This window comes from Candidatus Binatia bacterium (assembly GCA_036382395.1).
Lineage (GTDB): Bacteria > Desulfobacterota > Binatia > HRBIN30 > HRBIN30 > JAGDMS01.
The window spans coordinates 1-57,671 of sequence record DASVHW010000043.1 but is presented as its reverse complement, the minus strand read 5'-3'; the positions used below and the strand labels follow the sequence as shown (position 1 = coordinate 57,671).

The following is a 57,671-nucleotide window of genomic DNA, read 5'->3' as shown; positions in this document are numbered from 1 at the left end:
GAAGGCTGCAATCGTTCGGTGGCGCTGGCAATTGAGGATACCGTCCGGGTTGTTGATGATGCGCACGCCCTGCGCTTGCCAGTGTTGCAGGCGCGCCAGCGCGGCGGCCCCTTGGGCCATGGTGAACACCAAGCTGACACCCGTTGGGTCCGGCCACTCGGGTTCGTCGGCGCGGCACACCGTTACGGCGTGGCCCCGTGCGCGCAGGTGGGCGGCGGCTGCTTCGAGGATGGCGCTGTCATCCTCCACTTTGCCAGGTGAGAACACCCGCTCACGGGTCATGCCAACCAATTTGCTCATGCTGTGAATCCACTGCGGATGAAGGCCTCGGCGACACCGATATCTTCCGGCCGGTCGACGTCGACGGTCTTGGAAATCCGCTCGCCGTACAGACGGTAGCCCCGCTGGAGCAGGTGTCCCAAGAACTGGCGCAACGCCGTGAAGCCGGACTGCCTGGCGAGAGGGATTTCGCGGAAGATCACTGGGTCGAACACGTAGAATCCTGCAGTGACCAACGTGGCGCCTTGGGCGTCGGCACCCAGTGCCGTGATACGGCCGTCTGACGCGATGCGCGTATAGAGCGGCTTTTCATCATCGACGAAATCGCTCAATGCGAGCACCCCCTGTGCGTCGTCGCGCGCAGCTGCTGCGCTGAGGAATGTTTGCAGCACCGCCGGTGCGAAAATCGCGTCCACCGTCAGCAGCACGAACCGTCCGCCTTCCAACAACGGGCGCAGTGCGAACAAGCTTTCCATCGAGCTTGGCGTCGTGCGCCGGACAAACTCGAATGTCAGCTGCGGCCAATGCGCCTGACAGTGCTGCTCGATCCCGCTGGACTCCTCGTTGACGATGGCCGCGATCTGACGCACTCCCGCCATGACCGCGGCGCCCAGCACGTAGTCGATCAAGGCTCTACCGGCCACGGGGACCAGGGGTTTGGGAAGCGTGATGCCGTGCTCGCGGAGGCGCACGCCGAGCCCGGCAGCGATGAGTCCGGCTTTCATCGGCGCTTACGACTCAGCTGCGGCGCTGGCGTTCGGGAAGCTGTCGACGATCCGTTCCACATCCGCGAGGCGGCGCACCCGCACGTCGACGCACTGCGGGCGGGGACAGGGACGTTCCGTCGTGCCGACCAGCCAAGCGGTGCGAAGTCCGGCCATGTGTGCCCCAACGATGTCCTTCTCGAAGGAGTCACCGACATACAGCGCCTCTGCTGGTGCGCAGCCGATCTGGCGTACCGCCAAGGCGAAGATCTCCGGATCGGGTTTCTTCAAGCCCACGACGCCCGAATCAATGACGGTGGTCAGTAGGGGCGCCAGCCCCGCTTCGTTGAGAATCCGGTGCACATTCCCATAGAAATTCGAGATCACTCCCAGGGCGACACGGTGGCGGAGCCGGTCGAGTACGAGGCGGCTCTCTTCCAGTCCCGCCCGGGATGCGTAGAGAAATCGCGCCACCACCATGTCGGCACGAGTGGGGTCGGAGATGCGGAGGTGTTCCATCTGCCGCTGCACGTGATACTGCACGAGCGTCTCCAGTCCGAACCCGGCCACCGTCGGGTCCGCGTAGGCGCACTGTGTGGCATGATCGAAGGCGGCTCGCAGCCGTTCGAATGGCACATCGAGCCCCGATTGGCGGTACAGTTCCTCGAAACGAAGCAGCCAATGGCTGCCCGCCCCATCCAACGTGCCGCCGTAATCGAAAAGTATCGCCCGAAGGAACATCACCGTACTGTAAATCGTGCCCAGCCTTCGGAGTCAACTGAAGCAAAATGAGTGGTTGAATGCGATACCACGTCGCCATATCGAACCATGACGCCGCCGCGGTTCCGGTTGACAAACCCGGGAGGGGAAGCGAAGGTGGCGGGTATTCGAAGGGGCGGTGTTCTACTAGAATTATATGGCGCGTTCTCTCGATTTCTCGTTCCGAACCCGAGCCAAGAATCTCGAACAGCTCTCGCGTGATCAATTCGATGTGCTGGTGATCGGCGGCGGTATCACTGGTGCTGGGATCGCGCGGGATGCGGCGCTGCGTGGGTTGCGCGTCGCTCTGGTGGAACGGCGCGACTTTGCCGTTGGCACCAGCAGCCGATCTTCGAAGCTGATTCACGGGGGCGTCCGCTACCTGCAGCAAGGCGATGTCGGTCTGGTCATGGAGGCCGCGAACGAGCGCCGCGTCCTGCGGCGCCTGGCACCCCATCTGGCGCGGCCCATTCACATGCTCGTTCCCGTCCACTCGCGCCCGACCTATGCCAAGCTCAGCGTCGGCTTGTGGACCTTCGATCGCATGGCGCGGGTCCTTGAAGACGAGCGCTATCGGATGGTCAACCGTGATGAGACGCTTGCTTTGGAACCGTTGTTGCGGCCGAAGGATCTGTACGGCGCCGGTCTCTACTTCGAGTATCTCACCGATGATGCGCGCCTGGTGCTCGACACCCTGAAGTCAGCTGCCGCGCTGGGTGCGGTCGTCACCAACTACTCCGAGGTCACGGGCTTGGCCAAGGACAACGGCAAGTTGTCCGCGGCGATGGTCAAAGACTCCATGACCGGCGGCGAGTGCTCCGTGCGTGCCAAGGTGATCGTCAACGCCGCCGGTCCCTGGGTCGATGCCGTCCGCCTGCTCGAGGGGGAAGGAGAGACCCCGCGCCTGCATCTTACCAAGGGAATTCATCTTGTCCTGCGGCGCGAGCGGCTGACGGTTTCACGCATCGTAGTCATGAACACCTCCGATCACCGCGCGGTCTTCGTCGTGCCGCACGGCGACGTCGTCTATATCGGCACAACCGACACGGATTACGACGGGCGCTACGACGACCCGTGGATCACGGCGGAGGATGTCACGTACCTGCTCGATGCCGCCAACGCAACGTTCGATGTGGATCGACTCACCGAGAGCGACGTCGTTGGCGCGTGGGCCGGGCTTCGGCCACTGTTGCACCAGGAAGGCAAGACGCCGACGGAAATCTCACGCCGGGATGAAATCATGGTCGGTCCGACGGGGATGATCTCAATTGCCGGCGGCAAACTGACGACGTATCGAAAGATGGCGGAGCGCGTGGTGGAGATGGCGGTCGAGCGTCTGTCGGCCGGCGGGGAACGGCTGCCTGAGAGGAAGGGCGACAGCGACAGCGTGCCGTTGTCTGGCGGTGAGACCGGTGATGATATCGAGGCCTTCGTCACGCGCCTGAAGAAACGTTGGCCGCAGGTGGCGACCGACATCGTCGACCGGTTGGTGGGTCTCTACGGCAGTAATGCGGAACGGATGGTGGAGGCCATGGTGGCGGACCCGGCGTTGGCGCGCCGGTGCGCCGCCGACAAGGCGGTCACCCGCGGCGAGGTGGCCTACGCCGTTCGCGAGGAGATGGCCATGACGTTGCAGGACTTTCTGGAACGGCGGGCGCGTCTGTTCTTGTGGGATGTCGACAACGGTCTCACCGTGGCCCCCGAGGCGGCACGGCTGATGGGCGATCTCTTGGGTTGGGATGCCCGTCGTATCGCCGCGGAGCTCACAAACTATCGGCGCCACGTACGCGAAGTGAACACCTTCTCGCCGGAGTTGGAAGCCGAAACCACACCGCGCGTGGCGCATGGCTGAAGCCGACCTCGTGCGTCATCGCCAGGAACTCACGGCGCGACTCGGCAGCGAGATCGTGCGGTGGAATGACGACAGTTTGCGGCAACACAGCCGCGATACCTGGTGTCTGTCCGTGTTGCGCGCGCTGCGTGGCACCCTGACCGCGCGCCCGCTGTGCGTCGTGAGCCCCACTGGAGTCGAGCACATCAGCACGGTGATCGAATACGCCAATCAGCAGCACCTTCCGATCGTACCCTTTGGCGCCGGTTCCGGTGTGTGCGGAGGTGTCCTGCCAGCCGATGGGGCCATCGTCGTCGACCTGCGCCGGATGAATCGCATCGTTGAGCTCAACGAGACCGCGCTGACCGTCCGCGTGCAAGCCGGCATGATGGGCAATGCTTTCGAAGCGGCGCTGAACGAAGCGGGGTACTCGATGGGGCATTTTCCACAGTCGATCGACATCTCTACTGTCGGCGGCTGGGTGGCGACGCGGGCAGCGGGCCAGTACTCCACGCGCTACGGAAGTATCGAGGACATCGTTCTCGCGCTCGAAGCGGTGCTGCCCGACGGTCACGTGCTGCGCACGCGGGTGGGACCGCGGTCCGCAACAGGGCCCGATCTGCGCCACTTGTTCTTGGGTGCGGAAGGTACGCTTGGCATCGTGACCGAAGTGACGGCCAAGATCTTCCCTCGGCCTGAGACCAGCGTCCCCCAGGCCTACAGTTTTGCATCCATAGGTGAGGGCTTGGAGGCGATTCGCCATATCCTGCGTGCGGGATGGAAGCCGCCGGTGGTGCGGTTGTACGATGGCATCGAGACCGCACGCTTGTTCACCAGCGCCAGCACCGGCAACAATTGCCTGCTGTTGCTGTTGTCCGAAGGACCGGCGGCGTTGACCGCGGCCGAAAGCACGGCGAGCGACGCCATCTGCTCGGCCAACGGGGGACAGGTCGTGGGACCCGAGCCGGTGCAGCACTGGCTGGTCGAGCGCAACCAAGTGCCCGGCTTCGAGACCTTTCTCGAACGAGGCTTCGTGTTGGATACCATCGAGGTCGCCACCACCTGGGACCACATTCACGACCTGTACCGCGAGGTCATCGCCGCGTTGCAACAAGTCGAGGGGATCGTGATTGCATCCGGACACAGCTCCCACAGCTACCCGCAGGGCACGAACATTTACTTCACGTTTGTTGCGCGCCCCGACGATCCAGAGCAGGCGGAAGCGACGTACTTGGCGTGCTGGCGCCAGGCGATGGAGGCGACCCTCGGCTGTCACGGCACGATTTCGCACCACCACGGCATCGGTCGCCTGCGTATGCCGTGGATGGAGCGGGAACTCGGCAACGGTCTGGCGGTGTTGCGGCGCATCAAGAAGACCCTCGATCCCAACGGCATCATGAACCCCGGGGTGCTGATCCCCGAAGAATCGTGAGTCGTGTCCGTGAGGCGTGGCTTGTTGGCCCTCACCCTGACCGTCTCCCAAAGGGAGAGGGAACCCAACCGGGCTGTTCTTCCGAACACGATTGACGAGCACGACTCACGGCTTTTTGGTCATGCGTTACGTTCTCGCGATTGATGAAGGCACGACCGGCGTGCGCGCGCTGGTCATCGATGACAGCAGCGCCGTCCTCGGCGTCGCCTATCACGAGTTGACCCCGCGCTATCCCCGACCCGGTTGGGTCGAATTGGATGCCGAGGAGATTTGGAAGGCGACCCATGCCGTGTGCGCGCGGAGTTTGGAGGCCGCACGGCTGACGGCCGCCGACCTCACCGCTATCGGCATCGCCAACCAGCGGTCCACGACGGTGGTCTGGGAACGCGACTCGGGGCGCCCGATTTACCCCGCCATCGTGTGGCAGGACACGCGCACCGCTGATCGTGTGCCCGAGCTGCTGGCGCACGGCATTTATACGAACGCCATGGCCTCGGCCACGAAGCTCGAATGGGTACTGCGTACGCTGCCGGATGGTGCGCAGCGGGCTGCCAACGGAGAGCTCTGCTTCGGTACGGTGGACACTTGGCTCTTATGGAAGCTCACCGGTGGCGCGGTGTACGCCACGGACCACTCCAACGCCTCGTGCACCGGCCTCTACGATGCGATGCAAGGCGGCTGGGATCAACAGATCCTGGAGTTTCTGAATATCCCTGCGACCATGTTGCCCACCATTCGCTCGTCCAGTGAGACCTACGGCCACGCCAGCTTGCACGCCTTTGGTGCGGAAGTTCCGGTGGCCGGTATGGCCGGCGATCAACAGGCCGCGATGTTCGGCGAGCTGGGCGTCGACAAAGGTGCGGTCAAGATCACCTACGGAACATCGGCCATGGCGGACGTCAACGTCGGCGAGTTCCCGGTGCTCTCGATGCATGGTGCCTACCCGTTGATCCTCTGGGGTCTGGCGGGGGGCCGCACCTATTGCTTGGAAGGGACGGTGCCCACCGCGGGCGCCGCGGTGCAGTGGCTGCGTGACGGCCTCGGCGTGCTGCAAAGCTTGGAAGAAAGCGCCACGCTGGCAATGCAGGTGCCGGACTCCGGCGGCGTGTGGGCCGTCCCCGCGTTTCAGGGTTTGGGGACGCCCTACATGGATGCGGATGCTCGTGCGGTCATTGGCGGGTTGTCGCGTGGCAGCACGCGGGCGCACGTCGTCCGTGCCGTGCTCGAAGGCATCGCCTATCGCAGCCGCGAAGTGCTGGAGACATTGCTCGAAGATTCATCGACGCCGCGGCCGCCACGCCTGCGAGTTGATGGTGGCGCCGCCGTCAACGACTTTCTCCTCCAGCACTTGGCCGACGTCCTGGGCCTGCCGGTCGAGCGGCCGCAATCGGTGCAGGCATCGGCGCTCGGCGCCGCCTACCTGGCCGGTCTGGCGACCGGTGTCTGGCGCAGTCTGGATGACGTCCGTCACGCCTGGCGCTCAGGACGGATCTTCGAGCCGTGCTGGAGTGCCGATGAGCGCGAGGGCCGGTTCAAAGCCTGGCAGCGTGCCATTACCGCGGCGCGTGAGAAGATTTTCTAACCTGCCTTCAACTCCGCTCCGGCGTCCGCTGTGGCGTGGGCGTGGTGCGGCAGTGAGAGCCCGACATAGGCCGTGATGGCCATCACGGCCGCTGTGGTCAGGTACGGCGCGGCTGGTCCGCCGTAGTCGAACATCAATCCGCCCCACAGCGGGCCCAGGATGCGCGCCAGACTGCCGAGCGACTGGGAGATGCCAAGCACGCCGCCGTGTCCCTTTCCTCCGCTCGCTTTCGAGATCAAGCTCGATAACACTGGCGACGTGATGCCTTGGCCGAACGCGATGGCGCCCAAGGCCAGGAGAAGTGGGGTGATGGGCGGTGTGTACGGCGCCGCGGCGATGCCGGCAGCGAGCAGTGCCGCGCCGATGACAACCAGGCGACTCTCGTCGATACGGTGGGAGAGCCGGCCCATGAGGCCGCCTTGCATGATCGTGGTCATCACACCCAGGTAGGCAAACAACCAATAAATGTGCGATGCGCTCATGCGGTAGGACGTGGCGCAGAGCAACGAAAGTGTCGTCTCGACGGTGGAGAACGAAAACACGACGGCGGCGAACATGAACATGGACACGCCAAGCTGCGGCCGGTGGAACGCTTCACGCAACTGCGTCACCGGGTGTCGGCCTCGAGTGACGTGACGGCGCTCCGGGGCAAGCGACTCAGGCAGACGCCACAGCGCGCCGATGAAGTTGAGTCCACAAATGGCCGTGGCTGCCAGACCAGGGGCGGCATGACCGTAGTGCGCCAGTAACCCGCCGACCGCTGGTCCAAAAACGAAACCGAGACCGAACGCGGCACCGATGAGCCCCATACCGCGAGCCCTGTCCTTCTCGCTCGTGCTGTCGGCGATGAATGCCTGCGCCACCGGAATGTTGGCGCCGGCAATGCCAGCAAAAATCCGGGAGACGAATAGCATGCCGATGCCGCCGGCGAGCGCAAACAGCAGATAGGACAAGGTCGAACCCGCCAGGCTCACGAGAAGAACAGGCCGCCGGCCAATGCGGTCCGACCAGCGTCCCCACAGCGGCGCAAACACGAACTGCATGGCGGAATAAACGGCGATCAGTGCCCCGGCGGTCATTCCAGAGGCATGAAACTCGCGCGCGTAGTAGGGCAGCAGAGGCAAGACAATGCCGAACCCCAAGAGGTCAACGAAGACGGTGAGGAAAATGATGGTGAGTGCCGGACGCTGTTGCGGTGCCGATTTGGCCATCAGAACCGCAGTCGATTAGCATGAACGGCCAGGGGTCACAACGGCGCCTGGTGCGTGTGTGCTGACAAACGTTCGCCGTGAGTGTAAGCTCACAGTGGTTGCAAGGGAGGCCTCATGAAGAAGGCATCATGTGCGTTGCTTCTTCTGCTGGCGCTTGTAGTCGCGATGCCGGTTTGGGCGGCTGAGCAGATGCTGGCGGGTGGCGAACCTGCCTCGCAGATGACGGAGACGTCGACGGGCCTCGAGCCTGATGCGGGGGCAAGTCTGCTGGCGGCCTTGACCAATATCGTGTACTTCCCGCTCCGCTTGACGATCACACTGGCCACTGCTGAAGTCGGCGGATTCACCGGCTGGATTACCGGGGGCAATGAAGCGGCGGCGCGAGCCGTGTGGCAATCTACCGACGGGCAAGCGATGATCACGCCCGAGGTAATCGAAGGACGCGAGCCCCTGCGTTTTGGCCGCTGGCAATAGGCGCGCTGGGTCAGTCGGTGCGGATCGGCCGGATCAGGGCTTCCTGCGACACGGTCGCGATGTGCCGGCCGCGGCGGTCGAAGATGGATCCGACGGATAAGCCCCGCGTGCCGACGAGTCCGCGACAAGTGAAATCGTGCAGGTGCCACTCGTTCACCTGCAACGGGTGGTGAAACCAGATGGCGTGGTCGAGGCTGGCGTTCCAGAACCTTCGCTCCGCGGCATCGCGCGGCGGGCGATTGGGATGGCGCGCGACCACGGCGTCGGTCGGCAGATCGTCCGAGAGGTAGGCCAACGCACAGGCGTTCAGGAGAGGATCGTCGCCGATGTCTTCCGCGAATCGCATCCAGGCGCCGACGCGGCCCGGCGCGATGTCCTCGCGCAGGAGGCGCCGTTCGATGAGTGGGCTCCAGCTATTGGGGGTGAGTTGGTCGGGCGGCGGGACGCGCGGCATGTCCTCCGTTTGCACCTCGGGGCCCTCCTCGGGCACGTGGAACGACGAGGACATGTTGAGGATGGCGCCAACGGACTGGCGCGCGACGACGCGCCGCGTGAGAAAGCTGCGGCCGTTGCGGATGCGGTCGACCTCGAGCCGAATGGGCTCCGCCGCATCGCCGAGGCGGATGAAGTAGGCGTGGAGCGAGTGCAACTGGTAGGCCGGGTCGACGGTGAGTGAGGCGGCGCGTAGCGCCTGCGCGATGATCTGGCCGCCGTAGAGTCCGCCCCAGGGATAGCGCGGACCCGTGGCCACGAATGTGTCCGGCCCGTGCGGCTCGAGCGCCATCATGCTCCGGAAGTCCGGGCTGATCATTCTGCGTCCCCGCTGGCTCGATGGTCCCGCGGCGGCGCGGCCGCCTGACGCAGCGCCGCGCGGAGCGCGTCGGCAGACTCGACGTACTCCACGCGCTCGATGGTGAGCGCCTGCAGTTGAAGCACCGTGACCTTGCCGTTCATGGAGGGGAGGTTCGCTGTCACTTTCCCGTCGCGGTCGAGCAGTATTTGGTACGGGCGCTTGCGTAGCGCCGGTAACGCGAACAGCTTGGTGATGAGGCTGGGCATGCCGGAGATGTCGGACACGACAACGGCACTAGCCGCCTCGATCAGTGCAGCAGGGTCGTTGGCCAGCGCCTCCTTCACGACATTCGCGGCGCTCATGTCGCGGCTGAAGAGGACGCAGCGAGTGTCGGGGCGCACCGAACCTTGCACGTCGTGCTGATCGGCTAACGTGAATGCCGGCATGCGCATGCCGGTACCCAGGGGCGTGGCCGCGCTGAGTGCGGCAGCGCACAGGAATGCCAAGAAGACGGTTGCGATTCGCATGGGGCGATCGTATCAAGTGCCGCCGGCGCGGCAAGCCCGGTGGCGAATCCAGCCTCATTCCCCTCCTTGGCAGAGACTGTCGATAAATGACCGGCCGCTGGCTTGGTAGGCCGCATTTTCCGCGCCCTTCCGTAGCGGCGCAGCATGCTGCGCCGCTACATTCGGAGAAAATCGACGGACTCTGGCAAAGGGAGGAACCTGATCCGGACTCCGTACTTGATGTGAAGTGGCTACGCCGTCCGACCGAGCGCTTGTGGGAGGCTGTCGTCCTTCTGCCACTCGCCGTCTTTGGTCTTGCGGATCATCGCGCCGACGTAGTCGTAGCGGTGCCAATAGATGATGCGCTCGACGGCACCAGCGGGGTCGCGCCGCGGGCCGCGGTAGGTCCACTTCTCATTGAAGTGCATGCCGTGCTCTTCGCGTTCGCGCGGCTCGTTGACGCTGCCTTCGGTCTGGTTCGGTGTGCCGAAGTATTTCACCACTGCGTTGCGAAGAATCGGTCCGGGCATGAATCCTCCAGCGCTCAGCTTTCAGCGCTCAGCTTTCAGCTCGTTTGTCGAAGCCATCATCTAGTCCCCTCACCCTGACCCTCTCCCGGAGGGAGAGGGAACCTGGTCTCCGAAGCTGACCGCTGTTAGCTGAATGCTGACGGCTCTTCTCACATTTCAAAACTGTTCGGCAATGGGCAGCGCTTTTCTCGGATGTGCTGCTCGAACTCACTACGAAAGCGCTTGAGGAAGTTACCGGCCGCCCATGCCGCGGCATCGGAGAGCACGCAGATCGTTTGCCCTTCCATGTAGCCGCACACCTGAGCGATGGTGTCGAGGTCGGCCTCCGTTCCGTCGCCGTTCTCGATGCGCATGAGCAGCTTGTAGAGGAACGCGGTGCCCTCGCGGCAATTGGTGCACTGGCCACAGGTTTCGTGCCGGAAGAAGCGCGCAATCACGGCGGCGGCGCGCACCACGCAGACGGAATCGTCCATCACCACGATGCCACCGGTCCCGAGCAGCGTGCCCGCCTTCTGCAGCGAATCGTGATCCATGCGCACGCCGATACTGTCAGCGGTGAGCACCGGCATCGACACGCCGCCTGGAATGATCGCCTTCACCGGCCGGCCGTTCGCCAAACCGCCCGCATGCTTCTCGATGATCTCCTGCATCGTCGTGCCGAGTGGCAGCTCGTACACGCCCGGCCGGCGCACGTGGCCGCTGACGCCGAAAAGCGTGTTGCCCGTGCTCTTCTCGGTGCCCATGCTCTTGAACCACTCGGCCCCGCGTCCGACGATCGCCGGGACATGGGTCATCGTTTCGATGTTGTTGACCGTCGTCGGGCAAGCCCACAGTCCCGAGGCGGCCGGAAACGGCGGGCGCTTGCGGGGCTGGCCCTTCTTGCCTTCCAGCGATTCCATCATGCCGGTTTCTTCGCCGCAGATATAGGCGCCGGCGCCGCGGGTGACGTAGACGTCGAACTTGTTTCCCGTGCCCATGATGTTGTCGCCGAAGAGGCCGCGCGCGTACGCTTGCTCCCTGGCCTCCATCAAGGTGAGGTAGGGAACGACGTACTCGCCGCGCAGGTAGACATAGGCGGCCTGGGCGCGGATGGCGCGCCCGGCGATCAACACGCCCTCGAGGAACTGATGTGGGTTGCGCTGGAGGATCTGCCGGTCCTTGAAGGTGGCGGGTTCGCTCTCGTCGCCGTTGACGGCAAGGTAGCACGGCTTCTGCGATTCCTTCGGCATGAAGGTCCACTTCATACCGGTTCCAAAACCGGCGCCGCCGCGGCCGCGCAGGCCCGAGGCCTTGACGATCTCTTGAATCTCCTCGGGCTGCATTTCGCGCCAAGCTTTCTGCGCTGTCTGGTAGCCGCCCACCGCGAGGTAGTCGTCGATGGCGCGGCGTGCCTGCCCATTGGGCGGGAGGAGATAGCCTTCGATGCCCTCCGGGATCATCGAGATTTCTGGTGCTTCGCGCGTGACCTGAAGCGGATCGTCAGCTTTCAGCAATCGGCCAATGTCATCCGCTGTCACGCGTTCGAGGAACGGCTGGTTGTTGAGCTGGAGCACGGGCGCGGTGCCGCACGATCCGAGACACTCCACCTCGGCAAGCGAGAACTTGCCGTCCGGCGCGACCTCGCCGGGGCGAATGCCCAGGGTGGATTCGATTTGCCGTACCAGCTTGCGCGCACCACCCAAGGCACAGGCGATGTTGGTGCACACCTGGATGTGGCAGCGTCCCACCTTGGTGCTGTGGAACATGGGATAAAACGACACGACCTCCTGGACCTGGATGGGGAGCAGGTCCAGCAATCCCGCAATTTCGTCGACGATCTCGCGTGGCAGGTAGCCGTATTCCGCCTGTGCCAGGTGCAAGGCCGGCAACAGCGCCGCGCGGGGCTGCGGGTAATTCTTGCGCAGCGCCACAATGCTGGCGCGACACGCGTCTGACAGCTTATGGTCACCGCGGCTGCCCGCTCGTGTGCCGGAGATCTCGGCGCCGCCCGTGTGGACGTGCTCAGCGGTCACATTCTCCTCCGATCATGTTGAGCAAGTCGAACGTCGGGACCAGATCGGCAATCAGCCGTCCCTGAATCATGCGCGCCAGCGGCTGGGTGTTCGAAAAACTCGGCGTGCGGGCGCGGCACTTGTAGGGCTTTCCCGTGCCATCGCTGACCAGGAAGAAGCCGATCTCGCCGTTGGCCGACTCGGTGCCGACGTACACTTCGCCGGGCGGCGGCTTGACACCTTCGGTGACCAGCTTGAACTGGTCGATGAGCTCCTCCATGCGGCCGAACACTTTTGACTTTCCCGGCCAGCGAATCGCCGGGTCGTCGATGTCCACTGGACCAGGCGGCAACATGCGCAAGCATTGCTCGATGATGCGGGCGCTCTGTCGAAGCTCCACGAGGCGGACCAGATAGCGGTCCATGTTGTCGCCCCGCGTTCCGAGGGGCACGTCGAATTCGAGCTGATCGTACACCAAGTATGGCTGCGCCCGCCGCAGATCGAGATCCACACCGGCCGCCCGCAGCACGGGACCACACACGCCGTAGGCGATGAGCTCCTCGGCCGGCAGATAGCCCACACCTTCCATGCGGGCGCGGAAAATCGGATTCTCTGTCAGCAACTTTTCGGTGTCGTCGAGCAGCTTCAGCGCCTTCGAAATCTTCAGTCGAGCGAGTTCGGCAAAGCCTTCAGGCAGGTCGGCGCTGACGCCGCCGATGCGGATGTAGTTGCTGGTGACGCGGCCACCGCAGAGGGCATCGACGACGTCCCACACCAGCTCGCGTGCCTGGAGACAGTACAAGAAGGGCGTGAACGCGTTCAGCTCGAGCGCGGTGGCGCCGACACACAGGAAGTGGTCGGCCATGCGGGCCATCTCGCCGGACAGGACGCGCAGGAATTGGCAGCGCGGCGTGGTTTCGATCCCCAGCAACTTCTCCACCGCCATGCAGTAACCGACGTTGCAGAGGATCGCGGAACTGTAATTCAGGCGATCGGTGTAGGGAATCGCCTGATAGTAGAAACCGCTCTCGCATTCCTTCTCGAAGCCACGATGCAGAAATCCGACCTGCACGTCGGCGTTGGTGATGGTTTCACCGTCCAGATCCACGACGATACGCACCGTGCCGTGAGTGGCAGGATGGGACGGCCCGAGCTGTACCCGCATCAAGTCCGCCCCCAGCATGCCTTTGCCGTGCGGGGGTTTCGGCAAGTCGGTGGAGTACGGGCGGTCGTCGCCAGTAGACACGCCGCGGCGTGAGCCCGGGCCGATGAGCGGCTGCCGCCTGTCCTTGGGGTAGTCTTTCCGCAAGGGATGCCCCTGGAACTCCTCGTACAGATAAATCCGGCGCAGATCCGGATGGCCGGCGAAACGGATGCCGTACATATCGTACGTCTCCCGTTCCAGCCAGTTGGCGCCCACCCACACCGGGGTCACGCTGGCGAGGGGGCGGTCTTCCGGCACACGCGCCTTCAGCCGCAGTCGGTGATGGTGCGTGGTAGAATACAAATGATACACGACTTCGAAGCGCGGGTGCTGTCCCAGATAATCGACCGCCGTCACATCCAGCGGCATGTCGAAGCGCAGCGCGGGATCATCGCGGATGAAGCGCGCTACGTCGAGGATGCGTTCCGGCGCTATGCTGGCGCTGACGTCTCCGCGGTACAGACTGACGCCGGTCACGTCGTGTGGGAATTGTGCCTGCAGGCGATCCAGAATCGGATGGGCTGGGGCGGGGGAGCTTTCAACGACAGGTTCAGCCATCGGCTTCGAGCTTTCAGCTAGCGGTCGTAGCCACGGCGCAGGTGTTGGAGGCGTTTGCCGAGCTGCGAGACGGGAACGAGCAGGTCTTCCTTGTGCCAGAGCATGGCGCGTCGGGTGTAGGTGGCGACCTCCACGCGCTGGCTCATGACGATCGCTTCCTCCGGGCAGGCTTCTTCACACAGGCCGCAATACATGCAACGCGACAGGTTGATGTCAAATACCGCCGGGTAGCGTTCGATCTCGTCGGCGGTCTCCGCCGGGAAAATCGTGATGCAGTCGGTGGGACACGCCCACTCGCACAACCCGCACGCCACGCAGCGCTCCTTGCCGTTGTCCATCTGCACCAGCACCGGCATACCGCGAAAGGCGTTGGGGAGTTCCAGCCGTTGCTCCGGGAACTGGACGGTAAAGACCGTCGGCTTGCGGCGGATGAAACCCCACAGGTTGCGCATGAAATGACGATTGGTGACCCACAGCCCGACCAGCACCGCCAGGGCCGCGCGCCCCAAGTGCTGCTGCATCGGCTGCGGCCGTGAAACGGAAACCGCCCGCGCCGCCATCAGGTGGCTGCTCCCGCACTCGCTGCCGCGACGGCAATGCCGAGCGGGCCGACGCCCGCGTAGGTAAGTCCGGCGTACGCCGGCACCGCTGCGGCAATCTCTTCGAGGACCGATTCCGGTTGAAAGGTCCAGCGACCTTCACTGAGCTGCCCGAGGAGCCGGCTGAAAATCTCCCCATCGCTTGGTTGGTTGTCCGGGGGTTCGAAGGCACGGTGCAAGCGCTGCACCCGCCCGGCGTAGTTGGTGAAGGTCCCGACCTTCTCCGCGAACGTCAGCGACGGCAGGACGAGGTGGGCGCGCTCAGCCAGCGGCGAGCGGCAAATGTCCTGTACGATCAGGTACTCGAGCCGATCCATGGCCTTCGTGAGCAAGGCGCGATCGGCGGTCTCCCACAGATCGGGTCCGCACACGTACAACGTCGTGATGCGCCCGCTGGCGACCGCCTCCAGCAGTGCCGGCAGGCCCACACCTTCGGGGCTCGGCCGCAGTCCGATGTCTCTCGCGCCTCGTGCGTTCGCCGCCTTTTCCGCCTTGATCAGGAAGTTGTCGCTCGGCCCGGTGCGTACGGCAACATCGACGTTCGGCACACCCAGGACCCGCAATAGCTGCCAGAAACGGAAGTGTTCTTCGTTGGTGAGGTGGGGCGAGGCGATGGCTCCGAGCCCCCGTCCCCCGCTGTCATGGGCGCTGCGCCGCAGGCGTGAAGCTGCGGTGGAAAGGGCCTCTTCCCACTCGCAGGGTTGCAGCTGCCCGTTACGGCGCACGAGGGGTTGGCGCAAGCGATCCGGACTGTTGACATAGCCGTGATTGAGACGTCCCGCATCACACATCCAGGTCTCGTTCACGGCGTCGTTGCGCCGCGGCATGAGCCGCCAGATGCGTTCCCGATAATGATCCACGGTGATGTTGCAGCCGTTGGCGCAATTCGGACAGAGGCTCGGCGTTTTCTTGAGGAACCAGACGCGCAGGCGGTGGTGAAACTCCTTGTTCCCCAGCGCGCCGACCGGGCAGATATCGGCGGTGCAGATCGAGTAATCGTTGGCGAGCGGGTTGCCCTCCATGACGTCGAGGATGGAGCGGTCGCCCATGTTGAACACACCCAACTCGTTGGTGCCGGTGATCTCGCGGCAGAAGCGCACGCAGCGTCGGCAGAGAATGCAGCGCTCTTGGTCCAGCACGATGCGCGGGCCGATATCTTTGCGCTTCTGCAGCTTGCGCCGTGGTTCGCGGCTGCGCCCCTCCCGGCTACCGAAGGCGAAGGAGTAGTCTTGCAGCAGGCATTCGCCGGCTTTGTCGCAAATGGGGCAATCGAGCGGATGGTTCACCAACAGCAGCTCGAGCACGGCCCGCCGCGCTTTCTGTACGGCCGGCGTCGTCGTGCGCACCACCATGCCGTCGCGGATGGGCGTATTGCACGAGATGACGAGCTTCGGGCTGCCTTCGACCTCGACCTGGCACATGCGGCAACTGCCGTCGATGGACAGTTTCGGATGCCAGCAGTAGTGCGGAATATGAATGCCGTTCTCGAGTGCGACGGGCAGCAGCATCGCGTTTGCTGGTGCTTCAATGGTTCGGCCGTCAATAGTGATGGTCGGCATGGCCTCTCAGTCCTCGATCAACCGCCCGCTGCCATGAACATGCGGCAGCGGCTGCCCTCCGCGTTCTTCCTGCACTCGCTTCTGGAGTTTGATCAGACCGTCCAGCACCGCCTCGGGGCGCGGCGGACAGCCCGGGATGTAGAGATGCACCGGGATGATCGTGTCGATGCCTTGCACCACCGCGTAGTTGTTGTAGGGGCCACCCGACGACGTGCACGCCCCGAAGGAGACCACCCATTTGGGTTCGGCCATCTGCTCCCACACGCGCTGCAGTATCGGTGCCAACCGATGGGAGATCGTGCCCACCACCATCAACAAATCGGATTGCCGCGGCGTGAAGCGGGGCAACGCGGCACCGAAACGGTCGAGGTCGAAGCGTGGCCCCGCGGCGGAGAAGTACTCCATGCCGCAGCATGCCGTGACGAACGGGTAGGGGAAGAACGAATACTTCCGTGCCCACTGCACGGCGTCGCTCAGCCGGGTGAGCAGGAAGCTTTCGCCAAATGCATCGCCTGCCACCAGCGGCTGCCCTGTGGCGGCGCGCAGCCGTGTGAGAAATCCCTCGCGTGAAGCAGCGTGATTGGAATCCTTCTGTGCTGCCATCGATCCCCTCTGCCAGCGGACAGCTAGCTAGCAGGCCATTTCCGACTAGTAAATACGCTGCCTATTAATTCTTCTGAGCCGTTACGGCTCTTCCGCTAATCCGCCCCGACTCGGCGGAATGTGAGTAGCTGGTGTCCGCTGCCGGAGGCAACGGTCTCTCACGCCGCGCCGGAATAATCTGAAGAAAGATCAGCACACAGCGAAAAGGGCCTTGACTACCACCCCCCACCTTGTCTAAATGCTTTGCCGAGCTAAGATTCGTTCGATACGTGAGTACTCCTCCCCCTAGAAGGCGCCCTTGGCTGTGAAGCTCAAACCCGCCAAGAGCTTCGGTGGCAACCGGATCTGACCAGGTATAGCTGTGCGTAGGCCTCGGAAGTGTATAGCTTCGAGGATTCCCGTAGTCCGGACCTCCCCTGAAGCCGTTTCGGTCTCCCCATAAGTAGTAGGAGTCGGCACGAGAGAGCGAGGCATGCAGAGAAAACGCGAGCAGCGAGGAAAGAAGCCCCCCAAAGCCGAAGTGCCGGCGGTGGCTCCATTCGAAGAAATCAGCGATGCCCTGCCGCACGATGCCACCCCGACCGACGAGATCGAGGGCGCTATCTCGATGCTCGGTGAGATCGATGTGGAGTCCGTCGATGCCATCGCCGAGCCGACCCTGTCTAAGGATGACGAAAAGGAAGAATGGGTAGAGGAAGAGCGTGAGGAGAAGAGCTTCGGCGAGGACACGTCCGATCCGGTGCGGATGTACCTGCAGGAGATGGGCGCGGTCTCCCTCCTCACCCGTGAACAAGAAGTCGAGATTGCGAAGCAAATCGAGGCTGGGGAGCGCGACGTTCGTGACGAAGTGCTGGCGCTGCCATTCCTCATCACCTACCTGCTCGATCTTGCAGACCGAATAAGGGCCGGTGAGATCTCGGAACGAGAGTTGCTTGACGAGGAGGCGGAAGAGGAAGACACCGAATCCGTCGAACCCGTCGAGAAGGAGCCCGAAGGAGCGATCCTGAAGCAGTTGGAGCGATTGCGTCGCTTGGTGACGGACCGCAATGCAACGGCAGAGGCGGCCCGGCAGCGTCGCAATCACCCGCGCACGGCCCGCGAGGCGGAGCGCCGCTTGACGTTGCTGAATCGACGCATCACGAAGGCCCTTGACGAGCTGGAAATCGGCCGGCGGCACATCGGGATCGTCGTGGAAAAGCTCAAAATGGCCGCACGCTTCATCGGGCAACAGCAGGAGTTCGTGGCGCGTTGCGAGCGCCGGAGCGGTCGCCCGGTGAGTGAGATCGTCAAGGTGGGTGGCCAACTCCGCTCGGAGGATTCTCGTGCCGCCGCCAATGCCAGCCGGCGCCTGCATCTCAGCGTCGAGGACGCCCGGCGGCTGGTTGACGACCTGCGGACGGCGCGCAAGAAGATGGGTGATGCCGAACGCGAAGTGGGCATGAACTACGAGGGCCTGACGCGGGCCTTGCGTGTGATCCGGGGTGGCGAATATAAGGCGCAAGATGGCAAGAAAAAGCTGATCGAGGCGAATTTGCGGCTCGTTGTCAGCATCGCCAAGCGCTACACGAACCGCGGCCTCGGCTTCCTCGACCTGGTTCAGGAAGGCAACATCGGCCTCATGCGTGCGGTGGAGAAATTCGAATACCAGCGGGGCTACAAGTTCTCGACCTACGCGACCTGGTGGATCCGCCAGTCGGTCAGCCGTGCCATCGCCGATCAGGCCCGTACCATCCGCATCCCTGTGCATATGATCGAGACCATCAACAAGGTCGTGCGCTCCTCGCGCTACCTGGTGCAGCAGTTGGGTCGCGAGCCCTCGCCGGAAGAGATCGCTGCCAAGATGGAGATGCCACTCGACAAGGTGCGCAAAGTGCTCCGCATCGTGAAGGAACCAGTTTCGCTGGAGACTCCCATCGGCGATGAGGAAGAGAGTTCGCTCGGCGATTTCGTCGAGGATCGGCAAACCGTGTCGCCTGCCGACGCGGCCGTGTACACCAGCTTGGAAGAGCAGACGCGCAAGGTGCTGGCGACCCTGACCCCGCGCGAGGAGCAGATTCTTCGCATGCGCTTCGGGATTGGGGAGAAGTCGGACTTTACATTGGAGGAGGTGGGCCAGCGCTTTGCTGTCACCCGCGAACGTATTCGCCAGATTGAAGCCAAGGCGTTGCGCAAGCTGCGGCACCCGAGCCGGGCGAAGAACATGGAGTCATTTGTCGGAAGCTGAGCAGCTCCGGCAGAGTAGGAGGCAGTATGCTCAAGAGCAACCTGGAGAAAGAACTGCACAAGTGGCGCGAAGCGCGTGCACGCAAACAAGGCGGGCGACAAACGCCGGCTGATCGTCGTACGCTGCGGGTGAATGGGCAGGAGGTGGTGGTGATTACCAAGCCGAAGCGCGCGCTGGCCTAAAGCGCACACTCTGCGGCCGTCTGCCGGCCGCGCAAATCCTCGCCAGATTGATTTGGTACCCCAGCGGTTGCTTCAGGTAGCCGTTCCCCGGGGTGGTGTTTCTCCCGCCCAAACATAGCGGACTGCGGTTCTGCGGTGGAGCGCCGAGAGCGCCGGCGGCGTTCATGCCAGCCGATCTGCAGATTGACAGCGCGCTTCCTTTACTCTTAGCAGCAGGAACAGTAGTATCCCCCGCTATGTTTGCCCGCCTGTTTCCGTCCGAAGGCAAGGTCTTTTTCGAGTTGTTCGAACGCCACGCCGGCAAAACGCTCGAGGCGGCGCGGCTCCTGCAAGCGATGCTGAACAACCCGGTCGATCTCTCCGACCAGGCGCGCCGCATCAAGGAGGTGGAACACGAGGGCGACGTGATCACCCATCGCGCCGTGGAGATACTGCATCGGACCTTCGTGACGCCGATCGATCGGGGCGACATCCACCGATTGATTTCCCGGCTCGACGACGTCCTCGACCTGATCGATGCGAGCGCCGAACGCATCTGGCTCTACGGCATCGACAGCGTCGACCGCGATGCGTGCGATCTGGCCGGCACGCTGGTCAGCGCCGTGAGCGAGGTCAGCCGCGCCATGGTGGGGCTGCGTGATTTGAAGAACCGTGAGGCGCTCCTGCAGGTGTGCATGGAGATCAATCGCTACGAGAACGAAGGTGACACCCTGCTCCGGCGCGCCGTGGCGCGCTTATTTCAAGACAGCAAAGAGCCGTTGATGGTCATCAAGTGGAAGGACATCTACGAGTTTCTCGAAGACGCCATCGATCGGTGCGAGGACGTGGCGAACGTGGTCGAGGGCGTCGCGCTCGAGTACTCCTGACATCGCTTCCGCGGGCAGAGGCCGCAAGTTCACTCATTGGGTTAGGGGGCGGAGATGTCGTTGGTGGTCGTGGTGGGGCTCATTCTGGTCGCGCTGGCGTTCGATTTCATGAACGGCTTCCACGATGCGGCCAACTCGGTAGCCACCGTGGTCTCCACCCGGGTCCTGACCCCGCGCCAGGCGGTGTTGTGGGCGGCGTTCTTCAACTTCGTTGCGGCATTCGGTTTCGGAGTCAACGTTGCGAGCACGGTCGGCAAAGGCATCATTGACCCCAGCGCCGTCACCCACAGTGTCGTGTTCGCTGGGCTGGCCGCGGCGATTGCCTGGGACGTGGTGACCTGGCTCTACGGGCTGCCGACGAGCTCCTCTCACGCGCTCATTGCCGGCTTTGCCGGTGCCGGGGTCGCCGCCGCCGGCCCGCAGGTGCTGGTGGTCAGCGGCCTGACGAAGGTCTTTCTGTTCGTCTTCATCTCACCGGCGCTTGGTCTGATCCTCGGCCTCGTTCTCATGACCCTGGTCACCTTCGTGGTGAGACGTAGCACGCCTGCCCGTGTCGATAGCTTGTTTCGGCGGCTGCAGCTCGTTTCCGCCGCATTCTACAGTCTCGGCCACGGTACCAACGACGCCCAGAAAACGATGGGAATCATCACCGTGCTGCTGTTCACCAGCGGGTATCTTGGGCCGACGTTTTTCGTGCCGATCTGGGTGGTCCTGATCTGTCACGCGGCAATCGCGTTGGGCACGACATTCGGTGGCTGGCGGATCGTGAAGACGATGGGAATGAAGATCACCAAGCTGCAACCCATCGGGGGCTTTTGTGCCGAGACCGCCGGTGCGTTCACGATCCTCGGCGCAGCGGCAGCGGGTATTCCCGTGAGCACGACCCACACCATCACCGGCGCCATCGTCGGCGTCGGCGCCAGCCGGCGCGTGTCGGCGGTTCGCTGGGGTGTGGCGCGCAACGTGGTCTGGGCCTGGGTGCTGACGATTCCGTGTACCGCCATCATTGCTGGCGCGATATACCTCCTGATCGCTGCGGTCTAAGTCCCCAATCCACTCCTTTACCCTCTTGCCCCAGTGCCAATTAGACTGCCGGCACCAAGGCGGGGGATATTGAACGTCAGGGGATATTGAACGTCTCGGCAAAAGTGATATGGTGTAGGCCGACTTCAAATTGGACGTGCGAGAGAAAGGAGATCTCATAGCATGAACCGCCAGAAAAGTTTCCTGACCCTTTTGACCTTGTTCCTCCTCATGGTCGCTCCGGTGGCACGTGCCCAGCGGGCTCCAGCGAAAACGGATGGTGGTGGCCCGTTCTTCGGAGTGGATTTGGGCGTTTCGGAGCCCACCAACGACAATTATCGTGCGCACGTCCACACGGGAGGGACAGCCGCTCCGTTTGCGGGGTACATGTTGAACGATTGGCTCGGCATTCAGGGCCAATTGCATTTCACCTTCCAGCCACCGGACAATGACCATGGGAGAGACATGCCAGGGCAGGTGGGTCTGAACCATGAAAACCGGTACACGACCATGGCCGGAGTAACGGTCGGCCCACGGATCGCGCAGCCGATTGGCGACCTCCTGGAGCTGTATGCCACTGGCCAGGGTGGTGGCTTCAAGGGTGTGAGCGGGCGTCTGAATCAGTGGGCGCCGGGATTTTCGGTGGGTGGCGGCCTGGATGTCAATGTGATGCCGAATTTCTCAGTGGGCTTGTTCGGCCGCTGGAACCGGGCTTACATGGCCCCACGTCCGAATATTCTCCTTTACCAAGTTGCCGACGAGCAGGGACCTGCCGACGCCGAATGGGTCACCGCTGGCGTGGGCTTGAAGTGGTCGTTCAAAGAAGCCGCCGCAGCGCCGCCGCCACCACCGCCGCCTGCGGCAGTTGTGAGACCACCAGCGCTCCCGCCGCCGACGAAGGAGAAAATCGTCCTGCGTGCCGTGCATTTCGACTTCGATAAGTCGAACATCCGGCCCGATGCTCGGGTGATTCTCGACGAAGCCGCGAGCATCCTCAAGGAGCGGAGAGATATCAACGTCGCCATCCAGGGACATACGGACGGTGTCGGCACCGACGCGTACAACATGAAGCTGTCGCACCGCCGGGCCGCTTCGGTAGAGCAATACCTCGTCAAACACGGCGTTGCTGCCAGCCGCCTCTCCAGCGAAGGCTTCGGCAAGCGCCAGCCTGTGGCCTCTAACGACACCGACGAGGGCCGCGCCCAAAACCGGCGTGTGGAACTGCAGGTGAAGTAGTAATCCGGCCCGCGTACTAGGCCGTCGTCAGGGAGGGACCTCCGGCATGCCGGAGGTCCCTTTTTGTTTCCATCATTTCGATTCCGGCTTTTGCGCTCCGAACCGCACGAGACTGCACCTCTGCCAAGAAGTCTTGGGCGGGTTTCTCGATACCCGCTTCCCGGAGGGGGCGCGGTACGCACATTGCGCTAGAGGAGCCGTTCTTTCAGCTGTTGAATCGTGTCGTCGGGTATCCCCGCGGCCCGAGCATATCCGTGCATCGATCCGTACTTTGCGCGCAGCTTTTCGAGGAAGCCAATCATCGTTTGCGGCCGCGCATGCATGGTGTCTGGCGGCAGCGATTCGAACATCGTACGGTACCCCTCAGTCGCCATGAGGCGCTGAATGATGCCGTCCAGGTTCTCCTGCGTGAGGGCGTAGTCCGCGACGATGATCTCGTCCTCAACCTCCAGGATGCCCAGGATCAGTGCCGAGATCACGCCCGTCCGGTCCTTCCCGGCGGCGCAGTGATACACGGTGGGTCCCGCCGCTTCCGCAACGGCGGTGATGACGCCGCCAATGCGCTGCATGGCGAATTCAGCGATGAGGAAGTAGATATCGGCGAGATCGCGGTCCTCCCGGAGATCCTTGCCTCCTGTGGCCTCGCCGTCAAAGAGCGGCAGGTGGTGAAAGTGAATGGGCTCGGGCTCCAGAAGACCGCGTCCGCCGGTGCGTAATTCGGCAGTGGACCGGAGATCGATGACGCAGTCGATGCGGAGTTCGTGACGCAGGCGCGCGATGTCGTTGGCGGTGAGCAGGTGGAGCGCGTCACTGCGGAAAACCTGTCCGGTTCGAACCAACCGACCGCTCCGGGTCGGGTAGCCGCCGAGGTCGCGGAAGTTCAAACAGCCATCAAAGCGAACAGAACGCTGCCAGTTACCAGTCACAGCCTGCTTACTCCCCGGGAGATGCATTCGCCGAACGAAATCTAGCGGCAGCATTACTCGATTTCCACCGCCAGCCCGTCGGACGCCAACTCCATTTCAATCTCGTCATGCCGGGTGAGCGTCTCCCGACCCAAGTGTGTCAGGATCATGCGCTTGGCGGTGAAGCGGGAGCGGTGCTCCGCAAGTCGCGGGTAGTCAATGTGGAATGGCTGACGCGTGTCGAAATAAGAGCACTCGCAGATGAAAAGATCAGCGCCCTGCGAACGCGTGATCAATTCTTCCGTCCAGCCGGTGTCGCCGGAGTAGACAATGCGGCGCCCGGCGAAGTTCAGACTGAATCCGAGGGAGATCTCCTTTTCCTGGTGCGGTACGCGGAAGGGCTCGATCCTGAGTTCGCCGAACACTACCGGTACATCCGGTAGCATTTCGATGAATTCGAGCGGAAACGGAAGAGGATGAGCGGCAGGTTCCTTGTACACGATTGAAAACAGAGCCCGCACGCGTTCTTCCGTGCCGGGCGGTCCGGCGATCCGCAAGGGGCGTTGCCGGGGTCGCTCGTAGGTGTACTCCAGCAGGAAGAACGGGATACCGGCGAAGTGATCACCGTGGAAATGGCTGATGAGGATCTGATCGATCGGTGCCGTATCGATGCCGTGTTGTTTCATCGCGGTGAGGGTTGAGGCGCCGCAATCAAGCAGGGAAACGCCCTCAGGGCTCCGCACGAGATAGCCGGCTTGATGACGCCCCCCTGCGGAAAAGGCGTCGCCGCTGCCGAGGAAGACGACACGCGCCGCGGCCATCACGTGTCCTCGCGGTCGGCCAGCCGGCCGATCGCACGCATCACCACCAGCAGCGCCGCAAGCGTTGTGCGCCTGGCGCTCTTGATGTCGCTGACGAGCGTGCGCAGCTTCTGCAGCTGTTCCTGGTGTTCCTGAACGTAGGCGTGCAGGCAGTCCTCAACTCCCCCCCCTCCCTCCTGGCAGCGGAGGAGGATGGCGTGCGTCAGCTGCCGACGCGCGTACACCAAGCCTTCAATCAGGCCTTCAACCGCGCGCCGTTCCCAGCGGTCTTCCGCCGGCAGCTCCGTCAGGCTTTGGCGAACCCAGGCGAGATCGACCAGATCATCCACCTGGTAGTATGCTTCGGCGGCGGTGGCGCGGGCCGCGCCGAGTTCGCCGGCGATATGATCAACTTCAAATAGTTCCGCCAGGCGTTCGAGGGGAGGGATGCGTTCGGCGAGGGCGCGAGGGGTTCCCTCGCTGGCCAAGGCATCAGCCGCCTCCGCCAATCCCGCTCGTGCCGCAGGCGGTAGAATGCGAGGCAGGATGCTGAGCAGCTCTTTCGTCGAAGTGCCCAAGGCGTTGGCGAGCTGGGCCGCCGGCAGCGTGGATGGTTGCGTTTCGATGATCCACTTGCTGGCGCGCTCGACCGCGCCCTGGAGTGTCGACCAGCAGCGCACCTCCGCTGCCACGGGCAGTGCTGGATCGGCATTGCCAATCTCCGCCCACAGGTCGGCGGCGCCGCTCGCCGCGACTACGAGGGCCCACGCGCGGACTACCGAGGCGGGGTCGGTGCCGGTATCATGGACGACCCGGTTGACGGATGCCGCCCCCATCGTGTCGATGAGGGCATTGGCGGCCTCGACGGCGATGATTTCACGCCGCAGACGGTGGCTGCGCACGGCCTGGCCGAAGCGCGTATCGATCACCTCGGGGAAATACGCGCGCAGGTAGGATTCGAAGAAGGGATCGTCGGGCAGGGCCGAGGCCAGGACGTGGTGCTGCAGCCAAAGCTTGCTGTGCGCCAGCAAGACGGCGAGCTCCGGCCGCGTCAGGCCGAGGAGAACGCTACGGCGGTTGCGCAGCGTGTCCCGATCTGGCAGGCCTTCGAGTTGGCGGTCGAGCCCTCCTTCGTTTTCAAGTTGGGTGATCAGCTCGCGGAAGTCATTCAGCCGTGTCTGGCTTTGGAGTTGATCGAGGCTGAGAATACGGGCCTGGAGGCGGTTGTGCGACAGGACGCGGCGCGTGACTTCCGGGGTCAGCTCGGTCAGTAGCCGGTTGCGCTCGGCGAAGGTCAGGTGTCCTTTCTCGACTGGCCCGGCGAGCGCGATTTTCAAGTTCACCTCGTGGTCGGACATGTCCACGCCCGCGGAGTTGTCGATGGCGTCGGTGTTGATCCGCCCGCCGCGGAGCGCGTACTCGATACGTGCCCGTTGCGTGAAGCCGAGGTTGCCACCTTCCGCCACCACGCGCACCCGCAGTTCCGACGCGTTGATGCGCACGTAGTCGTTGGCGCTGTCGCCGACGTGCGTCTCATCACTCGCTTTTACGTAGGTTCCAATACCACCATTCCATAACAGGTCGGCGTCCATCCGCAAGATGGCGCACACGACTTCCTCGCCGGTGGCGTATTCGCTGTCGAGTGCGAGCATGGTGCGCACGGGTGCCGACAGTGGGACTTTCTTTGCGGCGCGGGAAAACACGCCACCACCCTCACTGATCAAACTGGCGGTATAATCGGACCAGCTGGATCGCGGCAGAGCGAACAGCCGCTCGCGTTCGGCAAAGGCGCGGGCGGGGTCCGGGGAAGGATCGAGGAAGATGTGCACGTGGTTGAAGGCCGCGCGCAGGCACACGCGGCGGGACAGTAAAAGCGCGTTGCCAAATACGTCGCCACTCATGTCGCCGATGCCGACGACGGTGATGACCTCGCGGTCCGCGTTCCTTCCCATCTCGCGGAAGTGACGGCGCACACATTCCCACGCGCCACGCGCCGTGATGCCTTCCTTCTTGTGATCGTAGCCGTGAGCCCCGCCGGACGCGAAGGCGTCACCGAGCCAGAACTGATGTCGTGCCGCGATCTCGTTGGCGATATCAGAGAAGGTTGCGGTGCCCTTGTCCTCCGCCACCACCAGGTAGGGATCCGGATCATCGTAGAGCAAGGTCGCCGCTGGCGGGACCAGGCGCCCTTGAACGAGGTTGTCGGTTACATCCAGGAGTGCGCTGATGAAACTCCGATACGCCGCCACGGTCTGGCCCGAGTTGAGCGGTGTCCCGGGACGGCGCTTCGGAATGAAACCGCCCTTGGCACCGGCTGGTATGATGACGGCGTTCTTGACCATCTGCGTCTGCATGAGGCCGAGGATTTCGGTGCGAAAATCATCCGGCCGGTCGCTCAGGCGGATCCCGCCGCGCGCCACCTTGGCGCCACGCAAATGCAGTCCCTCCACGTTCGGGGCGTGGACGTAGATTTCGTATTCCGGGTGCGGGCGTGGCAGCTGTGGGATACGGGCACATTCCAACTTTACGGCGATTGCTGCCCGCGGTCCGCCGTCTGCGGCGCGCGCCGCGTCGGGCCGTGCCCGGTCCGTCCGAGGGGCAGTGGACTCCAGGCGGAAAAAGTTGGTGCGCACGGTGGCGGCAACGGCACTGAAGAGGGCACGCAGCATGCGATCGTCGCTCACGCTCTGCACTGCATCGAGGCTGGCGATGAGGCGCTGCTCGATTTCCGGCAACACCTGCGCCAGACGTTCGCGCGGGGTAGGGGGCCGTAGCGGATCGAACTTGGCCTCGAAGTATTCCCACAGCAGGCGTGCCGATCGTGGGGCACCGAGCAGCGCGTGCATCAGCGTGCTGCGGGTGGGAGCGGTACCGATCTGCACCCCGTGGTTCACGTACGCACGCAGCAGATCCACTTGGCGCCAATCCAAGTCGGCCTCCAGGATCAGGCCGTTTAGCCGGTCGTTTTCAACGCTGCCCGCCAAGAGCGTCAGCAGCGCCGGCTGGAGCAACGGTGCCGCAGGCGCGATATCCAGGCGTGCGCCGGCGGTATCCTGGACGAAAAACGTGTGGATCCGCATCCGTCCGAGTTCCGGGAGGGCGACGCCGACCGCGTCTTCGGCAAACACTTTGAGGCCGAGATTTTCAAGCACCGGCAGGAAATCGCTGAGGACCAATTCCGTTTCCGCCAAGTAGAGTTTCAGGGCAGAGAACCGCTCCTCGCCGGCAGCGCTATCGTTGATGAGATCGACCTGGGGTGCGCGCGTTGACAATAGCGCCTCGATGCACTGGAGGTCGCGGATGGCGACTGTGACGTCGGTGGCGGCCTTGTACGCGTTCGAGAAGGCGGCGGTGTACCGGTCTGCCAGGGTGCGCACCTGGTCCCGCGGAAACTGTTCACGGAGCGCATCGCGAAGCCGGTCGTTCCACGTCCGTAACAAGCTGGTGATTTGCGCCTGCAGGTCTTCTGCTGCCACGGCGCGGACGTTCTCCGGCGCGGTGGCGAGATAGAAGTGCAGCCGTACCTGATCGCGCTCGTCCATCACCAGGCGCTGATCGAGCACGATGGCCGAAAACGCCTGCGCAAGGCGGGCTTCAACCCGCCGATACAAGTCGTTGGAAAAGCGTTCGCGCGGCAGGATGATGGTGATGAATATGCCGCGGCCGAGGGCGTCGGGGCGCTGTAGGACCTTCACCTCGCTGCCACCCTCTGCTGCCAGAATGGTCTTGATCTCGGCGCGGAGTTCAGGGACTGAAGCCGCGAGCAGGTCGGCCTTCGGGATGCTGTCGAAGACCGTGACGATCGACTTGTAGTCGTACGAGTCTTCGATGGCGCCCTCGGCGTCGAGAATGGCGGCAAGCTTACGCCGCAGCAGGGGTACCGCTGCCGATTCCTCGGTGTAGGCCTTGGAGGTGAGCAGGCCGAGAAAGCGTCTCTCGCCGACCACCAGTCCGTTCTCATCGATCTCCTTGATGCCGATGTAATCCATGTGTTCAGCCCGATGCACGGGGCTTTCGGCATTGGTCTTCGACACCAGGAGCAGTGGCAGCTCGTTGAGCCGGCGGCGCAGCGCCTCGGGCAGCGACCGAGGCGCCGCGAAGCTCGATCGATCCTCGTTGCGCGAGATTCCCAGTCCGGAGCCGTGCCGAACTTCGGCCGTCCGCTCCGCCCCTCTTCCCGCGAACTGGTACTCGCGATACCCCAAGAAGACGAAATTCTTCTCGCCCAGCCAGCGGAGGAATGCGGCGATCTCATCGACATCGGCATTCCATGGCGGCCGCAACGGACGCGTGTGCAGCTGCGTTGCCAGCTCCTCCGCTTTGGCGCGCATCGCTTGATAATCCTCGGTGGCGAGGACGACTTCGGTCAGACGCTGCTGAAGCAAGGCGGACAATGCTTCGGGATCGGCGACGCGTTCGACCTCGACGTGTACGAACGACTCCTTGTGCCCGAGCGCCCCGGCCGGCCCGACGGCCAGCGCCGCTCCCCGCCCATCCCGCTCCACCGCGAAAGTCGGGTGCAGCAAGCGCTGCAGGACACAACCGGAGCGCCGCAGGGTCTCCTGAATCGTATCGACAATGAAGGGGCGGTCCCGCAGGATGCTTTCGACGACTGAACACGGTGCCGCCCAGCCCTCCCGAGTCATATCCGGATCAAACACCCGTACCCGCGGCTCCCCCTGACTCCGCTCGACGACGAATCGGAAGGCAACCACGGCAATTGCCGCCAACTCGCTGACTTCCCGCTCCTCGAGGAACTCCGCACCGTCCTTGTCAAACAGTTGGCGAGCGAACGCCTCGGCTAGCGGGCGTTCGCCGGCGGTGACCTTGGCGCGAACCGCCTCAATTACCTGGCGCAGTTTGGGCACGTCTGCCGATACGGTCTGCGGCTGCGTGCGCTCGCGCTCTTCCATGAGGCGCGCGATGGCTTTGGACAACTCAGCCACGGTACGCCCCGTGCAGCAGGTGCTCACTCATCACTGCGCAGCCTCTTGACGAACCATTCGCCGCCCGGTTCAAGACCGGTCTTCGCAAAGAGCTCACGGAGAGAGGCGCCCGCGGCCGGCAACGCGCAAGAGAGAATCGTGCAGCCGCGTTTGCGGGCCCGGCGCGCGGCGAAATCGAGGAGCGCTGCGCCGATGCCGCGGTGGCGAAACGAGTCGGCGACCACAAGCTGGTTGAGTCCGGCCCGGGGTCCATGCGTGAGTGCACGCGCATAGGTTACGTGTACGAGACCGACCGGCGTACCGTCAACCAAAGCGAGGTAGAAGTCAGTCCCGAGGTCGGCAACGATGTGCCGGAAGCGCCGTAGTGTGGCGCGATCGGGCGGCGGGACCGGAATGCCGCTGGTGGCCAGCAGCTTCATCACCGCGTTGAAGTCGGTGCGTCGGCTCCGCCGGATGTGCGGGGGACGGTCAGGCATGCAGCCCTCTTAGCACAAAACCCTATTGTTGCTGTACCCTGGCGGACTGGCAGGCTTTTTTCGTGACAGCACGCGACTTTTAGGCTTGATTTGATCTCGGCGGGCATCTACGATGCTCGCTTGTGTGGGTGAGTGATGCGTTTGCTGTGGTGGGCTAAACAGGCGCTGGTTGTTTTGGGGGCAGTGTTGTTGTCGCTCTCAAGCGCCTGGGCAGGGGGTCCTCCAGCCCAGAAGCTGCCCTCGGCGCTGCTCGTCTTCCCGCTCGTCCAGGTGTCTGAAGATCAACCCAACCATCTGGCGCAAGACACTCGAATTGAATTGGTCAATCTGTCCGGCGATCCCCAGTTGGTCGAATGCTTCTACATCGACGGGGCATCCTGCAACGAGATCGGCTTTATGGTCCTTTTGACGCCGTACCAGCCGATGGCGTGGCTGGCCAGTTCCGGGCTCAACAGTGGGAGCAGCGCTGCTCCGCCGTTCTTTGGGACGGGCGAATTGAAGTGCGCCGTGCAGGCAACCTTGCCAGATCTCGATTCCCACAACGCCATTCAGGGGCGCGCGACCATCTTTACCTCGTCGAACGGGCAGTCCGCTTCCTACGGCGCCGTAGGCTTTCAACGCCTCAGCGCTGGTGACTACACCGGGGTGTTCAAGCTCGATGGGACGACATACGCGCAGTGCCCCAGCAGGTTGCACTTCGATGTCCTGACGGCGGACCAACCAACCTCTTCGAGCGAGATGGTTCTCGTGCCCTGCACCGAGAATTTGCTGACGCAAACCCCGACCTCGCTGGGGGTGCAGTTCGTCATCTACAACGAGTTCGAATCGCAGTTCTCCACAGCCAGCACCCTGAAATGCTTCGACCAGCGCCCGTTGACGGACATCGGCGCCGGCACCCTGACCCGAGCAGTCGTGGGTACCGACACGGCGCATGTGGTCGTCCGTGGCTCGGGTGGACCGCTCCTGGGATTGGTCGTGGATGAGGTGCCGTTCCGAGGCACTACCGGCACTGCCGGCAATGAGCCTTCCTTCGAGGGCGGTAGCTCTGCGACCGTGACCTTTCCGTAGATGCCATGAGTGAGCTACTCCGCATACTGGCCGCTTTGTCCTTGCTGTACATGCACCATGTTGGTCATGGGCGGTTCAATTTCTTGCCCCGCCGCACTATGCCGACGGCGACCGTGGCGATGTTGACACCGACCCCGCCGCCAACCGCGACGCCGACGGATGCGCCACCGAATACGGCCACGGCAACAGCGACTCTCATTCCGACGTCAACGACGGTTCCCAACGCCACGCTCGCCCCGACATTGACGCCCACGGCGACGTACACGGCAACTTCCATCCCCACCGCGACGGCATCGACAACCGCCACATCGAGTCCTTCGGCAACGGCGACGTTCACTCTCAGCTCCACGCCAACGGCGTCACCGACGGCCGCCCTATCGAGTTCGGATCCCACCGGGTTCCAGGTTGTTGGTGTACCGCCGGCGCAAAAGCTCCCTTCAGCGGTGTTGATTTATCCGCTTGTCCGGGCCTCGGCGACGGAGGATACGCGCATAGAGATGGTGAACCTTACCGGCTCCCGCGTTGCGGTGGAATGCTTCTACGTCAGTAGCGGAACCTGCAACGAGATCGGTTTTTCCCTCAGTCTGACACCGAATCAGCCGGTATCATGGATGGCCAGCACGGGTGCAAACGGAACGGGCGGCCGTCTCGCTTCGCCCTTCTTCGGCGACGGCGAGTTGAAATGTGTCGTCGTCCCGAGCACGCCGGACGCCGGCCTCAGCTCCTACAATGCCCTGCAAGGCCGGGCGCTGATGTCCGACACGAAGGGCCAGATGGTTGGCTACAGCGCGATTGCATTCAGGCGCTTGAGCCCCGGCGATTTCACCGGCGTCGTCTCGCTGGACGGGATCACCTACGAGCAATGTCCGGACCGCTTGCATTTCAATGTGCTCGCCAACCAAGCCGGATCCGACAGCGACTTGGTGTTGGTGCCCTGCTCGCAGGATTTGGTCAACCAACTGCCGTCGAGCGCCAATGTACAACTGGCGGTGGTTAACGAGTTCGAACAGCGGTTCTCTGGCGCCACCATCGTCACCTGCTTCAACCGCTTGCGCTTCAGCTCCCTGTTTGCCCTACACCGCAGCGCCGTCGGCACCGATACCGCACACCTGGTCGTGCGGGGCACGGACGTCCCAGTGGTTGGTCTGGTGATCGACCGCTTTACCATTCCGGGCTCCGGTGCGCTGTCGACTTCCAGCAACGATCCCTACCTCGAAGGCGGACGATCTGCCACCATCAACTTGAGCTTGCCCTGAGATTCCGTTCGTCCTGTGAGGCGTGAGTTGCGCTCTGCGGGGCTGCGGCATCGGTGATTACCGAAGCCGTCTCGACAGCGTGGGTTACCACTTCTCGTAGTGCACGGCGCGGCGCTCGTATCCGCCACGACGCAGCAGATCGCGCAGCTGCGGGATGATTGTGCCGACGCCGCAGATGTAGAAATGGCGTGTGCGGTCGGTGTCACCTGCAAGGTAGTGCTGCGTAACGAGCTCGACGAGCGAGACACCCAACAAGGGAGCAAAGGTGAATCGCGGCTGCTCCCGGGCCGCCCGCTCGAATTCGTCGGCATACAGCAGGTGGGATGCACTCGCAGCGGCGTAATGCAGCCGCAGTGGGTACGTATCCCGGCTCTGCAGCGCGCGCCACAGCATTGGGCGGATCGGCACGATACCGGTGCCCTCGGCGAGGAACACACATTCCGCCTGCGGCTGCCGGTCCAGCGTGAAGCGTCCCCACGGTCCGGTGAACCGGACAGCAGCACCGACGGCCAGGCTGAAAAGATATCGCGAACCCACACCGCCGGGTACGAGGTTCAAGCAGATCTCGAGCAGTGCGGGTTCTTCGGGACTCGATGCGATTGAGTACGGCCGGATGGCAGGCTCGCCATCGAGCGGAAGCAAGCAGGAGATGAATTGTCCGGGGATGAAGGTGAAGTGTTGCGACGGCGGAAGACGCAAGAAAAGCGACCTGGTGCCAGGCGCGCTCTCGATCATGCGTTCGACCGTTGCTGCGTACGTTACACGCTGCGGAGTGTCGCTCTCACGCTCCACGCTTTGACGCCCTCACGCTGCCGTCCTCAGGCCGCGTTGATAGTGAAACGCGGCCTGAGGACGGTAATCTCAGCATCATCCTGGATGACCGCCTGACATCCGAGGCGCGACGTGGATGTCAGCCCCGGCGCTCTGTCCAGAAGGTCGAGTTCGTTCTCCTCCGCTTCGGAGAGCTTCCCTTCGCCAGTCTTCACGATCACGTGGCAGGTGGTGCACGCACAGTTGCCGCCGCAGGCGTGCTCGAGATGCACGCCATGGCTCAGTAGCACGTCGAGGATCGATCCCGGCCGGCCGTTATGCTGGAATGGAGCCTTGGCGGGGTCGAATTCGATGGTCCGTTCCGGAGCACCGCTCTCGAAGAGCACACGCAGTTTAGCCATATTCAGATTTCGACGATGACAAAGTCCGAGGGTTCTGTAGCAGCCCCTACGGCTTAGAGCGAGTACCCCGCTGCCCGCCATCGGCGTAGTTCCAGAGAAGGAAGCCCACGATGCGGTAGTGGAACGGCCGGGCGTCGCCCGCGACCGCAACCTGCGCGCGCCGATGGCGAGGGCGATGCGGCCGCGCCATCAACGCCGGCAAAGGCAAGTTCGCCTGGCCGTGGGGACGTTGACAGCCCGAGCACGCAAGTCTAATCGTCGGGAACCGATGGTAATCGACGATTTCGCCAGGCGTGAGTTGGAGGCGCTTCGGACGGCTGGATTGCAGCGCCGGCCGCGGTGGATCGACGGGGCTCAAGATACATGGGTGACCGTGGATGGCCGCCGCGCGCTGCTCTTGTGCTCGAATAACTATCTCGGCCTGGCAAATCACCCCGCCGTAAGAGAAGCGGCCCAGAAGGCCGCTGTCGATTACGGCGCCGGTGCAGGTGCGTCCCGCCTGATCTCAGGATCCATGCGCCTGCATCATGCGCTGGAGGAGCAGCTGGCGGCGTTCAAGTGCACCGAGGCGGCGCTCCTGTTCAACTCAGGGTACCACGCGAATATCGGGACCATCACTGCTTTGCTGGGCAAGGAGGATGCGGTATTCAGCGATGAGCTGAACCATGCCAGCGTCATCGACGGCTGTCGCCTGTCGGGGGCACGCATTTGCGTCTACCGGCATAACGACGTCGGAGCGTTGGCCGCCTTGCTTGCCGGCACGACCGCGCGGCGGAAGCTGGTGGTGACCGAGTCGATATTCAGCATGGACGGTGACACGGCGCCATTGTCCGCCATCTGTGAGGTGGCGGAGCGTCATGGTGCGTTCGTCATGGTGGATGAGGCGCACGCCACCGGCGTCGTGGGGCCACAGGGCTGTGGTGTGGTGGCGGCGGAGGGGTTGCAGCAACGCGTTGCGATCCAGATGGGTACGCTGGGTAAGGCGGTGGGAACCTTCGGCGCGTTCGTCGCCGGCAGCCGTGCCCTGGTCGACCTGCTGCTCAATACCGCTCGCAGCTTCGTGTACACTACGGCCTTGCCCCCGCCGGTGGTGGCGGCGGCGGCAGCCGCACTCACCATCATCTCCAGCGATCCCGAGCGCAGGCAGCGGCTTGAAGACAATGCCGCGTACCTCCACCGTGGATTCAAACAGATCGGCCTGAGCGTTGGCGCGCGGCCAACTCACATCCTGCCGGTGCCGATCGGTGACGCGGATCGTGCCATGCGTGTTTCAGATCGTTTGCTCGCCGCAGGCGTGTTCGTGCAAGGCATCCGGCCGCCCACCGTCCCTGCGGGCACGGCGCGACTCCGGGTGACGGCAATGAGCACGCACACGCAGGAGGATCTGGCCTTTGCGTTGGAGGCCTTTCGGCGGGTCTTTTCGGAGGAATCGTGACCCGCTTCGACCCCGCCGAGCTGGCGCGATGGGACCACGCCCATCTGTGGCATCCGTTTACCCAGATGCAGGAGTGGCTGGCCGAGGAACCGCTGATCATTGCGAGCGGCGAAGGGGCGTACCTGATTGACGTCTCCGGCACGCGCTACCTGGATGGGGTGTCGTCACTCTGGTGCAACGTGCACGGGCATCGCCATCCCGAGCTGGACAGGGCTCTGCGCGAGCAGGCGGAGCAAATCGCGCACTCCACATTGCTGGGACTGGCGAGCGTGCCGTCGATCATCCTCGCCAAACGATTAGCCGATATCGCCCCACGCGGTTTGACTCGGGTGTTCTTTTCTGATGCTGGCGCGACGGCGGTGGAAATCGCGCTGAAGTTGGCGCTGCAGTACTGGCAACTCCGAGGAGAGACGAAACGGACGCGCTTTGCGGCCCTGACCGAGTCATACCACGGCGATACACTCGGCGCCGTCAGCGTGGGGTACTCGGAGACCTTCCACCGCTTTTTCAAGTCCGCGCTCTTCCCCTGCCATCGGCTGAATCCACCCCACGTCTACCGCTGGCAGCGTGGGATGAATGAAGAGGATGCGCTGCAAAGCGCACTGGCGGAGGCTGCGGCGCTCTTGGGAAGCAAAGGCGACGAAATTGCCGCCCTTGTCATCGAGCCGCTGATGCAGGGTGCCGCCGGCATGTGGTCGCAGCCCGCTGGCTACGTACGGGGGCTGCGCCAGCTGACCCGCCAGCATGGTGTCTTGCTGATCTGCGACGAGGTCGCCACCGGGTTTGGCCGGACGGGGAAGATGTTCGCTGTTGAACACGAACAGGTCGAACCGGATCTCATGTGTGTCGGCAAGGGCATCACTGGCGGGTATCTTCCCCTGGCCGCGACCTTCGCTACGGAAGAGATCTTCCAGACCTTCCTCGCGCCATACGAAGAGTTCAAGGCCTTCTTTCACGGCCATACTTACACCGGTAATGCACTTGCTTGCGCGGTGGCACTCGCTAGTTTGCAGGTTTTTGAGAACGAAGGGGTGCTCGAGAATGTGATTCGGCGCAGCCAGCAACTGCGCAGCAAACTTGAGAGTGACTTCCTGCCGTTACGCCATGTCGGTGATATACGACAGCTAGGACTAATGGTTGGTATCGAATTGGTACGAAATTGTGACAATCGACATCCGTTTGCGGCATCAGATCGTGTCGGCGTGCGCACCATCATGGAAGCTCGAAAACGGGGCATCATTCTGCGGCCGCTCGGCAACGTAATTGTGTTGATGCCGCCGCTTTGCATCACCGAAGACCAGGTGGATTTCCTCAGCGATGTAGTCCGTGATTCGATCATCCAGGTTACAGAAGCGCCATGAACCATATTCTTCCGGCAAAATTAGGAAATTCCTTGCAGTATTCGCCTTCTGATTAGAAGATATTTCGCTCGGCGGCGCCCTATGTTAGCGAATACCGCTGGTGGCACAGCCATTGCTTTACGGAAATACCGGGAGGGTAGTTATGGAACTGGTTTACAGCCGAGCGGCATGGCGAGTTGACGATCTGGCGCCCGAGGATACGCGTGACATTCCATTCTTCGGGTTTGTTACCGGAACACTTATCAGCTTGGCTCTGTGGGGTGTCGTTGCGTGGACCTTGTGGGCGGTGGTGGTGAGCTAGGGCAGTGGTCGATGTTGCTTTTTTCCCGCCTTGGTTTTGCTACATGAGACCTGCTGAGAGGCAGGTCGTAGTTTGCAGTTTAAGGGTATCTTTGTAACCGGTACCGACACTGGGGTCGGTAAGACCACGGTGTCCAGCGGTATCGCAGCGGCTTTGAGCTGGAGGGGATGGACGGTAGGGGTGTACAAGCCGGCGGAAACCGGCTGCCCTCCCGACTTCAATGATCGGCCTCTTACGTCCGATGCCGGTCGTCTGCAATTCTTTTCAGGCTGCCACTCCGAACTGAAAACGATTTGCCCCTACCGCTTGCGTGAGCCGCTGGCCCCGTTGGTTGCTGCTGAGCGTGAAGCCGTGATCATCGATCTGGACCGTCTGCTGTGGTGTTACAAGACCATTGCGTCGGCGCACGATGTTACATTGATCGAGGGTGCGGGAGGGTTACTCGTGCCGCTGACGCCCACTCTGACTTTCGCTGACTTGGCCAAGCGTCTTGACGTTCCGGTCCTGGTGGTGGTTGGGTCACGGCTGGGTGCGATCAATCATGCCTTGTTGACCGTGCGTTACGCCGAAGCCATCGGCCTGCGCGTCCTGGGCTACGTGGTGAATTTCCTCAGCGCTGAGAGCGATGAAGCGGCTCGATCGAACGTGGATACCTTGAGCCGGCTGCTTGGTCCTGCCCTCGGCGTCGTGCCGCACCTGGGGGAGATCAGTGCCACAGCGGAGACTCGGCAGCGGCTGGCGCAGGTGTTTTCGGAGCGCCTGCGGATCGACGGTCTACTTGTTCCGTGCTGAGCCTTGTGCGGCGGCCAGCGCAGCCTGATAGACCAGCCTGATGGGAACGGTCTTCTCCCGCGCCAGCCGTCTGCAATCTTCGTACTCCGGCGCCATGTTCTCGTGACCGTCTGGGCTCAGGGCAATTTTCACCCGTACCGTTCCGTATGGAGTACTGACTTCCCAGGTGTCTCGGGACAGGACGAGTCGTCGGGCCGGATAATAGCGCAGACCGATGGTGGACGTTTCGTTCAACACGATGCTCGAGAGCCGTTCGCGTTCGCCTTCGGTGCAAAGGACGGTCAGCAGGACGCCCGGCCGGTTCTTTTTCATGTGCACTGGCGTGAGATAGACGTCTCGCGCCCCGGCCTCGAAGAGCCGATCCATGACGTGTTCGTAGAATTCGGGATTGTAGTCGTCGATATTGGTTTCAATGACGATGACGTCATCTCGCCCGGTGGGCGCGACGCTCTCGCCCACGATGGCGCGTAAGAGGTTTGGCCTGTCGCGCAAACTGCGCTTCCCGGCTCCATATCCGCTGGCCTGAATACGGAGCTCGGGGGCCGGCTCCGGGAGCGCCAGACTTGCGATGATGGCGGCGCCAGTAGGGGTGACCAGTTCGCTGTCGCCATCGCTGGGTTGCGTTACGAAGCCGCGCAGCAGTTCCACCGTTGCCGGGGCGGGCACAGGCAGTGAGCCGTGCTGCGATGGCACCACGCCGGAGCCGAGGGGGAGCCGGGAGACGTACACCCGTTCGCTGCCGAGCCACGTCATGCCGATCGCCGTTCCGACGATGTCGACAATCGAGTCGATCGCACCGATTTCGTGGAACTCGACTGCATCGGGCTCGACACCGTGCACCCGTCCCTCCGCTTCTGCCAGCTTGGTGAAGATCGCCTGCGCGCCACGCTTCACCGCCGGCTGCAGCCCACTGCGTTCGAGCATCTGCCGAATGTCACGGAAGGCTCGGTTGGGATGCCCGCTGGGCGAGACCTCGACTTCAAACCTGGTTGCCGAGATGCCGTGAACACGCGCCGGCGTGGCGGCGATGGAGTAGCCACTGAGGGGGAATTGCGCCAACTCACTCTTGAGTCGCTCGAGCGGGAGCCCCAGCGCCAGCAACGCGCCAACGGTCATGTCGCCGCTGATGCCCGCGAAGGCGTCGAAATACAAAACCTTCATCGAATGCCCATGCGGGATCCGGCTGAGGGCTCAGTGCACCGGTTCATAAGTTCGGCAACGTACCCTGTTGGGTCCCCTCGCCTCCGGCAGCGGGTCAGGGTTCAGATGCTTAAGGCGCGACAATTTCCCCGGGGTATGCGACGTAGTTCTTCAGTTGGATGCGCCTCGCGGTTTCGCTGACTCGAAACAGACGTGCCATGTCTTTGACCACGGAATCACGATACTCCCGCCTGATGCGATAGGGTAGGTGGCGATCGATCATCGACAGCGGCATCAGTAAGGTTGCAGCACCCAGATCAGCCTCGCGCTCTAAGACGTTACGCCGCCCGTCGCGGTGGTGCTCCGAGGTCCGGCAGGCCGTAAGGTTTTGCAAGTTGCCGCTGCGGGAATGCAGTTCCGCGTGCATGATCTCGTGCGCCAACGTGAATCGCAGCCGGGTGCGTGGATTGTCCTTGCGCAGGTAGATGGTCTTCTGTTCGCCATCCGGGGTCAAGAAGATTCGCCCATCGAGGCCCAGCGGCATGTCGACCTCGAAAATCTTGTAGGTCTCAAACGCGCGAAGGAAATCTTCGAAGCGAAACGGCGGAAAACGAAAGTCCAGCCGGTGGTGGAGGCGATTCACCACACCGGCGATATCCCGGTTGCGCTGTCCGTCCAGAACGTGTTTCCCCATTGACCTTGCAGGCAAAAACTGGATTTTGCTATCACGAGTTCGCCCTGGTGGCAACGGGCCGGAAACACGGGCCGGAAACTCGCCATGGATGGGTGCGGCGAAGATGGCCTTCGGGCCGCTGGCCGACCCTGTCCTCGATCTGGTATCTGTTCTCCAATGCGCCGGATTGAAACTAAGGTTCGCCTCACTGACCCGGGGTTCGAAGAGAACCGCCGCTACAACGAGTCGCTGGCTGCGGAGTTGCGTGCGCGGCTGCTCGAGGTGCGGGCCGGCGGACCGGAAGAGTTGCGGCGACGCCACAAAGAGCGCGGGAAACTGCTCGCCCGCGAACGTATCGACGCGCTGATCGACCCGGACACGCCGTTTCTGGAGCTGTCGCCGCTGGCGGCGTACGGCCTGTACGACAACGAAGCTCCTGGGGCCGGTATCGTCACGGGTATCGGCACCGTCAGTGGCCGGCAGACGGTGATTGTGGCGAACGATGCGACGGTCAAGGGCGGTACCTACTTCCCGATGACGGTGAAGAAGCACCTCCGCGCCCAAGAGATCGCGTTGGAGAACCGCCTGCCGTGTGTGTACCTGGTGGACTCGGGCGGTGCATTCCTGCCCCTGCAGGCGGAGATCTTCCCCGACCGCGAGCATTTCGGGCGGATCTTTTTCAATCAAGCGCGCCTCTCCGCTGCCGGCATGGCGCAGATCGCGGTCGTCATGGGCTCATGCACGGCTGGCGGGGCGTATGTGCCCGCCATGTGCGACGAAAACGTGATCGTGCGCGGTGTCGGTACGATTTTTCTGGGAGGACCGCCGCTGGTGAAGGCCGCCACCGGCGAAGAGGTGTCGGCGGAGGAGCTCGGCGGCGGTGATGTGCACACGCGCATCTCCGGGGTCTCCGATTATCTCGCCGCCAATGACCAACACGCCATCGAAATTACGCGCTCAATCTTTGAGAATCTGGGTCCGGCGCCACCCTCGGTGCTGGATCAGCAGACACCGGAGGAGCCTGCGTACGAAGCGCGCGAGATCTACGGCATCCTCCCATGCGATGCGAGAAGGCAGTACGACGTCCGCGAAATCATCGCGCGCCTGGTGGACGGCAGCCGACTGCATGAGTTCAAGCCGCTCTACGGCACCACGCTGGTCACCGGCTTTGCCCGTATCCACGGCTATCTGGTTGGCCTCGTCGCGAACAACGGTGCGCTGTTCTCCGAGTCCTCGCTCAAAGGGACGCACTTCATCGAGCTGTGCGGGCAACGGAAAATCCCCCTGATCTTTCTGCAGAACATCACCGGTTTCATGGTTGGAAAGAAGTACGAGCAAGGTGGCATCGCCAAGGATGGCGCGAAAATGGTGCACGCGGTCAGCACGGTGGCCGTGCCGAAGTTTACGGTGATCATCGGGGCCTCGAATGGTGCGGGCAATTACGGGATGTGCGGCCGTGCCTACAGCCCGCGCCTGCTGTGTATGTGGCCCGGCGGCCGCATATCGGTGATGGGAGGCGAACAGGCCGCCAGCACGCTGCTTACCGTCAAGCTGCAGCAGCTCGCCAGCAGGCAGCAGACACTGACGCCGGCGGAGCAAGAAGCGTTCATGGCGCCCATCCTCGCGAAGTACGAACGAGAAGGCAGTCCCTACTATTCGACCGGGCGGCTCTGGGATGACGGCGTGCTTGACCCCATCGACACCCGGCACGTCCTCGGCCTCGCCCTTGCGGCTGCCGCCCACGGCCCGATCCCCGATACGCGACCGGGCGTGTTCCGGATGTGAGGAGAAGCGGTCAGCAGTCAGCTATCAGCAAGGGAATGCGGCGAGAGATATGGAAGGGCTGACAGCTGAGGGCTGAGAGCTTATTTCAAGCATGTTCCACAGAGTCCTCATTGCCAACCGCGGCGAGATCGCCATCCGCGTGATGCGTGCCTGCCGCGAGACCGGGATCGAAACCGTTGCCATCTATTCGGCGGCGGATGCGCAGGCGCCGCATGTCGAGCACGCGGATACGGCGGTCTGCGTCGGCGCACCACCCAGTGCCGAGAGCTATCTGAATATTCCACGCATCATCGAGGCCGCCCGCACGACGGGTGCGGATGCGGTGCATCCGGGCTACGGCTTTCTGGCGGAGAACGCGTCCTTCGCTCGAGCGGTCGAAGAGGCCGGTATGGTGTTCATCGGTCCGAGCCCGGAGTCGATCGCCATGATGGGTGACAAGACCCTGGCGCGCCGGACTGTCGCGCGCGCCGGTGTCCCGGTTGTGCCGGCAGAGGAGAATCCGCCGCAGCGCAGCGCCCAGCTGGTGGCAGCAGCCCGCCGTCTCGGCTACCCGTTGATCATCAAGGCCGCAGCGGGCGGCGGTGGCAAAGGCATGCGCATCGTTCGCGATGAAACCGAGTTGCTGCCAGCCTTCAGTGCTGCCGGGCGCGAGGCGCTTGGAGCGTTTGGGGATGGCCGGCTGTTTCTCGAGCGCTACCTCGAACGGCCACGACATGTGGAGATCCAGATTCTGGCCGACAATTCAGGCACCGTCGTCCATCTCGGGGAGCGCGAGTGCTCGGTTCAACGCCGCCACCAGAAGATCATTGAAGAAACTCCCTCGCCCGCCGTTGACCCCGCACTCCGACAGCAAATGACCGAAGCCGCCGTCGCGGTCGCCCGTTGCTCCGGCTATCGGAACGCCGGGACGGTCGAGTTCCTGCTCGATGCGGATGGGCGCTTCTATTTTCTCGAAATGAACACCCGCTTGCAGGTCGAGCATCCCATCACCGAGTGGGTCACCGGTATCGACATCGTGCAGGCGCAACTCCGGCTCGCCGCCGGCGAACCGCTGTGGTTGCGGCAGCACGACGTTGGCAGCCGCGGACACGCCATCGAATGCCGGATTTGCGCCGAGGACCCGTCGCAACAGTTCCTCCCCAGCCCGGGGACGATCGCACACCTGCGTGAGCCGAGTGGGCCGGGCATTCGCGTCGATTCGGGAATCAGGGCAGGGTACGCGGTGCCCATGTATTACGACCCGTTGCTCGCCAAAGTGTCAGTCTGGGCAGAGAATCGCGACGCGGCACGGCGGCGGATGCTCGTGGCGCTGAAGGATTACGTCATCCTCGGCTGCACCACCGATATTCCCTTCCTGCTCGAAGTTCTGGAACACCCCGCGTTCGTTCGCGGCGAGACGCACACCCATTTCATCGCCGACCATTTCCCCTCGTGGACTGGCCGGGAGCTTCATCGGACGATTGCCGCCATTGCCGCCGCCATCGATTTGCTCCGGAGCCGGCCATCCACACAGGCGCAGCCGGGAGCTTCAGCGGCCTGTTCGCCATGGACGACCCTTGGCAGTTGGCGTGTGGGGCAGGGGTAGCAAAGAGGCTCCATGCGGATCTCGCTCCGTCATAAGCAGCACCATGTCGCTGTCGACGTCCAGTCCGACGGTGGTGCCTATCGCGTCGGTCTGGATGGTGCCGAGCACGTGGTCGAAGCGCACTACCTGGATGATGCGACGCTCTTTGTCGTCGTCGACGGGCGGCAATACCGCGTCGACTTGGTGCGCAACGGCCGGGACCGGTTGGTCGCCGTCGATGGTGAGGTCTATCAGTTCGTGTCCGAGAGTGGCGCGTCGGCGCACCGGGTCGCGACGGTCGCGTCTCCCGAAATCACCGCCCCGATGCCGGGCCGAGTGCTCGAAGCCCTGGTGCAACCGGGCCAGCACATTGTGGCCGGCGACGGTTTGCTGATCCTGGAAGCGATGAAGATGGAGAACCGCCTGGTGGCCGAGGCCACCGGTACGGTCAGCGAGTTACGCGTCTCGGCGGGCGATATGGTCGAAGCAGGTCAGGTGCTCGTCGTGCTGTCCTACGACAGTGAGGTGTCGCAGTAGGATTCGAGGCGCACTGTCCGCCTCCGGCTCACCGGCTGTCCGGGATGCGCACCACGCGGTCGGCGAGGTCGGCGACGATCAACTCGCGCGCGGCGGTGCTGTACGCGATGCCTATCGGCGTGTCGAAGGTCACGCCACCGGTGCCCTGTCCCGTGATGGTACGCAACAACTTCCCAGCGCGGTCATAGCTGCGGACCTCTTTTGCGCTCGGCACCGTGACCCAAATGTTGCCGCGCGGATCGAGAGTCACGTAGGGTTCGGAATACACCCCGCTTTGCCATCCCGGCACCGGGAACTGACTCAGCAATTCCCCGTCGCGGGTAAAAGTCTGCAGCCGCCCATTGCCGTTGTCGCACACGTACACCTGCCCAGTGCCGTCCACCGCCAGGCCCACCGGCTCCAGGAACCGTCCCGGCTCTGAGCCCTTACCGCCCCACTCCTTCTCCTTCTGGCCGGTCGCCGACAAGCGCACGATCCGGTTGTTTCCCGTGTCGGCGACGAATACGCTGCCGTTCGCGTCCGCCGCGATGCCGCGCGGTCCGTAGAAATCCGCCGCCATCGCGCGCACGAAATTGCCTTCCGCGGAGAAGACCTGGACACGGTGGTTCCATGTGTCGGCGACGAAGACTTGTCCAGCGGGATCCACCGCCACGCCACAGGGTTGGTTGAACCGTCCGGGCGTCTGGCCGCTGCCGCCCCATTGCCGCACAGGGTTCAGATCACGTCCGAACTCCTGAATGCGGTTGTTGCCGAAGTCGCACACGAAGACATGGCCATTGCCGGTCGCCGCTACCCCGCGCGGCTGATGTACTTGTCCGATGGGAGTCGGCGGCTCTGCGGGTTTTGGGGCGGTCGCTGGTGCCGGCGTTTCGGTCGCAGTCTCGGGACTTACCAGTAGCGCCCTGGCGAAGACCGGGCCGTTCTCTTCCGGGTAACGTACGTCGACTACCTGGTGCTGCGGATAGCGCTGCTCCAATTGGCGCAGGACCGTTCTGCTCGGTTCCTCGTTGGTCGCCAAGACGAACGCCAGTCCCTTGCTGGCCGCGAGCCCCGGGCTCATCTGCAACAGCACGGTGACATCATCCAGCCAGGTGTAGTTGCGCTGCATCGGGTCGACTTGGCCGGTGTACGAGAGATAGGTCAAGGCGTCGCGCGGAAAATTCGCGCCACCGACCCAGATGTTGTACTGCGGTACCAGTGTCTTGATGTAGTTTCCGAGCACGGTGGTCTCGGGGTAGTAGCCCCATACGGCCCGCCGGTGCTGACCCAGGTACTGTGCAAACGTCGCTTGCAGTGCCGAAGCGCCGGCGACCACCAGGAACGCCAAGGCCAGCACATGGCCCACGCGAGGGATGAGCCGCCTGATCTGCGTGGCGAAGAACATGGCTCCCAAGGCGGCGAAGAAGTAGACGAACGGCATCGTGCCGATGTCCCGGTTCATATTCGGCTTGCTCACCAGGCCGGGGGCAGCGTTGATCACCAGTCCCAGCAAGACAAACTGCACGCGCTCGTCGCGGATCCGGGCGAGGCCCCACAAGATGCCAAAGGCCAGGAATATCGCGGCGGGGTATTCAAGCGCCGGCGTATCGATGAAAAAGTCATCGCCATTTCCCCGGTAGTTGAACAGCAGCGCCGTAACCTTGAGGGCTCCAACCAGCGTGCTGGCGCCCGCCAACGCGTGCGCCCGGCCCTGGAAGACCTCCCAATTATGTACCGCGTACCAGGCCAACGGCGCCACGGCGATGCCGAAGGCCACCGCCATGGACAGCAGACCGTGCCAGTACTGGCGGAGGAATCCGCGCCAGTGCCAGGACTGCAGCAGGACGGCAACGAGCCAGAGCGGGAAAAGCAGCGGGAAGAGACGCGCGCCGTTGTAGGTGTTCAAGGCCGCGGCCAAGCCGATTCCACTGAGGGCGAAATCCAGCGCACGACCGGTGTCCATGCCGCGTATGAAAAAACAACAGGTGATGGTCATGAACAGCGGCTGGAAATCGGAACGCCAGCCGGTGCGGCTGAAGACCAGGTGCCAACCCGAGACGCCGAGGAGGAGCGTCGCCATCAGGCCGAAGCGTGCGCCGAACATCTTGCGTGCCCAGACGAAGAAGAAGGGCAGAATGAAGATGCCGGCCACCGTCGACGGCAGCGTGACCGCCAGCCGCGTCGGGCCGAGGAGCAGCACGCTGAGTGCCCGGAGATAGAAGGTGAACGTTTCTCGACCCCAGGCCTCTGGAGTGTACGGCGTATAGGGCAGTCCGTTGAGAATACGGATGGCGTACAAGCCCTCGTAGGCGGCGTCGTGATTCAACCCCGGCGGGAACTGATTGAGGCGAAAGACGGTGAAGAAGACGCCGACAGCCAGCACCAGCGCTAGCCAACCCCACTGCGCATACCGTGAGCCCGCACCGTCGTTCGGAGAAGGGAGTTCACGAGCATCGCGTCCGAGGATGTACAGAAGGATGAAGCAGACCAGCGCGGCCATCCATGCTGGCGCTGACCAGAGCGCGACGTGCCGGATGCTGAGCCAATACTGGCCTGCGGCGGCGCTCGCCAGCGCGGCCACGAGCAGCAGTATCCGCAGCCCTCGCCACCTGACTGGCGTGGACGACGTCAGCGGCGCATGAGTCGTTTGCATCCTTGGAGCCTGGGTGGCCTCGGTTGCGTGCATGGGTGCCGGGTCAGCTCACTGTGGCGCCAGCGGGATGCGCACCAGGCGGTGATCGAGATCGCTGATGATCATTGCATGGCCGGCGGCGTGGTAAGTGATTCCCATGGGGATGCCGAAGCTCACGCCGGGAGTGTTCTGAGCGGTGATGGTGCGCAACAACTTGCCGGTCCGGTCATAGTTGCGCACCTCTTTGGCTCCCGGCACGGTCACCCAGATCGTGCCGGACGGGTCGACAGCCACGTTGGGTTCCGAATACACCTTGCTCTCCCACCCGGCCACCGGGAAGGCACCGACGAAACGCCCGTCGCGACCGAACAACTGTAGCCGGCCGTTGCCGTTGTCGCAGACGTAGACCGTGCCGGCCGCATCGGCGGTCAGCCCCACCGGCTCGAGAAAGCGGCCCGGCTCCGATCCCTTTCCTCCCCACTCCATCTCCTTCTGTCCATCGGCAGCGAAGCGCACGATGCGATTGTTGCCGGTGTCAGCCACGAACACCGCCCCGGTGGAGTCCACTGCCACACCGCGTGGACCATAGAAGCTGGTTGCCCATTCGCGGACGTACTCCCCTGCCTTGGAGAACACCTGCACGCGATGATTCCAGGTGTCGGCAACAAAGACCTCACCGTTCGGACTGACAGCGATGCCGCAGGGTTCCTTGAACTGCCCTGGCAACTGGCCTGGGGTTCCCCATTCGCGTACGAAACTCAAGTCGCGGGCAAACTCCTGGATACGATTGTTGCCGAAGTCGCACACCACGATATCGCCCTCCGGCGTCGCGGCCACGCCGCGCGGCTGATGCAGCTTGCCGGGGGCGTCCTGCGGTGCTCCTTCCTCGGGCGCCGGCTGCGCAATGTCCTCGATCGTGGTCACCGGGATAGTTCCCGTAAAGCGGCCGTTCACCGCGAAGATCGTGACTCCGGGATTGCGGTACACCGGGGTCAGCAAGTCGCTCCATTGCGTGAAGCGCTCGAGGTTGCCACCGGCGTACACCCGACGCTCCAGGGCTCCGACGAACACCATGGCGACGTGATAGCGTTGCAGCAACGCCGCCACCTTGTCCTTGCTGTTGCTGGTGTACACCGACTCGATGTCGCTCTTGCGGCGAGTGATTTCGGCCTGCGGGTGGCCGCGCTGGAAGACGTGATACTCCCAGCCCAGCACCGTCGGCAGGCCCGTGTTCATGGAGACGCGGGTGAATTCCTGGTACGAATCACCGTGCGCTTCCAAGATCACCGGGATGCCTTGAATATGCCGGTTCAACCACTCGAACGCGGCCAACTCGAACGGGGCCTTCTCCCGGAGATACGCCATGCCGTCAAGCGTCGGTTTTGGGGTCGGCATGCGGTTGGTGCGGATCACCCCGAGTGTGTCAGTTGCGGCAGTGAACAGCGCCACGGCGATGAGCAGCGAGAGCGCGACCTTCCAGATAGGCCGAAACCACGGCAGCCGCACGGCGCCGTTCCAGAGTGCGCCGGCGGCGACCGCAGCGGCAATGGCCAGCAAGAACCATCCTTCCAGATAGAACTTGAAGATGGTGTTCATGCGATCCCACACGTACACGAGATCGCAGCCCGCGGTGATGGCGAAGGCAAATGCCGCCATGGTCAACGGAATGCGCCAGCGGCGTTCCGTGTTGAACGCCAGCAGGGGACGTAAGGTCAGCAGAAACAGAATGGCGGAGAACACCCGCGTGGAGATCGCCAGGCTGACTAGTATCAGCGCGATCGTGGCGATGAGTAACAACGACCGGCCAACACCGAGCGGTTCCTCTCCCCGCCGGATGCTGCGCGTCCAGAGCGCCAGCACGAAGGGCACTAGGACGAACAGAAACAGACCGAACACGGTCAGAAAGTCATAACCCTGGACCAGCTTGTCAGGCCCGAGACGCTCCCAGCCCAACCATGCGCCTTCTGCCCGCACGAAGTGGCTCCAGTACGGATGGAAAAGCACATAGGCGCCAACCACGAGCAGGGCGCTCGGAATACCAACCCGGGCGATGCCGCCGAACAGAAAGCCCAGCCACCCTCCGTGCTCCGCTTCGGTGAGCCAGAGTGTGCCCAGCAAAAAGACGAAGAACAGAATGTAAGTGGGAGTGCTCCAGGTGTTGGTCACCATGATGGCGCCCAACGTCAGGCACAGCAGAACCAGGAGCGCCAGAGTCGTGCCTCGGGGGCGCTGCTGGCGCGACTGCAGCACGTGCGTGCGCACCCACAACACGGTGAGACACAGGAACGTCAACGAGATCGGCATGACCAGCACGTGGGCGTGCAGATCCGCGAACAAGAAGCTCCACAACGGGAACTCGTTGATCGTATCCCGGATGACGCGCGATGTTGCCCAAAAGTAATCGAAGCCGATGGCGTGGCGGGCGAACCATTCCCGCGGGCCTGCGAGATTGCCGATCAAGGCAACGAAGAAGGCCGCCAACAGGCCCGTTTGCCACTGGCCCGTAACCACCGCGCCGACAGAAAACGCCGCCACCGCCGTCAGTCCGCCAATCAGTGCAATGCCGAGATTGAAGGTGAGCGCTGGATCGAGGTGCAGCGTCTTGCCCAACGCGGCGACGGTGTAGTGGCCGAAGTAGCTGTACTGCAGGGGCGAGCCGGCGAACCAGGGCTCCGCCGGCGGCAGCGTGGTCGTGCGGGTCAGAGTGTTCAGAAAAGAGAAGTCCATCGGCTTCTCGCCCCAGTAGACTTCGGGGTTGTACATGCGCACGACAAGAAAATAGGCGAACGCGCCCCAGAACAGCGCCTCGGTGGAGATGATCTCCCCGCGCGACAGTGGAACGCGAGTGCGCCGCCACATCAACGCGCCAACGGCAGCCAGCCCGAATGCCATGGCGCTGAGCGCTCCTTGAGTGAAATCGGCCGCGCCTAGGCTGATCATCAGCCAGGAAAGGTAGGCAAAGAGCAGTACGCCGAGCGTTTTGCTCAACGCCAGGATGCCAACGCCGGTCAGCCACACACGCAATACCGGATAGGCGGCCAGACTCAGGATCTCCACCAGCGCCGCAAACAAGACCAGTGCGAGAAGGCTCGACTGAATGGGGGGCGCGGCGCCGGTCGTTTCCAGCGGTAGGCCACCGCTGGGACGCGCCAGCAGGAGATCATTCCGAGTCAGCGGCCGCGAAGGAAGGCCGCGCAGGATCTTCTCCGCGATGACGGGCGCGGCCAGACGCTCGGTGTTGCGAAAGATCAAGACTTTCGGATGGTCGTAGACCGTGAGCGACTCGTCCGCCAACTCGTCCGGAATCTCGAAGCCGAAGAGCCCCGGCCGCGCCGCCACTTCTTGCTCTAACGTGTAGCCGAGATCGCCGGCGAACAGCTCGTAGAAGTAGTTGGTGGTCAGCGGAAAGCGCTCCGGGGCGCGAGTCACCGCACCGTACAGTCGCTTGGTCTGGAAGACGATGTAATCGGCGCTCGCCAGCTCTTGGCTGAGCCGCTGGACCTTGGACGAGCTGTCCGGCTGCTCATAGTATCCGAAGGGTACCACACGGTAGCGTTCCGCCTGGGCTCCGGGGAGCGGCAACGACATCGGGAAGCCTTCGTCCCAGTCCTGCGTGAGGATCTTGCTGCCCGATGGGATGTGGCGGTAGGCCCATTGCGACGCGGTGACTTCGGTGAACGGCCGCGTGTAGATCGACATGAAAGCGCTGGCCGCCGCCAGCGTACCGACCACCACCAGCGGGGCGGTGAGGCGGCCGAAGAGTGTCCCGCTCCGGTACTTGCGGACCAGCCACTCCGCCGCCCAGAGGATCATGAGCGGATAGATCGGCAGCAGATAACGCGGAAACTTCACCTCGAACCAGCCGGTGATCAGGAAAAACGGGACGACCCACGAGAGCAGGACCCATTCCTCGATCCGGCGCTCCCGGAATCCCGCCACCACCCGGGTCGCGGTTCCCCACACCGCGGCCAATCCCAGTGCCGGGGCCATGCCCCAGATGATCAGCTGCTCGAGGTCGTACCAGTACTTCGGCGTTCCCATGTACTGGGTGGTGTAGGGGAACGTCCCCGCATTGCGCACCATGTGGCTCTGTTCCAGGATGTCATGGTAGAAACGGCCGAAACGGAGCACGGCGTATGGTTCGGCCAGCGCAAATGCCAAGACCGCTGCCACTACCGCGAGGCCGCAGCGAGCGGCGATCGGGAAGAATCGGCGCTCCACCCAGAGGCGACGTAAGGTGGCGATGCCCAGCGGCAGAAAGAGCGGCATGGCGCTGAACTTGGTGGCGGTCGCCAAGCCGATGGTTATGCCCGCCAGGATGAAGTGCGTCAGCCGGCCCTCGGTGGCAACCCGCACGAGGAGGTACAACGCCAGCAGGACGACGAACGTCAGCGTGACGTCCACGGTCATGAAGCGCGAGTTCTGCAAATGGAGGGCGCAGGCGGCCAACAGCACGCCCGACAACAGCCCGACGCTGCGGTCGTACAGCCGACTGCCCAGGATGATCAGCAGGAAAACCGTGAGCGCCCCGATGACGGCGGATACACGCCGCCCGTTGACGATGACGCCGTCATAGGTTGCCGCATGCGGATCGACGAGCGCCAAAGCACTGCTGGTGATTTTTGCCAGGTAGATGGGCAGCGACCCGTAGGCGAAGAAGTCGGGATCCATCTGCAGCGGCCGGAATGACAGCCGTTGCACCGAAAACGCCACCGCGCGTTCGTCGGGGTGGAAGAAGTGGTTCTCATCCCACTCGATGTGGATCAACCGCACCGCCGCCGCACAGACGACGATTACGACGACCCACAGGCGAGGGCTGGACCACAACGAACGGAGGAATTTCATCACGGATCGAAAGCCTCCAACCTCATAGATCGTAGCGGCGTTCGTGTCGAGGGCTGGTGGGCAGCGTCATCCTGATTTTTTTGCCGTGACGATGAGGCATTCGCCCAGGGCCGCCGGTAGGAACGCGCGGTTTCCCGGCCAGAAGATCTGCACTGCCGCCGGTGCTCCAAAGATCACGCGTTGCACCATCGTCGGGATGAAGCGGACATAGGGGGCATCCCACAGCCCGTCGGCGCGGACACTCACGACTTCCAAACCCGCCTTCCGCATCAGCATCATCCATTCCCCCCGGCTCAACAAGCTGACGTGGGTGGGGTCACGGTAGGCAAACCACCGCCGCCCCTTCAGGCGATGCCCGAGCCCGCCGACATGGGGCACTACGAAGAACAATATGCCGCCGCCGACCAGCTTGGCCGTCAGCGCCTCGATCGTTGGCAGTGGTCGCGGCACGTGCTCCAGCGTGTGCAGCGCCACGATGACGTCGAACATCCCGGCGGGGAGGGATTTCCACTCTTCCAGAATCACCGCATCCGGAGCGTTGCCCCGGCTCTCGTTGCGCGCGTGCGGTGCAGCATCGTATCCGAACGCCTCGAAGTGCGCCGACAGCCGTCTGAGCAGATGCCCGGTCCCGCAGCCGAAGTCGAGCAGCCGCCCGCCGCGCGGACGCAGCTTACGCACCACCCGCGCGTACCACCACAACGCGATCCGGTCCTCAGAGAGGTGGTGCGCGCAGTAGTAATGCTGGTCCAAGAGCTGCGTCGTCATCATGGGGCCCCAACGCCAAGTCGTCTTCGGGTAATTGCCTGAGCCGATGGCACAGATCAACGGCTCGGCACCGCCGAGCCTTCAGGTCAATTGTGCCGAACTGATCAATCCCGCAAACAGCTCTTCGTACAGGCGTACCGACTGGGTCAGGTCAAATGCCCGTGCGACCTCTTCCCGCGGACGAACGTACGTCTGACGCTGTTTGATCACCCGCACCAGTGCGGCGGCGAGCGCCGCGGCATCGGCGGGCGGTACGATCTCGCCCATCCCGGTCCGCCGCACGGCCTCCCGTACGCCCGGAAGGTCGCTCGCCACCACGGGGGTGCCGGATAGCATGGCTTCGATTTGCACCAGCCCAAACGCTTCCGTGCAATTGAGACTGGTCACGGCGAGGACGTCGCAGAGCGAGAAGAAGCTGGGCATCTCTTCGGGGCGCAACAAGTCCAGGAACGTGAGTCGGTCCGCATAGCGCCGCAGCAGAGGCGAGAGGCTGGCGAGATATTGTTCTTCGCCCACCGTGTCTTTATAGGCACCGGTGAAGACGAGGTGAAGGTCGGGCACCTGCTCGAGCACGGCCGGCAGCGCCTGCAGCAAGTACTGCACACCTTTCTCGGCGGCAAAGCGGGCTGCGAATCCCACCCGTGCCCGGCCGTTGAGCTGCCAGCGCTGCGCCAGCCGCTGCGTGATGACCGGATCCGGCTTCGCCATGTCGACGAGGGGCGGAATGGCAACGACTTTCGGCATGAATTGGCTGAGGAAGGGCGAGTGCCGCGCGTAGTCCTCCGTCGTCGTGACGATCCGGTGCGCCAGATAGGCGGCAGCATGGTTGAGTGGCCCCAAGCTCGATTGCACCAGTCGATTGAAGATGCCGCTGGGCAGGTGGAGATCGCAATGGTACGTGAGCGCGACGCCTTTGCCGAACAGGCGCCCCAGAAGCGCCAGCGCCGCCGCCTCCAGTTGCGGCATGTGGATGTTGACGACGTCGTGGCGTCGGATCAGGCGCGCGGCATAGAGCGGGAACAGCGGCATCACCACGCCTTTGCTGATTTTCGAGACGATGGGGACGCGTATAACTTCCACCCCGTCGAGAAACTCACGCGCCGGCAAGGCCGGGTGGAAACGGGAGGTCAGCACGGTGACGGCATGGCCGCGCCGCGCCAGACCGCGCGCCAGCGACTCGGTGTAGATCGTCAGGCCGCTGACGTGGGGTCGGTAGTAGGTGAGCGCGATGAGAACGCGCATCCGGCTCATCGCCGATACACGGTGGTGCCGCCGCGGGCGAAGGCGACCGGAAGCTGCGCGAACTTTGCCAATCCCGCTGCCTGATAATCTTTCCGCTCGAGTTCCCCCACCACGATGTACTTGACCTGGTACTGGTCCAGCAGCGCGGCGGCGTCGGCGAGGGTCGCGGCGTTGTACATTTGTACGACGTCGGCGCGACGCCCGGCGACCTGGCGATCGTTGTTACGCCACAACCCTTCGTGGTTGCCCCAACCCATGACGGTCGGCAGCCCCGTGTTGCTGGAGAAACGTGCGTAGTACGAATACGGATCGCCCGTGGCTTCGAGCACGACCGGCAGGTCACCGATGGTCTCACGCATCCATTTGATGGCGGCAAAGTCGTCCGGATGCTCGCGTGACAGATACTCGGTGCCGTCCAGCGTGCTTGCGACCACCCGGTTGTGCAACCGGGTTACCGTGATCCCCACGGGATAGGCACACGATGCCACCACCAGAGACCCCACGGTCATTGCCGCCAGGGAGCGCACGCCGGCCGGGACCCGCCGGCGATCGACAAGCTGCGCCCAGCACCACGGCGCCGCGATGGCGAGCAGGATCCAGGACTGGAAGTAGAGCTTGAACACCGTGTTCATCCGGTAGAGCTTGTCGCCGTAAGGATCTTTGATGTACACCAGTTCGCAGGCCAGCAACGCGATGCTGGCGCCGAGGATCAACAGGAATGGCGCCCGGCGCTCGCTGTCTTCACTGGCGTAAGCGCACACCAGCGCCGCCCCACCCAAGCCCAACAGCACGACGAACACGGCGTTGCCCGCCAGGTACGCGACCAGCGTGAGCAGGACACCGCCCGCCCCTAACAGCTGCGCTTGCTCCTGGCTGATCGAGAGCTTGGCGCGCACCTCGGTGACGAGCAACAGCGCTGCCGGCAACAGCAACCCGCCGAAGACAATGAGAAACTCCACCAGCGAGGTTTGCGCAAACTTGAATCCGACTCCGCCGGGCGGGGCGGCAAATCGCAGGTAGAACGGCAGATACAGGACGTACGCCACCACCAGCATCACCATCACCCTGAGGGCGAGCATCAGCATCATCCGGAGGGCCAGCTGAACGCGGGCCCACGAGCCCAACGGCCACAGGGGCAGGTCTCTCCCCAGCAGCAGGAACGTGATCATCGCCCCGACCGGAAGCTCCCATGGACTGATCACCACCATTGACGCCAAGACGAAGGTGACGGGGACGTACGGCCAGAGGTCCCGGAACGTTTGCGCCGGTCCTTGGTTGACGACACGTTTCGCGCGTTCCGGATCGAGCAATAACCCGAGCAGCAGAATCGTGACGGGCAGGACGATGAAATGCGGGTGCAGGTCACCGTGAATGGTGGTGAAGTACGGGAACTCGTTGATGGTGTCGCCGTGCGCAACGATGCGCGACGAGCGCCAGTAGTCGAACTGCGTGAAGCCGTGCTTTTCCCACAGTTGCAGGACGCCGTCGAGGTTGCCGATCACCATGGTCATGACGCCGGTGATCAGCGCGAAGGCCAGTCGTCGAGTGATCGCCAGTCCGATGGCCGCCACCTCGCCGAATGCCAGACCCCCGACGGTCACCACACAGAGATTGTAAGCGATGTGGTTGCTCACCGGCGTCAGACGGGCCAGGTCGGCAAATATAAGGTACCCGAAGTAGTAGTAATTGAACGGTTGGCCGGCCATCCACATATCCTGGGGCGGCATCACGTCGGTGCGGGTCAGGGTGTTGAAGAAAGCGAAGTCCATGTACTTCTCGGCGCCGAAAATTTCCGGGCCGAGCGAGCGCTGCCAGGCGAAGAACAGGAAGCCCGCCGTCCACAACAGATCGTGGGTCAGCATGGCGCGCGGGCCGGGTCCGTTCAGCCATTCTCCCAACGCCTGACGCCCGTTCCATGCCAGCCACAGATTCAGCCCGACGAACACCGCAAGCGTCAACGGCAGTGACAGGTGCAGAGGCAACCCCGCGTGGCTGGCGAGCCACGACACATACGCAATCAGCAGCAACGCCAGGATCTTGCCGAAGGCGTAGCCGTGGTCGGCGCGCGCCGAGAACAGGCGAAACGTCAGAGGCAGGGTGATCAGCCCGAGACCTTCGAGCACTAACCACCAGACGACAAGCGGTCCCATCCTTCAGTCTCGGCTGTCGGCGCTCAGCGCAATTGTCCCTCTTGGTGCGAGCGGAATGCTTCTGACTCTTGGCGGGAGGAAGCTATACCGATTCCGGACGGATTGCAAAGTTCTCGGCAAATGACCGAGGCGAGGCCCAATCGCCGAGGTCGAAGCATTTGCGGTGCCGACTCTCCTTGCGTAAGTTCAACCCGCCATGATCCCGCCTCGCATGACTGAAGCCGGGCCGGCCTGGAGAGTGCTCTCGCCGGCACTGCTCGTGTGCCTCGTGCTCGGCGTGGCGGCCCCTGTGGGCGCGGCGGAGTTCGGTCCGCAGGGCATTGTGCGGCAATTCTGCCAGGCGGATGGGCTGGGCAAGCGCGTCAGCGTTGCCGGCTGGGTTGAACTGGCCCCGCTGGTTGCCTGGCCGTTTGAGCCGGCGTGGGACCACGTGGTGCTGATCGGAGGCTATGAGGTCGGCTCACCTCGAAGTATCGAGAATGGTGGGGTCGAGGTGGATGTCCGCTACGCGGTTATTGGGCAGATTTCCGCGCTTGGTCTCGATGCGGCCGTGCATATTGAGACCACGGCACTGCGGCTCGACGCGGCCGACGGCCGTTGGCGTATCACCGGGCCGCCACCACCGCCGCACATCTTCAGCCATCGCGTCGACATCGAAAGCATGCGTCGCTCGTTGGAGATCGGAGGGGTTAACTTTCTGCCCAACACGATCTTCGTCTGGAGGATGTTTCTAGCCGCGGGCTGGGATGTTCCCTTTGTCCCCACGACTGACCTGCTGAGCGGTGTGCCATATCGCGTGGTCAACGAACCCAAGGTCGGCGACGTCGTGGTCTACTTGCGCGACGGCGTTCCGTATCACGCCGGCCTATTGGAAGCCCGCGATCAGGTCGTCTCATCGACGTTGAACGCCGGCATCGTGCGCGCTACCACGGACGCCTTCGCCGGGGAGGTCAAGTACCTGCGACTCGTGCAACCTGAACGCCGCCTGGAGCCGACGCCCGTTCCCAGCCTGAGTCCCGCAGGGGGGGCGTCCCCCTCGTCTCCGGTCCGAACTCATACTGCCCGGCCACGGCGCACCGCGACGCCTATCGTGAAGCGTGGAAAGCGGCACTCGGCAAAACGGCCCTCCTTGCGAGCGCGACATTCGGTGCGCAAGCGCGTTGAACGTGGCACGGGGAGAAAACCGACCAAACATCCGACCCCGATTGCCAGACGCAAGGTCCGATGATGGGATATGAACCAGAGGAGACGTCCATGTCATTCGCGCAGAAGCTTGTTCCAGTGATGATCGTGGTGACTTGCGCGGCGTGTGTTCGCAAGCCGGTTACGGCACCGCGGGCCGTGGTACCCGAGACCACGCCGTCGCTGAGCTTCACCTGTCTGGAGGAGCGTTTCGCCTTCTCCGTTCCCCTCATCGCGCACATGGACCTGGGAGCCCTGGTCGCCGACGCGCCCGTGCTCGGGAAGATGCGGCGCGATCTCCGCTCCTTCGGCTGGGCAAGAAGGAGTTCGGCGAGTTCGTCGCCAGCGTGGGCTGGTACGAGCTGCTCCCCAAGCTGCCCGTGGATCGGATTCTCGTGATCGCCGCGTCCAACGATCGCTTCTTCGACCCGCGCGTGGTCAAGCGGATGTGGAAGCGCTGGGGCGAGCCGGCGATCCGCTGGTACCCCACCAGTCACATGGGTTTCATTGCGCACCTACCCGGGGGTGCTGCGCGTGATGCGAGAGTTCATCGACCAACGCATAGCCGGATGAACGCCCTGTGTCGGCCAGACCGGAGCCGCCGTCACCCAGCGCGCCCTGCGAGCCAGCGGCGCATCTGGTCGTAGACGTCCGGGTGGTTCAAGAGATCGAAGTGGTGCATCGGCCCGAAGTGCCGGCCGTGGTCGAGCGGAAACTGCATGCGCCGCACACACCCGCGACCGGATGCGCTCGTCTCGCGCACGAGCAAGTCGCCGACCGCGACGCCCAACGGATGGCGCGGGTCGCACGTGACGGTGGCTGCCACGAAGTAATGGGCCGCACCCTCCAGGAGCGGGACCTGGCCCGTGCGGTTCACGAGCAGTGCGTCAAGATCCACACCCTGCCAGTCCTCGTCGCGCAGCGAGCCGAAGCGGAGATCCTTGACTCCGAGGCTGCGCGCGTTCAACGCGTCAGCGAAAGGGCGCGTGATATCGCTGCGTCCAAGCAGCCAAGCGGTGACGTTCGCCGCCTTCTCCAGCGGCGCCCCGAGGTGGGGCGAGCCGAGAAAGACGACGTGACGCACCCGCCGAACCCAGTCGAGGCCAGCCTCTTGACCGTAGTGGCAACCGCTGCGGCTGACGAGCCCGCCCATGCTGTGGCCGATGACGATCAGCTCATCGACGGGCACCGGCCACGCGGTGACCACTCGGTCCAGCAGCTGCGCCAGTTGCCGGCCATGTCCGAGACATGCAGGCCGGAGTTGTAGCGCACGTAGAGCGGTGTATAGCCGAGGTCCGTCTGCAGGCGCGAGCCGTAGGTCGTGTGGCGGTTGCCGTAGTGGCGGTCGGCGTGCAATCGCCACAAGCTTTCGTTGCACGCGAGCCCGTGCACGAAGACCGCCAAGCGCGGCGACGCCTTCCGAAACGCCGCTGCCAGCGCGCCGCGTTCGAGCGCGACGTTGCGACCGTGGTGACGCAGCCCCATGGTCGTCGCCAGCGGGTTGCCGGTGCGCGCCAGGCGGTCGCCCGCGAACCCGTTGATTGCGGCGACGGCCAGGTCAGCCGGCGATCCGGGCCGAAGATCCTCATCGCCCGTCGCTGCGACGCGTGCGGCGAGCCGCGCCGCGCCACCGGCAACGGCGATGGCGGTGTGCAGCCCACGGTAGACGAGGCTGGTGATGCCGTCGTGGATCACCCGTACTACTTCTGACACCTCAGCGACTCCGGGCGCGAGCCGCAGCGGCGCAAAGGGCTTGCGGGCGATGGCGGTGTGGACGCCTTGCAGCGTCGCCAGGCCCCCGTCAAGAGCGGCGGTTGCCGCGTCGATCACCCCGTGGAGCCGCGTCTGCTTGTGCATGCCCCCTCCTTCGTTGCGCGGTGCGTGAACCCTTTTCTTTCAAGCCGCCACGCAAATAGCACAGTGGGCGCGCGTGCTCCAAAAGGCCAGGGCGCAATGTCGGCGAGCAACGAGCCGTGCGCGCAGCGGTTGAGCGCGCGGCAGCTCCATGGGCAACTGGCCATGCCCACATTCTTCATTTGGGGAGCGAACGACCAGATCTTTCCCGAGCCGAAGGCGCGGGAGATGATCACTCAATTCCCGCAAGTAGCCGGCTTTCACTCCATCGCGAAGGCGAAATTATTCTTCTATGAAGAGCATCCGCAGGAGGTTGCCCGGCTGATCGAACATTTCCTGCAGTAAGGGTCTACAACACCGGCCGCACGACACGGCCGCACGTTCCGCTTGCCCCCTCACCCACAAGCACAATAGAATCCCTGCAGTGCTGTGGGGACAACGTCGGTGATCTGCGCTTCAGTTCAACGGGCCCTTTCCGCCATCCGGCCGCGGGCTGTCGAGATCGTCGCGCGCCTGCTGTGTCCGGATAGCGGAAACACCCTCTTACGTTAGCAGTGCTTGAAGCGACCTCGATGGCCTTGGTGCACCCGGAGATATTCGACGACAAAGAGGTGGCGATGGTCTATGTCGCCGGTCGCTTGAAGGAAGGTAAGCGGGTCGAGCAA

Annotated in this window: 49 protein-coding genes (1 of these 49 running past the window's edge); 21 read left to right on the top strand and 28 right to left on the bottom strand. The window is 63.6% G+C overall.

The genetic code is table 11. The features are described 5' to 3' along the window. The 3 genes in view from VF515_02650 to VF515_02640 are tightly spaced (at most 6 nt apart) and all read right to left on the bottom strand, a layout consistent with a single transcriptional unit that may run on beyond the window. Positions 1 to 300, bottom strand: partial view of a hypothetical protein gene (locus VF515_02650; protein HEX7406529.1) — the beginning only. Its footprint begins 510 nt before the window's first position; 300 of the gene's 810 nt are visible here — the first part of the coding sequence; it begins with the start codon at positions 298 to 300; its stop codon lies off the left edge, out of view. Beyond that, the gene (locus VF515_02645) at positions 297 to 1,004 is read right to left on the bottom strand and encodes an NDP-sugar synthase (protein HEX7406528.1); all 708 of its coding nucleotides are present in this window, start codon (positions 1,002 to 1,004) and stop codon (positions 297 to 299) included. Before VF515_02645 ends, VF515_02650 begins: the two co-directional genes overlap by 4 nt. 6 nt (positions 1,005 to 1,010) lie before the next feature. After that, entirely contained in the window at positions 1,011 to 1,724 is a 714-nt protein-coding gene (locus VF515_02640) for an HAD family hydrolase (GenBank protein ID HEX7406527.1), read from the bottom strand. 175 nt (positions 1,725 to 1,899) lie between these two features. On the opposite strand from VF515_02640, the gene VF515_02635 reads away from it, so the two are divergent. From VF515_02635 to glpK, 3 genes are all read left to right on the top strand, one after another. Next, on the top strand, positions 1,900 to 3,594 hold the full coding sequence (locus VF515_02635) for a glycerol-3-phosphate dehydrogenase/oxidase (GenBank protein HEX7406526.1): 1,695 nt from the start codon (positions 1,900 to 1,902) through the stop codon (positions 3,592 to 3,594). Next, on the top strand, positions 3,587 to 5,005 hold the full coding sequence (locus VF515_02630; protein ID HEX7406525.1) for an FAD-binding oxidoreductase: 1,419 nt from the start codon (positions 3,587 to 3,589) through the stop codon (positions 5,003 to 5,005). Before VF515_02635 ends, VF515_02630 begins: the two co-directional genes overlap by 8 nt. Before the next feature lie 121 nt (positions 5,006 to 5,126). Then, entirely contained in the window at positions 5,127 to 6,587 is a 1,461-nt protein-coding gene (gene glpK / locus VF515_02625; protein ID HEX7406524.1) for a glycerol kinase GlpK, read from the top strand. Here the strand turns inward: glpK and VF515_02620 are convergent. Then, entirely contained in the window at positions 6,584 to 7,798 is a 1,215-nt protein-coding gene (locus VF515_02620) for an MFS transporter (protein ID HEX7406523.1), read from the bottom strand. The two genes, glpK and VF515_02620, sit on opposite strands and share 4 nt — an antisense overlap. A gap of 114 nt (positions 7,799 to 7,912) precedes the next feature. On the opposite strand from VF515_02620, the gene VF515_02615 reads away from it, so the two are divergent. Then, positions 7,913 to 8,272 (top strand): hypothetical protein, encoded by a 360-nt coding sequence (locus VF515_02615; protein ID HEX7406522.1) that lies wholly within the window; start codon positions 7,913 to 7,915, stop codon positions 8,270 to 8,272. A gap of 10 nt (positions 8,273 to 8,282) precedes the next feature. Here VF515_02615 and VF515_02610 read toward each other — a convergent pair whose 3' ends face one another. From VF515_02610 to nuoB, 8 genes are all read right to left on the bottom strand, one after another. Beyond that, positions 8,283 to 9,083 carry an acyl-CoA thioesterase domain-containing protein gene (locus VF515_02610; GenBank protein HEX7406521.1) on the bottom strand — a complete coding sequence of 267 codons (801 nt, stop codon included), beginning with the start codon at positions 9,081 to 9,083 and terminating at the stop codon, positions 8,283 to 8,285. Then, the gene (locus tag VF515_02605) at positions 9,080 to 9,592 is read right to left on the bottom strand and encodes an FAD/FMN-containing dehydrogenase (protein ID HEX7406520.1); all 513 of its coding nucleotides are present in this window, start codon (positions 9,590 to 9,592) and stop codon (positions 9,080 to 9,082) included. Before VF515_02605 ends, VF515_02610 begins: the two co-directional genes overlap by 4 nt. A 230-nt stretch (positions 9,593 to 9,822) precedes the next feature. Continuing rightward, positions 9,823 to 10,101, bottom strand: a complete 279-nt coding sequence (locus VF515_02600) for a hypothetical protein (GenBank protein HEX7406519.1) — start codon at positions 10,099 to 10,101, stop codon at positions 9,823 to 9,825. 149 nt (positions 10,102 to 10,250) lie between these two features. Beyond that, complete coding sequence (gene nuoF, locus VF515_02595) at positions 10,251 to 12,113, bottom strand: NADH-quinone oxidoreductase subunit NuoF (GenBank protein HEX7406518.1); 1,863 nt, start codon at positions 12,111 to 12,113, stop codon at positions 10,251 to 10,253. After that, positions 12,103 to 13,854: an NADH-quinone oxidoreductase subunit D gene (locus tag VF515_02590; protein HEX7406517.1), complete on the bottom strand. Its 1,752-nt coding sequence runs from the start codon at positions 13,852 to 13,854 to the stop codon at positions 12,103 to 12,105. Before VF515_02590 ends, nuoF begins: the two co-directional genes overlap by 11 nt. 17 nt (positions 13,855 to 13,871) lie before the next feature. Beyond that, positions 13,872 to 14,414, bottom strand: coding sequence for an NADH-quinone oxidoreductase subunit I (locus VF515_02585; protein HEX7406516.1), 543 nt, complete (start codon positions 14,412 to 14,414; stop codon positions 13,872 to 13,874). Continuing rightward, positions 14,414 to 16,012, bottom strand: a complete 1,599-nt coding sequence (locus tag VF515_02580; GenBank protein ID HEX7406515.1) for a molybdopterin-dependent oxidoreductase — start codon at positions 16,010 to 16,012, stop codon at positions 14,414 to 14,416. The genes VF515_02585 and VF515_02580 overlap by 1 nt, the downstream gene beginning before the upstream one ends. 6 nt (positions 16,013 to 16,018) lie before the next feature. Beyond that, complete coding sequence (gene nuoB / locus VF515_02575; GenBank protein ID HEX7406514.1) at positions 16,019 to 16,615, bottom strand: NADH-quinone oxidoreductase subunit NuoB; 597 nt, start codon at positions 16,613 to 16,615, stop codon at positions 16,019 to 16,021. A gap of 472 nt (positions 16,616 to 17,087) precedes the next feature. Between nuoB and rpoD the strand changes: the two genes are divergently transcribed. From rpoD to VF515_02550, 5 genes are all read left to right on the top strand, one after another. Next, positions 17,088 to 18,839 carry an RNA polymerase sigma factor RpoD gene (rpoD, locus tag VF515_02570; GenBank protein HEX7406513.1) on the top strand — a complete coding sequence of 584 codons (1,752 nt, stop codon included), beginning with the start codon at positions 17,088 to 17,090 and terminating at the stop codon, positions 18,837 to 18,839. 26 nt (positions 18,840 to 18,865) lie between these two features. Beyond that, positions 18,866 to 19,021, top strand: a complete 156-nt coding sequence (locus VF515_02565) for a hypothetical protein (protein HEX7406512.1) — start codon at positions 18,866 to 18,868, stop codon at positions 19,019 to 19,021. A gap of 236 nt (positions 19,022 to 19,257) precedes the next feature. Beyond that, complete coding sequence (locus VF515_02560; protein ID HEX7406511.1) at positions 19,258 to 19,887, top strand: DUF47 family protein; 630 nt, start codon at positions 19,258 to 19,260, stop codon at positions 19,885 to 19,887. A 54-nt stretch (positions 19,888 to 19,941) separates the two neighbouring features. After that, positions 19,942 to 20,931, top strand: a complete 990-nt coding sequence (locus VF515_02555) for an inorganic phosphate transporter (protein HEX7406510.1) — start codon at positions 19,942 to 19,944, stop codon at positions 20,929 to 20,931. A 162-nt stretch (positions 20,932 to 21,093) separates the two neighbouring features. Then, positions 21,094 to 22,146 carry an OmpA family protein gene (locus VF515_02550; GenBank protein ID HEX7406509.1) on the top strand — a complete coding sequence of 351 codons (1,053 nt, stop codon included), beginning with the start codon at positions 21,094 to 21,096 and terminating at the stop codon, positions 22,144 to 22,146. A 188-nt stretch (positions 22,147 to 22,334) separates the two neighbouring features. On the opposite strand, the gene VF515_02545 is transcribed toward VF515_02550, so the two are convergent. From VF515_02545 to VF515_02530, 4 genes are read right to left on the bottom strand one after another with little or no spacing between them, the layout of a single operon-like run. Then, positions 22,335 to 23,099, bottom strand: coding sequence for a tyrosine-protein phosphatase (locus VF515_02545; GenBank protein HEX7406508.1), 765 nt, complete (start codon positions 23,097 to 23,099; stop codon positions 22,335 to 22,337). Positions 23,100 to 23,125: 26 nt separating this feature from the next. Further along, positions 23,126 to 23,872: an MBL fold metallo-hydrolase gene (locus VF515_02540; GenBank protein ID HEX7406507.1), complete on the bottom strand. Its 747-nt coding sequence runs from the start codon at positions 23,870 to 23,872 to the stop codon at positions 23,126 to 23,128. Beyond that, complete coding sequence (locus VF515_02535) at positions 23,872 to 28,797, bottom strand: NAD-glutamate dehydrogenase domain-containing protein (GenBank protein HEX7406506.1); 4,926 nt, start codon at positions 28,795 to 28,797, stop codon at positions 23,872 to 23,874. The genes VF515_02540 and VF515_02535 overlap by 1 nt, the downstream gene beginning before the upstream one ends. A 23-nt stretch (positions 28,798 to 28,820) precedes the next feature. Next, positions 28,821 to 29,273 (bottom strand): GNAT family N-acetyltransferase, encoded by a 453-nt coding sequence (locus VF515_02530; protein ID HEX7406505.1) that lies wholly within the window; start codon positions 29,271 to 29,273, stop codon positions 28,821 to 28,823. Between the two features lie 132 nt (positions 29,274 to 29,405). Here VF515_02530 and VF515_02525 point away from each other — a divergent pair, with 132 nt between their 5' ends. Then, the gene (locus VF515_02525; GenBank protein ID HEX7406504.1) at positions 29,406 to 30,341 is read left to right on the top strand and encodes a hypothetical protein; all 936 of its coding nucleotides are present in this window, start codon (positions 29,406 to 29,408) and stop codon (positions 30,339 to 30,341) included. A 64-nt stretch (positions 30,342 to 30,405) separates the two neighbouring features. Here the strand turns inward: VF515_02525 and VF515_02520 are convergent, their stop codons facing one another. Further along, on the bottom strand, positions 30,406 to 30,735 hold the full coding sequence (locus VF515_02520) for a hypothetical protein (protein HEX7406503.1): 330 nt from the start codon (positions 30,733 to 30,735) through the stop codon (positions 30,406 to 30,408). A gap of 103 nt (positions 30,736 to 30,838) precedes the next feature. On the opposite strand from VF515_02520, the gene VF515_02515 reads away from it, so the two are divergent. After that, positions 30,839 to 31,597, top strand: a complete 759-nt coding sequence (locus VF515_02515) for a hypothetical protein (protein ID HEX7406502.1) — start codon at positions 30,839 to 30,841, stop codon at positions 31,595 to 31,597. Between the two features lie 84 nt (positions 31,598 to 31,681). Here the strand turns inward: VF515_02515 and VF515_02510 are convergent, their stop codons facing one another. Continuing rightward, entirely contained in the window at positions 31,682 to 32,389 is a 708-nt protein-coding gene (locus VF515_02510; GenBank protein HEX7406501.1) for an FAD-dependent oxidoreductase, read from the bottom strand. A gap of 26 nt (positions 32,390 to 32,415) precedes the next feature. Further along, on the bottom strand, positions 32,416 to 32,769 hold the full coding sequence (locus VF515_02505; protein ID HEX7406500.1) for a 2Fe-2S iron-sulfur cluster-binding protein: 354 nt from the start codon (positions 32,767 to 32,769) through the stop codon (positions 32,416 to 32,418). Between the two features lie 268 nt (positions 32,770 to 33,037). Here VF515_02505 and bioF point away from each other — a divergent pair, with 268 nt between their 5' ends. The 4 genes from bioF to bioD all read left to right on the top strand — a co-directional run bounded on the left by bioF (position 33,038) and on the right by bioD (position 36,658). After that, positions 33,038 to 34,204, top strand: coding sequence for an 8-amino-7-oxononanoate synthase (gene bioF / locus VF515_02500; protein ID HEX7406499.1), 1,167 nt, complete (start codon positions 33,038 to 33,040; stop codon positions 34,202 to 34,204). Continuing rightward, entirely contained in the window at positions 34,201 to 35,565 is a 1,365-nt protein-coding gene (bioA, locus tag VF515_02495) for an adenosylmethionine--8-amino-7-oxononanoate transaminase (GenBank protein HEX7406498.1), read from the top strand. Before bioF ends, bioA begins: the two co-directional genes overlap by 4 nt. A 142-nt stretch (positions 35,566 to 35,707) precedes the next feature. Further along, positions 35,708 to 35,866: a hypothetical protein gene (locus tag VF515_02490; protein HEX7406497.1), complete on the top strand. Its 159-nt coding sequence runs from the start codon at positions 35,708 to 35,710 to the stop codon at positions 35,864 to 35,866. A 72-nt stretch (positions 35,867 to 35,938) separates the two neighbouring features. Continuing rightward, on the top strand, positions 35,939 to 36,658 hold the full coding sequence (gene bioD, locus VF515_02485; protein HEX7406496.1) for a dethiobiotin synthase: 720 nt from the start codon (positions 35,939 to 35,941) through the stop codon (positions 36,656 to 36,658). Here the strand turns inward: bioD and larC are convergent. After that, the gene (gene larC / locus VF515_02480) at positions 36,641 to 37,819 is read right to left on the bottom strand and encodes a nickel pincer cofactor biosynthesis protein LarC (protein HEX7406495.1); all 1,179 of its coding nucleotides are present in this window, start codon (positions 37,817 to 37,819) and stop codon (positions 36,641 to 36,643) included. The genes bioD and larC overlap by 18 nt on opposite strands. A gap of 109 nt (positions 37,820 to 37,928) precedes the next feature. After that, positions 37,929 to 38,492 carry an ImmA/IrrE family metallo-endopeptidase gene (locus VF515_02475; GenBank protein ID HEX7406494.1) on the bottom strand — a complete coding sequence of 188 codons (564 nt, stop codon included), beginning with the start codon at positions 38,490 to 38,492 and terminating at the stop codon, positions 37,929 to 37,931. 156 nt (positions 38,493 to 38,648) lie between these two features. Here VF515_02475 and VF515_02470 point away from each other — a divergent pair, with 156 nt between their 5' ends. From VF515_02470 to VF515_02460, 3 genes are all read left to right on the top strand, one after another. After that, positions 38,649 to 40,256, top strand: a complete 1,608-nt coding sequence (locus tag VF515_02470) for a carboxyl transferase domain-containing protein (protein HEX7406493.1) — start codon at positions 38,649 to 38,651, stop codon at positions 40,254 to 40,256. A 91-nt stretch (positions 40,257 to 40,347) separates the two neighbouring features. Next, positions 40,348 to 41,841: an acetyl-CoA carboxylase biotin carboxylase subunit gene (gene accC, locus VF515_02465; GenBank protein HEX7406492.1), complete on the top strand. Its 1,494-nt coding sequence runs from the start codon at positions 40,348 to 40,350 to the stop codon at positions 41,839 to 41,841. A gap of 12 nt (positions 41,842 to 41,853) precedes the next feature. Further along, complete coding sequence (locus VF515_02460) at positions 41,854 to 42,357, top strand: acetyl-CoA carboxylase biotin carboxyl carrier protein subunit (GenBank protein HEX7406491.1); 504 nt, start codon at positions 41,854 to 41,856, stop codon at positions 42,355 to 42,357. A gap of 28 nt (positions 42,358 to 42,385) precedes the next feature. On the opposite strand, the gene VF515_02455 is transcribed toward VF515_02460, so the two are convergent. The 5 genes from VF515_02455 to VF515_02435 all read right to left on the bottom strand — a co-directional run bounded on the left by VF515_02455 (position 42,386) and on the right by VF515_02435 (position 53,970). Then, complete coding sequence (locus tag VF515_02455; protein HEX7406490.1) at positions 42,386 to 44,989, bottom strand: glycosyltransferase family 39 protein; 2,604 nt, start codon at positions 44,987 to 44,989, stop codon at positions 42,386 to 42,388. A gap of 48 nt (positions 44,990 to 45,037) precedes the next feature. Next, positions 45,038 to 49,813 (bottom strand): DUF2298 domain-containing protein, encoded by a 4,776-nt coding sequence (locus tag VF515_02450; GenBank protein ID HEX7406489.1) that lies wholly within the window; start codon positions 49,811 to 49,813, stop codon positions 45,038 to 45,040. A gap of 66 nt (positions 49,814 to 49,879) precedes the next feature. Then, a complete protein-coding gene (locus VF515_02445; protein ID HEX7406488.1) occupies positions 49,880 to 50,581 on the bottom strand; it encodes a class I SAM-dependent methyltransferase in 702 nt (233 codons plus the stop codon). 78 nt (positions 50,582 to 50,659) lie between these two features. After that, positions 50,660 to 51,820, bottom strand: a complete 1,161-nt coding sequence (locus tag VF515_02440; protein HEX7406487.1) for a glycosyltransferase family 4 protein — start codon at positions 51,818 to 51,820, stop codon at positions 50,660 to 50,662. A 5-nt stretch (positions 51,821 to 51,825) separates the two neighbouring features. Beyond that, positions 51,826 to 53,970 carry a DUF2298 domain-containing protein gene (locus VF515_02435; protein HEX7406486.1) on the bottom strand — a complete coding sequence of 715 codons (2,145 nt, stop codon included), beginning with the start codon at positions 53,968 to 53,970 and terminating at the stop codon, positions 51,826 to 51,828. Between the two features lie 211 nt (positions 53,971 to 54,181). On the opposite strand from VF515_02435, the gene VF515_02430 reads away from it, so the two are divergent. Next, positions 54,182 to 55,198, top strand: a complete 1,017-nt coding sequence (locus VF515_02430) for a hypothetical protein (GenBank protein ID HEX7406485.1) — start codon at positions 54,182 to 54,184, stop codon at positions 55,196 to 55,198. A 26-nt stretch (positions 55,199 to 55,224) separates the two neighbouring features. Next, the gene (locus VF515_02425) at positions 55,225 to 55,551 is read left to right on the top strand and encodes a hypothetical protein (GenBank protein ID HEX7406484.1); all 327 of its coding nucleotides are present in this window, start codon (positions 55,225 to 55,227) and stop codon (positions 55,549 to 55,551) included. Positions 55,552 to 55,756: 205 nt separating this feature from the next. On the opposite strand, the gene VF515_02420 is transcribed toward VF515_02425, so the two are convergent. Next, positions 55,757 to 56,359, bottom strand: coding sequence for a hypothetical protein (locus VF515_02420; GenBank protein ID HEX7406483.1), 603 nt, complete (start codon positions 56,357 to 56,359; stop codon positions 55,757 to 55,759). Then, entirely contained in the window at positions 56,323 to 57,009 is a 687-nt protein-coding gene (locus tag VF515_02415) for a hypothetical protein (protein ID HEX7406482.1), read from the bottom strand. Before VF515_02415 ends, VF515_02420 begins: the two co-directional genes overlap by 37 nt. A 63-nt stretch (positions 57,010 to 57,072) precedes the next feature. On the opposite strand from VF515_02415, the gene VF515_02410 reads away from it, so the two are divergent. Further along, positions 57,073 to 57,351: an alpha/beta hydrolase gene (locus VF515_02410; protein ID HEX7406481.1), complete on the top strand. Its 279-nt coding sequence runs from the start codon at positions 57,073 to 57,075 to the stop codon at positions 57,349 to 57,351. Positions 57,352 to 57,671: the final 320 nt, after the last annotated feature.

Excerpts from the sequence above, each read along its gene's own strand:
- VF515_02415 (HEX7406482.1), bottom strand. The coding sequence starts at position 57,009 with ATGCACAAGCAGACGCGGCTCCACGGGGTGATCGACGCGGCAACCGCC.
- VF515_02565 (HEX7406512.1), top strand. The coding sequence starts at position 18,866 with ATGCTCAAGAGCAACCTGGAGAAAGAACTGCACAAGTGGCGCGAAGCG.
- VF515_02620 (HEX7406523.1), bottom strand. The coding sequence starts at position 7,798 with ATGGCCAAATCGGCACCGCAACAGCGTCCGGCACTCACCATCATTTTC.
- VF515_02450 (HEX7406489.1), bottom strand. The coding sequence starts at position 49,813 with ATGAAATTCCTCCGTTCGTTGTGGTCCAGCCCTCGCCTGTGGGTCGTC.
- VF515_02630 (HEX7406525.1), top strand. The coding sequence starts at position 3,587 with ATGGCTGAAGCCGACCTCGTGCGTCATCGCCAGGAACTCACGGCGCGA.
- VF515_02455 (HEX7406490.1), bottom strand. The coding sequence starts at position 44,989 with ATGCAAACGACTCATGCGCCGCTGACGTCGTCCACGCCAGTCAGGTGG.
- VF515_02610 (HEX7406521.1), bottom strand. The coding sequence starts at position 9,083 with ATGATCAGCCCGGACTTCCGGAGCATGATGGCGCTCGAGCCGCACGGG.
- VF515_02555 (HEX7406510.1), top strand. The coding sequence starts at position 19,942 with ATGTCGTTGGTGGTCGTGGTGGGGCTCATTCTGGTCGCGCTGGCGTTC.
- VF515_02585 (HEX7406516.1), bottom strand. The coding sequence starts at position 14,414 with ATGGCGGCGCGGGCGGTTTCCGTTTCACGGCCGCAGCCGATGCAGCAG.
- VF515_02460 (HEX7406491.1), top strand. The coding sequence starts at position 41,854 with ATGCGGATCTCGCTCCGTCATAAGCAGCACCATGTCGCTGTCGACGTC.
- VF515_02470 (HEX7406493.1), top strand. The coding sequence starts at position 38,649 with ATGCGCCGGATTGAAACTAAGGTTCGCCTCACTGACCCGGGGTTCGAA.
- nuoB (HEX7406514.1), bottom strand. The coding sequence starts at position 16,615 with ATGGCAGCACAGAAGGATTCCAATCACGCTGCTTCACGCGAGGGATTT.
- VF515_02505 (HEX7406500.1), bottom strand. The coding sequence starts at position 32,769 with ATGGCTAAACTGCGTGTGCTCTTCGAGAGCGGTGCTCCGGAACGGACC.
- VF515_02540 (HEX7406507.1), bottom strand. The coding sequence starts at position 23,872 with ATGGCCGCGGCGCGTGTCGTCTTCCTCGGCAGCGGCGACGCCTTTTCC.
- VF515_02430 (HEX7406485.1), top strand. The coding sequence starts at position 54,182 with ATGACTGAAGCCGGGCCGGCCTGGAGAGTGCTCTCGCCGGCACTGCTC.
- VF515_02445 (HEX7406488.1), bottom strand. The coding sequence starts at position 50,581 with ATGATGACGACGCAGCTCTTGGACCAGCATTACTACTGCGCGCACCAC.
- VF515_02615 (HEX7406522.1), top strand. The coding sequence starts at position 7,913 with ATGAAGAAGGCATCATGTGCGTTGCTTCTTCTGCTGGCGCTTGTAGTC.
- VF515_02580 (HEX7406515.1), bottom strand. The coding sequence starts at position 16,012 with ATGCCGACCATCACTATTGACGGCCGAACCATTGAAGCACCAGCAAAC.
- accC (HEX7406492.1), top strand. The coding sequence starts at position 40,348 with ATGTTCCACAGAGTCCTCATTGCCAACCGCGGCGAGATCGCCATCCGC.
- VF515_02550 (HEX7406509.1), top strand. The coding sequence starts at position 21,094 with ATGAACCGCCAGAAAAGTTTCCTGACCCTTTTGACCTTGTTCCTCCTC.
- VF515_02635 (HEX7406526.1), top strand. The coding sequence starts at position 1,900 with ATGGCGCGTTCTCTCGATTTCTCGTTCCGAACCCGAGCCAAGAATCTC.
- bioF (HEX7406499.1), top strand. The coding sequence starts at position 33,038 with ATGGTAATCGACGATTTCGCCAGGCGTGAGTTGGAGGCGCTTCGGACG.
- glpK (HEX7406524.1), top strand. The coding sequence starts at position 5,127 with ATGCGTTACGTTCTCGCGATTGATGAAGGCACGACCGGCGTGCGCGCG.
- VF515_02490 (HEX7406497.1), top strand. The coding sequence starts at position 35,708 with ATGGAACTGGTTTACAGCCGAGCGGCATGGCGAGTTGACGATCTGGCG.
- VF515_02590 (HEX7406517.1), bottom strand. The coding sequence starts at position 13,854 with ATGGCTGAACCTGTCGTTGAAAGCTCCCCCGCCCCAGCCCATCCGATT.
- rpoD (HEX7406513.1), top strand. The coding sequence starts at position 17,088 with ATGCAGAGAAAACGCGAGCAGCGAGGAAAGAAGCCCCCCAAAGCCGAA.
- VF515_02640 (HEX7406527.1), bottom strand. The coding sequence starts at position 1,724 with ATGTTCCTTCGGGCGATACTTTTCGATTACGGCGGCACGTTGGATGGG.
- VF515_02440 (HEX7406487.1), bottom strand. The coding sequence starts at position 51,820 with ATGCGCGTTCTCATCGCGCTCACCTACTACCGACCCCACGTCAGCGGC.
- VF515_02605 (HEX7406520.1), bottom strand. The coding sequence starts at position 9,592 with ATGCGAATCGCAACCGTCTTCTTGGCATTCCTGTGCGCTGCCGCACTC.
- VF515_02435 (HEX7406486.1), bottom strand. The coding sequence starts at position 53,970 with ATGGGACCGCTTGTCGTCTGGTGGTTAGTGCTCGAAGGTCTCGGGCTG.
- VF515_02425 (HEX7406484.1), top strand. The coding sequence starts at position 55,225 with ATGTCATTCGCGCAGAAGCTTGTTCCAGTGATGATCGTGGTGACTTGC.
- VF515_02560 (HEX7406511.1), top strand. The coding sequence starts at position 19,258 with ATGTTTGCCCGCCTGTTTCCGTCCGAAGGCAAGGTCTTTTTCGAGTTG.
- VF515_02515 (HEX7406502.1), top strand. The coding sequence starts at position 30,839 with ATGGTGAACCTTACCGGCTCCCGCGTTGCGGTGGAATGCTTCTACGTC.
- VF515_02530 (HEX7406505.1), bottom strand. The coding sequence starts at position 29,273 with ATGCCTGACCGTCCCCCGCACATCCGGCGGAGCCGACGCACCGACTTC.
- VF515_02545 (HEX7406508.1), bottom strand. The coding sequence starts at position 23,099 with ATGCATCTCCCGGGGAGTAAGCAGGCTGTGACTGGTAACTGGCAGCGT.
- larC (HEX7406495.1), bottom strand. The coding sequence starts at position 37,819 with ATGAAGGTTTTGTATTTCGACGCCTTCGCGGGCATCAGCGGCGACATG.
- VF515_02600 (HEX7406519.1), bottom strand. The coding sequence starts at position 10,101 with ATGCCCGGACCGATTCTTCGCAACGCAGTGGTGAAATACTTCGGCACA.
- VF515_02645 (HEX7406528.1), bottom strand. The coding sequence starts at position 1,004 with ATGAAAGCCGGACTCATCGCTGCCGGGCTCGGCGTGCGCCTCCGCGAG.
- VF515_02475 (HEX7406494.1), bottom strand. The coding sequence starts at position 38,492 with ATGGGGAAACACGTTCTGGACGGACAGCGCAACCGGGATATCGCCGGT.